This is a genomic window from Erwinia rhapontici, from assembly GCF_012271765.1.
Classification (GTDB): Bacteria; Pseudomonadota; Gammaproteobacteria; order Enterobacterales; family Enterobacteriaceae; genus Erwinia; species Erwinia rhapontici.
Genome location: NZ_VRKO01000013.1, coordinates 56,770 through 114,440 on the forward strand (window position 1 = coordinate 56,770; position 57,671 = coordinate 114,440).

The window sequence follows — 57,671 nt, forward strand, 5'->3', positions numbered from 1 at the left end:
GGCAAACCAGGCAGTGAACAGCTTTTCGTTACAGTCACGCAGGCTCTGCGGCTTGTTAACGATCAGTGTGCCTTTCTCTTCCGCACGCTCAAGGATGTAGGTGGCGTAAATAAACTCGGTATCGAACGGAGGATCTTTGCGCATCAGCACCACGTTAAGATCGGCCAACGCAATGTCCTGCTCGCTGCCGAACTCGAACCATTTGTCATAGTTCTGCTCTACGCTCAGCAGGCGGGTGCGGGCACGGCCTTCGCCACCACGCAGATAGAGATCGTTCATCTCCATGTAGTGAATTTCGTAACCACGGCGCTGTGCTTCCAGCAACATGGCAAAGCTGGTGTCTTTTTTAATATTGATGGAAGTGATCGGGTCCATCACGATGCCAAGCTTAATCATTCTTTCTTCTCCACTTAGAGCTATCTAGCCTGCAAACTGTCTGCAACGATTACGCTCAAGTATGTTTATTAGTTTTAGCCCAGGTCGCCAAAACGCACCTGCAGGGCGGTAATCGCCGTCAGGGCGGTGGTTTCGGTACGCAGTACGCGCGGCCCCAGCAAAATATCGGTGAAACCATGCTGTGCGGTCATACTGATTTCATCGGACGTGAGTCCTCCTTCCGGGCCAATCAGCAACCTCACGCGCTCAACCGGGAGCGGCAGTGTGTTGATGCTGTGTTCAGCTCGTGGATGGAGATTTAATCTTAACCCGTGATCCTGCTCTGCACACCAGGCGTCAAGTGCCATTGCTGGCCTGACTTCCGGTACGCTGTTTCGCCCACACTGTTCGCAGGCGGCAATGGCGATTTTCTGCCACTGCTGAATTTTTTTCGCCAGACGATCTGCATCCAGCTTTACGCCGCAGCGTTCAGAAAACAAGGGGGTAATCACATTTACTCCCAGTTCTACGGCTTTCTGTATCGTAAACTCCATCTTTTCACCGCGTGACATCACCTGCCCAAGATGCAGATGAAGGGGGGACTCGCGGCTGTCGGCGCGGGTTGCGATGATTTTGACACGCACATTTTTTTTATCTGCCTGAATAATCTCGGCGGCAAAAGTCAGATTTGTGCCATCGAACAATTCCAGGGCCTGGCCTGGCACCATACGCAGTACGCGGCCAACGTGGTTAGCGGCTTCTTCGCTGAGGGCGGTTTCACTTCCTGTCTCTAATGATTCAGGGTGGTAAATGCGGGGTATACGCATGGAAATCCTGTCAAAATGAATGCACGGATGCTGTGCAGTGTAGGTCAGTGATTTTACCGCTGGCAAGCCTGCTGTACATAAGGGTTGTGATTCCCCTGCACACGCGCAATGCGGCGGTCGCGTTCGCACTCCCACTGAGTAGCCGGGTACTGCTTATTCCATGCGGTCATCAACTGGGTTTGCTGTTTTGACATTTGCAGCTGGTACTGGTCACGCATATAGAACCAGGTGCGGGCAATCGCGCCACGGGCGCGCACTGGCGGCTCAGCCAGCTTATTTTTAAAATCGACCTTCATGGCGCACTGGCCGTACTGCGACTCGCCGCCGTTCCACTGGCTGTACATAAAGTTACCGCGATCGCCGTTTACTTCGCCGATAGACGGTTGCAGGTTGTGCAGGTCAGTTTCGATGCGGCGGTAGCCCTCATCTTTGGCGCAGTTTTTCCGGCCGCCGTTTTGCCAGCACTGGCGCTGGTGGCCGAAGCTCCAGGCCGGAACCACATGTTCCCACTCAATACGGCTGGCGCGGTTGGCGTTCTTACGCACCTGATAACCGCATGAGGCGAGGTCAGGAACGCCTTTTTTCCCCTGCCAGTGAATTTTACAGCCGCAGTAGAAAGTGCCGGGCGCACCCTCATTGATCTGCGCAGCATAAGCTTTCGCCTGGTTGAAGCTGTTCTGATGATAGTTATCCAGGCTGAGGGCATGGGAAAAGAAGGCGGGTAACAGCAGAGCAAAGGCCACAGAGGCTAAAATTTTGCGAGACATATTCCAGTAAATCTGTAATCCATGAAAGAGGCAGGGAGAGTAACAGATATGCAGGATATTACGAATAAGTGGCGAAGACAGGTGTCTTAAATTGCCTGAATTTCAATCATATCAGGCAGATTTTAAGATTTCTGGAAGTCACCGGACTTGAGGATGTCACCGCAGTGCAGACAGCGGTATTCGCTTTCACCGCGTACCACCCGGTTATGGCGTCTGACCGTCAGCTGATGCTGCTGACAACGGCAGAAATAGGGGAAGGCCCGGCTACGTACGGATTGAACTGCGAACTGATGGGTACGACGGGCGGGAACACCAAGGATGCTTTCCATCATCCATTTCCACTCTTTACCGTGGGGGGCAACGCGACCGAAATGTTTCCATACCAGCAGGTGGGCCAGCTCATGAGGGACAACTTCATCAATAAACGCCTGCTGATTTTCCAGCAGTAATACCGGATTCAGGCGGATTTCCCAGTGCTGTAGCCAGGCGGTTCCGGCAGCGGTTCCACGCTGCTGATAAACCAGTGCCGGTTCGGGATAGTCGCGCTCCAGCCGCACATTGGCCTGCTGTAATTTTTCACGCAGTTGGCGCATCACGGCCTGTTGCAAAGCGATGGGGAGTCTCTGGGATTTCATGCAGGCAAGAATACGGGCCGACACCGGGCAATTCAAGCTGTAGCTGGCATCTTCTGGCGCTATAAAAAGAAAACGGGCCAGCATCATCGCTGGCCCGTTTTTATCGTGGGTCTTTGGCGTCACTGATTGTTCAGTCGCGCTGACCGATATTGCGTAGTTTTTTACCGCCTAACAGATTGCGTTCGATGTGCTCCAGTGAAACGTTTTTCGTTTCCGGGATCAGCCACAGTGTCAGGACAATAAAGAACAGGTTCAGCGCGCCGTACACCCAGAAGGTGTTGGCGTTACCCAGCGTGTTCAGCATGGTCAGGAAGGTGGCTCCGACAATCATGTTGGCAATCCAGTTGGTCGCGGTCGACACCGTGATACCGAAATCACGCCCTTTCAGCGGCTGGATTTCTGAACACAGTACCCAGATCAGCGGACCGGCACTCATCGCAAAACCAACGATAAACATCAGCAGCATCGCAATAGCGAAGTATTGCGCGCCTTCTGAGTGAATCCCCACGTGCAGCATGGTACCCAGCACGCCCATACCGGCAGCCATCACAATGAAGCCAAGGATTAGCGTCGGCTTACGGCCCCAGCGATCCACCAGACCAATAGCGATAAAGGTGGCCAGCACGTTGATCAGCCCGACAATCACCGTTCCCCACATCTGCTGGGTGGTATTGGTGAAGCCAGCAATTTCGAAGATTTTTGGCGCGTAGTACATGATGACGTTCATGCCGGTGAACTGCTGCATCACCTGCAACAGCACGCCAAGATAGACCGCGCGGCGGAAGTTGCTGTTGTCTTTGAACAGCGACCAGCCAGACTGCTTGATCTTCAGACTTTCACGAATTTCATCCAGTTCACGTTTAGCCTGTTCGCTGGTATCACGCAGACGATCCAGCACCCGCTGTGCGCTGCGGAAATCACCTTTCGCCGCCAGCCAGCGTGGGCTGTTAGGCAGGAAGAACACACCCACCAGCAGCAGCAGGGCAGGGATAGTGATCACGCCGAGCATCCAGCGCCATTCACCGGAGTAGCTGAAGGCAGTATCCGACAAATAAGCACCCAGAATACCGATGGTAATCATCAACTGGTACAGCGATATCATGCTGCCACGGATCTTCTCCGGTGCAATCTCAGACAGGTAAAGCGGAGCAGTATACGATGCGACACCCACCGCCAGGCCCAGCAGTACGCGGGCGACAATCAGCATTTCCGGGTTAGGGGAGAAGGCTGACCACAGGGAGCCGATAACGAACAGCACGGCCCCGATCATCAGGCTTTTCTTACGGCCGAGATAGGATGACATCCAGCCACTGCCGACGGCACCGATTGCGGCACCGAACATCATTGAACTGACTATCCACTCCTGTTGGTGAGGAGTCACGCTGAAGTCTTTCGCGATGAAGGGTAATGCGCCGGCAATAACACCGATATCCAGGCCGAACAGCAGGCCTGCCAGTGCTGCGAGGAAGCAGACAAACAGGGTCATAGCCTTGTTTGATGTCCTGCTGCGTTTTTTATTATCAGGCATGGTCGCCTCCATTAAGTAGTACCGTATGTTGTTGTTATAGATGTTAGGAAACCCTGGTACAGCAGACTGTGCTTCAGATCACATTAGTGTAATCGCTTACACTCTGGAAGTTTCTGAAAAACACTTTTTATCCCGCTGTAACTCTTTGTAACCAGTAAGTCATAGCACTTTATAGCTTTAACCGTTTTTACAATGAACGGCTATCGGACAACGCTGAAAATAGCGCATTTTAGGATTTAGTTGAAGATGTTATTTGTTATAACACTAAGAAAAATAAAGAATTATTAAGTGTAATCGTTATCACTAACTGCGATGTGTTTAGGGTCTTTCAGGCATAAAAAAGGGCACCCGAGGGTGCCCCTGATACATCAGGCTTGAGTTTATTTCAGGCCAGCAGCATCACGCAGCAGTTCAGCTTTGTCGGTTTTTTCCCAAGGGAAATGTTCGCGACCAAAGTGACCGTATGCCGCCGTTTCACGGTAGATCGGATGCAGCAGGTCCAGCATCTGGATCAGGCCGTAAGGACGCAGGTCGAAGAATTCGCGCACCAGCAGGGTCAGTTGTTCAGTTGAGACTTTCTCTGTGCCGAAGGTTTCGACCATGATAGAGGTCGGTTCTGCTACGCCGATAGCGTAGGAGACCTGGATTTCGCAACGATCGGCCAGGCCAGCGGCCACGATGTTTTTCGCCACATAACGTGCTGCGTAGGCCGCAGAGCGGTCAACTTTAGACGGATCTTTACCTGAGAACGCACCGCCGCCGTGACGGGCCATGCCGCCGTAGGTATCAACGATAATTTTACGCCCGGTCAGACCGCAGTCGCCCATTGGGCCACCGATAACAAAACGGCCAGTTGGGTTGATATGGTATTTGGTGTTGGCGTTGATCCACTCCGTCGGCAGAACCGGCTTGAGGATCTCTTCCATTACCGCTTCCTGCAGATCTTTCTGCGAAACGTCTTCGGAGTGCTGGGTCGACAGAACGACGGCATCAATACCAACAATTTTACCGTTGTCGTACTGGAAGGTGATCTGGCTTTTCGCGTCCGGACGCAGCCAAGGCAGGCTGCCGCTTTTACGTACTTCAGCCTGACGCTGTACCAGACGGTGTGCGTAAGTGATCGGCGCAGGCATCAGCACGTCAGTTTCGTTGGTGGCGTAACCAAACATCAGGCCCTGGTCGCCAGCACCCTGCTCCAGCGGGTCGGTACGGTCAACGCCCTGGTTAATGTCGGGAGACTGTTTGCCAATCGCACTCAGTACGGCACAAGAGTTGGCATCAAAGCCCATATCGGAATGGACATAGCCGATATCACGCACGGTCTGACGAGTGATCTCTTCAATATCGACCCATGCGCTGGTGGTGATTTCACCGCCAACCAGAACCATTCCGGTTTTCACATAGGTTTCGCAGGCCACGCGAGCTTTCGGATCTTGCTCGAGGATGGCATCGAGCACAGCATCTGAAATCTGGTCGGCGATTTTATCAGGATGTCCTTCTGATACGGACTCGGATGTAAAAAGGTGTTTAGCCATTTTATTCTTTACCTTGACTCTAACGGGTTGAAAATCGACTGCATGCGCCAGGACCGGAAACCAGTCTGGAAACTCAGACATGACGCCCCCACAGGCAAAGCCATGAGCAGTACAAACAAGACGCTGATAAGCGTCATACTTCAAGCTGTGGCTTCGCTGGCGACGCTTGTTTGTCGCCCTGCTACAACTCGAATTATTCAGGGTATAGAAGTTAACCAGTTTAGACGGATTAACATCTGGACGGCTATTCTAGGTTACTCATTAATCGGATTGCCAGCGTTTTTTCTTTAATGAAAATTTCAACTAATGTTCAAAGTGTCAAATTTTCATGACAGAGGGCGCATTGTGCACATTAAGATTTTGCATAATGTTATACTTAAGAGGTTGTTCGGTGCGGAATTTCAGCGTTTTGTGCTGACTAACCTGCCAGTCGATGGGTTGTTGTCGCGGGTTTTCCCTGCGATAGTAGTTTACTGTTTCGCATCAATGAAATTCGAGGATCGAAATGTCTGACGACATGAAGACAATTAAGGGTTCGTCAGCAGGCGAACAGGGCGTACTCCGTTCCATGCAGGAGGTCGCCATGAGCGATTTGGACGCCAGCAAAATGCTGCGGACTTACAATATTGCCTGGTGGGGTAATAACTACTACGACGTGAACGAACTCGGCCACATCAGCGTTTGTCCCGATCCCGATGTGCCGGAAGCACGCGTCGATCTCGCCAAACTGGTGAAAGAGCGTGAGGCTGAAGGCCAGCGCTTACCCGCCTTGTTCTGTTTCCCACAAATTTTACAGCATCGCCTGCGCTCGATTAACGCCGCGTTTAAACGTGCGCGTGAGTCTTACGGCTATCGCGGTGATTACTTCCTGGTGTATCCGATTAAGGTTAACCAGCATAAACGCGTGATTGAGTCCCTGATCAACTCCGGTGAACCCCTGGGGCTGGAAGCAGGCTCGAAAGCCGAGCTGATGGCCGTGCTGGCCCATGCCGGGATGACGCGTTCGGTGATCGTCTGTAACGGCTATAAAGACCGTGAATATATCCGCCTCGCACTGATTGGCGAGAAGATGGGCCACAAGGTCTATCTGGTGCTGGAAAAAATGACCGAAGTGAAGCTGGTACTGGAAGAAGCGGAACGCCTGAACGTGGTACCACGCCTGGGTATTCGTGCGCGTCTGGCTTCGCAGGGCTCCGGCAAATGGCAGTCGAGCGGCGGAGAGAAATCCAAGTTTGGTTTGTCCGCGACCCAGGTGCTGAAGCTGGTCGAGATTATGCGCGAAGCGGGCCGTATGGAAAGCCTGCAGCTGCTGCATTTCCATCTGGGCTCTCAGATGGCAAACATTCGTGATATTGCAACAGGTGTGCGTGAGTCGGCGCGCTTCTACGTCGAACTGGCGAAGCTTGGCGTTAACATCCAGTGCTTTGACGTCGGCGGCGGCCTTGGCGTGGATTATGAAGGCACGCGCTCGCAGAGCGACTGCTCCGTTAACTACGGTCTGAACGAATACGCTAACAACGTGATCTGGGCTATCGGTGATGCCTGTGAAGAACACGGCTTACCGCATCCGACGGTGATCACGGAATCGGGCCGGGCAGTGACCGCGCACCATACGGTGCTGGTCTCCAACATTATCGGTGTGGAACGTAATGAATTCAGCGAGCCTCAGGCGCCGCTGGAAGACTCCCCGCGCCCGATTGTCAGTATGTGGGACACCTGGCAGGAGATGCATGAGCCGAGCAACCGCCGCTCATTGCGTGAATGGCTACATGACAGCCAGATGGATCTGTTCGATATCCACACCGGTTATTCGCAGGGAACTTACGACCTGACGCAGCGTGCCTGGGCCGAGCAGCTGTATCTCAGCATCTGCCACTATATTCAGCAGCACCTTGACCCAAGCAACCGCGCGCACCGTCCGATTATCGATGAGCTGCAGGAGCGTATGGCGGATAAGATTTACGTCAACTTCTCGCTGTTCCAGTCGATGCCCGACGCCTGGGGTATCGATCAGCTGTTCCCGGTGATGCCGCTGGAAGGGCTGAATCAGGTGCCTGAACGCCGCGCCGTGCTGCTGGACATTACCTGTGACTCGGACGGGACTATCGATCACTACATTGACGGTGACGGCATTGCCACCACCATGCCAATGCCGGAATACGATATTGATAATCCGCCGATGCTGGGCTTCTTTATGGTCGGTGCCTATCAGGAAATTCTCGGTAACATGCACAACCTGTTCGGGGATACCGAAGCGGTCGACGTCTTTGCTTTCGCCGACGGTTCGGTGGAAGTACAGCTTTCTGACGAAGGCGATACCGTGGCCGATATGCTGGAATATGTGCAGTTGAACCCGGCAGAGTTGCTGACGCACTTCCGTAACCAGATCAAGCAAAGTGACCTGGATGAAGAGCTGCGCGCGCAGTTCCTGGAAGAGTTTGAAGCAGGCCTGTATGGCTACACGTATTTAGAAGACGAGTAAGTCTGGCCCCCAAACGGTCATACTGAATTAACGAATCCCTTCCGGGTCGGGCTAACGACGCGGTGGGGATTTTTTTCATCTTTTGTTTGTCAGTCAGAAAGGAGTTGCTATGAATAACACCCTGGGTAACCAGTACGATAACTCGCTGGTTTCTAACGCCTTCGGTTTTATGCGTTTTCCGGTCAATTTTCAGCCTTACGACAGTGATGCCGAGTGGGTGATTACCGGTATTCCGTTTGATGCAGCCACCTCCGGTCGTCCGGGAAGCCGTCTTGGTCCAGGCGCTATTCGTCAGATTTCCACCAATCTGGCCTGGGAAGGTTGCCGCTGGCCGTGGGAGTTCGACCTGCGTCAGCGCCTGAATGTGATTGACTGCGGTGATCTGGTTTACGCCTTCGGGGATTCTCAGGATCTGAGCGACAAATTGCAGGCACATGCGGAAAAGTTGCTGGCTAACGGCAAACGTATGCTGACGTTCGGCGGCGACCATTACATCACGCTGCCACTGCTGCGCGCGCATGCCAAAACATTCGGTAAGATGGCGCTGGTCCATTTTGATGCGCACACCGACACCTATTCTAACGGCCCGACGTTTGACCACGGCACCATGTTCTATACGGCGCCGAAAGAAGGGCTGATCTCACCTGAGCATTCCGTACAGATTGGCATTCGTACCGAGTTTGATAAGTCTCTGGGCTTTAATGTGCTGGATGCTGCTCAGGTCAACGATCGCAGTGTGGATGATATTCTCGCGCAGGTGAAAGCGATTGTCGGCGATCTGCCCATCTATCTGACGTTCGATATCGACTGCCTGGACCCGGCCCATGCCCCAGGCACCGGAACGCCGGTGATTGGCGGCCTGACCAGCGATAAGGCCAGCAAGCTGGTACGCGGTTTACAGGGAATGAATATCGTTGGTATGGATCTGGTGGAAGTGGCACCGGGTTACGATCAGTCCGATATCACCGCACTGGCGGCTGCCAGCCTGGCGCTGGATATGCTGCACGTGCAGGCAGCGAATAAAGGGTAGTTTCCTGTGAGAAGGGCTGACCGAAACAGACGGTCAGCCCCTGGGTTTGCCAGGGCGATCTTTTTTCGGTCGCCCCGTGTTGATTATTTACCAGCCGCAATACGCTGTTTGATGTGGTCTGCGCGCGCCTGGGAAGCCGGGTGCGAATCAAACATGCTGCTTTCGTGAGTCCCTTCCATCTTCGCTAACTTCTCAAAGCTGGTCACCAGGCCCTGTGGGTTGATGTTGCGCTTTTTCAGCAGATCGAATGAGTAGTCATCCGCCTGGGACTCCTGGCTCTGGGAGAACTGTGCATTCACCAGTTTCTCGCCCAGTGCACCTAGCTGAGACTGTGACAGCGATGCGGCAACGCCCCCCGCAGAAGCTGCGGCAGTACGTGCAGCAGTCGTGGCATAGGCCAACTGCATCGCTTTACGTGAGTGACCCAGCGCTACGTGGCCCATTTCATGGCCCAGCACGCCTTCGACTTCGTTATCGGTCATCAGGTCCATCAGGCCGCTGTAAACGCGGATACAGCCATTGGCCATCGCCCAGGCGTTGACGTCTTTGGTCAGATAAACTTTATAGTTTGCCGGGGTACCGTTGATATTGTCGCCCAGTGCCGCTGAGATTTTGCTCAGGCGTTTAGCATAAGTGCTGCTGGCAGGGGCGATCTGCGCTTCGCTGTCCATCTGCTGACAGGATTTATCGCTTAACTCTTTGACCTGTGCATCGCTCAGTGTGGCAGCCTGGTAGGCTTGTGCACCGGACTGCATCAGCGTGTTAGCATCAAAATTCTGACAGCCAGAGAGGGTCGTGGCCAGTGCCAGTGCAGCGAAAGAAATACGTTTCTTCATTCCAGTTCATCCATTTAGGTAACAAGGTAGGAAAATCATTAAGTTGAAAAAAAACGTCGGGAAAAAAAAGCCGACGGAAGAGGTGTTATAGCGCGTGTAAAGGCGATTGCCTAGTCGCCATGCTCTCAAACTGCAACTTCTGTGATTATTTTTACATCCTGCGGCATGTACATGTTACCCGTATTTCATGTACATTGATGGTCGACTTTCCTTCGGCTTTGCCTGATAACTCATTCATTACAATAGGTTAAGGACGGCGAAGCGTTAAATCCGACCTGGAGTAGAAAATGTCTTCTCGTAAAGAGCTTGCCAACGCCATTCGCGCATTAAGTATGGATGCGGTGCAAAAAGCCAAATCCGGCCACCCGGGTGCCCCAATGGGTATGGCCGATATCGCCGAAGTCCTGTGGCGTGACTTCCTGAATCACAACCCTACAAACCCTCTGTGGGCAGACCGCGACCGCTTCGTGCTGTCTAATGGTCACGGCTCTATGCTGATCTACAGCCTGTTGCACCTCAGCGGTTATGACCTGCCAATCGGTGAACTGGCTAACTTCCGTCAGCTGCACTCCAAAACCCCAGGCCACCCTGAATACGGCTATACCGCTGGTGTGGAAACCACCACCGGTCCATTGGGCCAGGGTATTGCGAACGCAGTAGGTATGGCGATTGCTGAACGTACACTGTCAGCGCAGTTCAACCGTCCAGACCATGATGTGGTTGACCATAACACCTACGTGTTCCTGGGTGACGGCTGCATGATGGAAGGTATCTCCCACGAAGTGTGCTCACTGGCGGGAACACTGAAGTTGGGCAAACTGGTGGCGTTCTATGACGACAACGGTATCTCCATTGACGGCCACATCGAAGGCTGGTTCACCGATGATACGGCGAAACGCTTCGAGTCTTACGGCTGGCACGTTGTGCGTGGTGTCGATGGCCACGACGCTGACGCCATCAAGAAAGCGGTTGAAGAAGCGAAAGCGGTTAGCGATAAGCCTTCACTGCTGATGTGCAAAACGGTCATCGGTTTCGGTTCACCGAACAAAGCCGGTACGCATGATTCCCACGGCGCACCGCTGGGTGATGATGAAATTGCACTGACCCGTAAGCAGTTGGGCTGGAACCATGCGCCGTTTGAAATTCCTTCAGACATCTATGCGCAGTGGGATGCCAAAGAAGCTGGTCAGGCAAAAGAAGCGGCATGGAATGAGAAGTTTGCTGCCTATGCAAAAGCCTTCCCTGAACTGGCGGAAGAGTTCAAACGCCGTGTGAACAACGAGCTGCCAGCGAACTGGGCAACCGAGTCGCAGAAATTCGTTGAAGAGCTGCAGGCTAACCCGTCTAAAATCGCCAGCCGTAAAGCGTCACAGAATGCCATCGAAGCCTTTGGTAAACTGCTGCCGGAATACCTGGGCGGCTCCGCTGACCTGGCACCAAGCAACCTGACAATGTGGTCTGGTTCTAAGCCAATCAACGAAGATGCAGCGGGTAACTACATCCATTACGGTGTGCGCGAATTCGGTATGACCGCGATTGCCAATGGTATCACCCTGCACGGTGGTTTCCTGCCGTACACGGCAACCTTCCTGATGTTCGTTGAATATGCCCGTAATGCGGCGCGTATGGCGGCACTGATGAAGATTCGCCAGGTGATGGTCTACACCCATGACTCTATCGGTCTGGGCGAAGATGGCCCGACTCACCAGCCGGTTGAGCAGATCGCCAGCCTGCGTGTTACACCGAACATGAGCCTGTGGCGTCCGTGTGACCAGGTTGAATCAGCGATCGCATGGAAATATGCGATTGAGCGTAACGATGGCCCGACGGCCCTGATCCTGTCACGTCAGAATCTGGCACAGCAGGACCGTACTGCGGAACAGCTGGCAAACGTAGCACGCGGTGCTTACGTGCTGAAGGACTGCGCAGGTACACCTGAAGTTATCCTGATTGCAACCGGTTCAGAAGTTGAGCTGGCAGTAGGCGCGTATGACAAGCTGACGGCTGAAGGCCGCAAGGTGCGCGTTGTGTCTATGCCGTCTACCGATGCTTTCGACAAGCAGGATGCTGCCTACCGTGAAGCCGTGCTGCCGAAAGCAGTCAGCGCCCGCGTGGCGATTGAAGCTGGTATCGCAGATTACTGGTTCAAATACGTTGGTCTGAACGGCGCTATCGTCGGTATGACCAGCTTCGGTGAGTCAGCGCCCGCTGAGAAGCTGTTCGAACTGTTTGGCTTCACCGTGGATAACGTTGTCGCTAAAGCAAAAGGCCTGCTGTAATAAGGTAGCGGGTGAGGCATGACTCACCGCTATGAGGGCCGGGCGTGCCCGGCCCCTACGCAGTTTACCTTGAGGGTCGGGTATGCCTCATCCTTACACAGTTCTCCGTAGGGGGCGGGCATGCCCGGCCCCTACGCAGTTTACCTTGAGGGTCGGGTATGCCTCATCCTTATACAGTTCCCCGTAGGGGTCGGGCATGCCCGACCCTTCTTTATCCCGCCAGAAAAAATTCCAAATTTGTGACGTAGATCGAAAGTTACGCTCCACAATTGATCCGAATCATTCCTATTATTCCTTACTTCTATTATTCTAGCTGAAGCGTTTCAGTACTATGTCGCACAAGGATCACCATTCAGACTGAGCCTTGTTATGATGCAAGAATATCCTGTACAAATCGCGGTGGCTGGCTCAGGCTAATCCTCCGATTTCATCGTGAATTCTGAAGCAGGAGTGATATGACGGTTCGCATTGCCATTAACGGATTTGGTCGTATAGGGCGCAACGTGTTGCGTGCACTGTATGAAACCGGCCGCCGTGCTGAGATTACGGTGGTTGCCATCAATGAGCTGGCAGAGGCCGCCGGAATGGCGCATCTGTTAAAGTATGACACCAGCCATGGGCGCTTCGCCTGGGATGTGCGTCAGGAGCGCGAACTGCTCTCCGTTGGCGATGACACGATCCGTTTGCTGCACCATACTGATATTGCGGCGCTGCCGTGGCGCGATCTGAATGTGGATATCGTGCTGGACTGTACCGGGGTTTATGGCAGTCGTGCAGATGGCGAAGCCCATTTGCAGGCGGGGGCCAAAAAGGTCCTGTTCTCACACCCTGGTGGTAACGATCTTGATGCCACAGTGGTCTTTGGCGTGAATGAAAAAGATCTGCTGCCTGAGCATTTGCTGGTGTCGAACGCCTCCTGCACCACGAATTGCATCATCCCTATTATCAAGCTGTTGGATGATGCGTGGGGTATTGAGTCGGGTACGGTGACAACCATCCATTCTGCCATGCATGACCAGCAGGTGATTGATGCTTATCACCCGGATTTACGCCGTACACGTGCGGCCAGTCAGTCGATTATTCCTGTCGACACTCGCCTGGCTGCCGGGATTACGCGTTTCTTCCCAAAATTTAACGATCGTTTTGAAGCGATTGCTGTGCGTGTTCCCACCATCAACGTGACGGCCATTGACCTCAGCGTCAGTGTGCGGGATCCCGTCAGCGCCTGCGAGGTTAACGCCCTGCTGCAAAGTGCGTCAGAAGGGGCATTTAGTGGTATAGTTGACTACACGGAATTGCCGTTAGTCTCCATTGATTTTAACCATGATCCGCACAGTGCTATTGTCGACGGCACCCAAACGCGGGTCAGTGGTCAGCACCTTATCAAGACGTTAGTCTGGTGCGATAACGAATGGGGCTTCGCTAATCGTATGATCGATACGACGTTAGCGATGGCCGCCAGCGGTTTCAGGTAAGGCGCGTACAGCGTCTGTAAAACTTTGAGAATCAACGAGAGGGTTCACCATGTCTGTAATTAAGATGACCGATCTGGATCTGGCTGGTAAACGTGTTCTGATCCGTGCGGATCTGAACGTGCCAGTAAAAGAAGGGAAAGTGACGTCTGATGCACGTATTCGCGCTTCTCTGCCGACCATTGAGGCGGCACTGAAGCAAGGCGCAAAAGTGATGGTCACCTCGCACTTGGGTCGCCCGACCGAAGGTGAATACAACGAAGAGTTTTCTCTGCTGCCGGTAGTGAACTACCTGAAAGACAAGTTGGGTGCAGATAACGTTTCCCTGGCAAAAGATTACCTGGACGGTGTTGAACTGACCGCGGGTAAACTGGTTGTTCTGGAAAACGTGCGCTTTAACAAAGGCGAGAAAAAAGACGACGAAACCCTCTCTAAAAAATATGCTGCCCTGTGCGACATCTTCGTGATGGATGCTTTCGGTACTGCTCACCGTGCTCAGGCGTCTACCCATGGCGTGGGCAAATTTGCACCAATCGCCTGTGCGGGTCCGCTGCTGTCAGGTGAACTGGAAGCGCTGGGCAAAGCCCTGAAAACCCCGGCACGCCCAATGGTTGCCGTGGTTGGTGGTTCTAAAGTGTCTACCAAATTCGATGTGCTTAACTCGCTGGTGAACATTGCAGACACCGTGATTGTGGGTGGGGGTATCGCGAACACCTTCGTGGCTATCGACAACAACGTGGGTAAATCTCTGTACGAACCTGATTTCGTGGCTGCCGCTAAGAAACTGCGCGACGAATACAAAATTCCGGTGCCAACTGACTCTCGCGTAGGCACGGAATTCTCTGAAACTGCACCTTCTACCGTGAAGAAAGTGTCTGAAGTTCAGGACAACGAAGAGATCATGGACTTTGGTGACGAAACCGCACTGGCAATGGCTAAGTTGTTGAAAGAAGCCAAAACTATTCTGTGGAACGGCCCGGTAGGCGTGTTCGAATTCCCGAACTTCCGCAAAGGCACCGAAATTATCGCGAACGCGATTGCAGACAGTGACGCATTCTCCATTGCCGGCGGCGGTGATACGCTGGCCGCTATCGACCTGTTTGGTATCGAAGATAAAATCTCTTATATCTCTACCGGTGGCGGTGCATTCCTTGAGTTCGTGGAAGGCAAAACCTTACCTGCGGTTGCCATGCTTGAAGAGCGTGCAAAGCAGAAGTAATTAAACCTCAGAGCGGGGTATAAGTACCCCGCATGAGAACTGAATCCTTTAATACGACCGAAGAAACAGGACAAGCTAACATGTCTAAAATTTTTGATTTCGTAAAACCAGGCGTTGTCACCGGTGACGACGTGCAGAAGATCTTCCAGGTAGCGAAAGAGAACAAATTCGCTCTGCCAGCAGTTAACTGCGTGGGCACTGACTCCATCAACGCCGTTCTGGAAACCGCAGCGAAAGTTAAAGCGCCGGTTATCATTCAGTTCTCCAACGGTGGTGCAGGTTTCATCGCGGGTAAAGGCCTGAAATCTGACAAGCCACAGGCTGCGGCTATTTTTGGTGCCATCTCTGGCGCACATCACGTTCACCTGATGGCTGAACACTATGGCGTGCCTGTTATTCTGCACACTGACCACTGCGCTAAGAAACTGCTGCCGTGGATCGACGGTCTGCTGGATGCGGGTGAAGAGCACTTCGCTAAAACCGGTAAGCCACTGTTCTCTTCTCACATGATCGACCTGTCTGAAGAGTCTCTGGAAGAGAACATCGAGATTTCCAGCAAATACCTGGCGCGCATGGCGAAAATCGACATGACCCTGGAAATTGAACTGGGCTGCACCGGTGGCGAAGAAGACGGCGTGGACAACAGTCACATGGACGCTTCTGCTCTGTACACTCAGCCAGAAGACGTGGATTACGCTTACACCAAGCTGAACGCTATCAGCCCGCGTTTCACTATCGCTGCTTCATTCGGTAACGTGCACGGCGTGTACAAGCCAGGCAACGTGAAACTGACCCCGACCATCCTGCGTGATTCTCAGAAATACGTCAGCGAAAAACACGGCCTGCCAGTGAACTCACTGGACTTCGTGTTCCACGGTGGTTCCGGTTCATCAGCGGCTGAGATCGAAGAATCTATCGGTTACGGCGTGATCAAAATGAACATTGATACCGATACCCAGTGGGCAACATGGGACGGTATCCTGCAGTACTACAAAAAGAACGAAGGCTATCTGCAGGCGCAGTTGGGTAACCCGGAAGGCGCTGATAAGCCGAACAAGAAATACTACGACCCACGTGTATGGCTGCGCTCTTCACAGGCTTCCATGATCGTGCGCCTGGAGCAGGCATTCAAAGAGCTGAACGCAGTCGACGTACTGTAAGTTCCCGCTCTGTTTAAAAAAGGCCCTGAGGGGCCTTTTTTTATGCATTCAGTTCTGAATTGCCAAGTAATTTCGCCGCTTATTTGGCACAACCCCCTTTTCTTGTTTACCCTTAACCCCATCGGCTGCTGGTTAAACGGCAGATATTCGAATGCCCATTTTGGGCCTGAAAAAGGACAGGGGAATGGATGATTTAAATGTGGTAAACGGCATCAATAATGCGGGTGGCTGGCTGGTGCGTAACCAGGCGCTGTTGTTGAGCTATGCGGTCAATATCGTTGCGGCCATTGCGATTATCATTATCGGTATGATTGCTGCCCGATTTATTTCCGGGACGGTGAATAAGCTGCTGGTAGCACGAAAAATTGACCCTACCGTCGCTGACTTCCTGTCCGGGTTAGTGCGCTACGGCATCATTGCCTTTACGCTGATTGCAGCGATGGGACGAGTAGGCGTGCAGACAGCCTCGGTGATTGCTGCACTGGCAGCCGCAGGCTTTGCGTTTGCACTGGCTCTGCAAGGTTCGCTCTCGAACCTGGCCGCGGGTGTACTGCTGGTCACCTTCCGTCCGTTCCGCGCGGGAGAGTTTGTTGATCTGGGCGGTGTGATGGGAACAGTGCTTAATGTACAGATCTTCTCGACCACATTACGCAGTGCTGACGGTAAAATTGTTGTGGTGCCAAACGGCAAAATCATTGCGGGGAATATCATTAACTTCTCCCGCGAGCCAGAACGCCGCAATGAATTTATTATTGGCGTCGCCTACGATGCTGATATCGATGAAGTGCTGACACTGCTGCGCGGCGTGGTGGATGCCGAGCCTCGCGTTCTGCAGGAGCGCGGTGTGCAGATTGGCCTGAACGAGCTGGCCGCCTCTTCGGTTAATGTGGTGATTCGCTGCTGGAGCAAAGCGGGTGACTTACAGGATGTCTACTGGGACCTGATGAGAAACTTCAAACGTACGCTGGATGCCAACAACATCGGTATTCCTTACCCGCAGATGGATGTTCATCTGCACCAGGTCAAAGCGCCAGAAGCAGAAGTGGCGAAAGCGGAATAATCCTGTCAGGGCCGGCCATTTTCCGGTCGGCCCTTATCTTACTTTGCCCCTCTCAGTATTAGCCTTTCTTATTAACCATTAAATCTTTCAATTTCCCCTAATGATATTGCAGCTATACACTTGCCGAAAATCTTGACTGGTGAGGCGATTGTGATGTTATCCGTTTATTTTCAGGGGGTTGCTATGGGCGCAGCGCTTATTCTTCCGCTTGGCCCGCAGAATGCCTTTGTGATGAATCAGGGCGTGCGCCGCCAGTATCATCTGATGACCGCTGCACTCTGTACGCTGAGTGATATTGTGCTGATCTGTGGCGGAATATTTGGTGGTAGCGCATTGCTTAACCAATCCGAGCTGCTACTCAATCTGGTAACGTGGGGCGGAGTGGCTTTCCTGCTGTGGTATGGCTGGGGCTCGCTGAGAACAGCGTTCAGTGGCGATATCAACCTGGCGTCTGCCGCTGTTTTAAAGCAGGGACGCTGGCGCATTGTCGCGACCATGATGGCGGTGACCTGGCTCAATCCGCACGTCTACCTGGATACCTTTGTGGTGTTGGGCAGTCTGGGCGGGCAGCTACCGGATGAAGCGCGCCGCTGGTTTGCTTTAGGCTCCGCCAGCGCCTCAGTACTGTGGTTCTTCGGCCTCGCGCTGCTAGCCGCCTGGCTGGCACCGCTGCTGAACACCACGCGTGCCCAGCGCATTATCAATCTGCTTGTGGGGTTGGTGATGTGGTCAATTGCGCTGAAACTGGCGCTACAGGCGCTCGGGATAGCGTAGCGGGAACTCACTATCAGAATCGATGTCATAGTGTGATGCGCTAATGTGCCCTAAAATATGTTGTACCGCCGCATTTTGACGGAATAATTCGCTATCGACTGACCGATGGCGCTATCGATAAGATAATGACAGACCCCATGGAGGAAGCAGTGAAGCTAACGAAACTGGCCCTGGCCGCAATGATTGGATTGGGTACTTTACCCTTAGCAGTGCAGGCTGATGAATTACCCAATGGCCCGCACGTGGTGACCTCCGGGCAGTCGAGCGTTGATGCCACGCCGGATATCGCAACACTGGCTATCGAGGTGAGTGTTTCTGCTAAAGATGCCGGTGAAGCGAAAAAACAGGCAGACAGTCGTGTTCAGCAATATTTTGATTTTCTGAATAAAAACAGCATAGAGAAGAAAGATATCAACGCTGCCAACCTGCGTACTCAACCGGAATATGACTATCTGAAAGACGGTAAATCGGTGCTGAAAGGCTACCGTGCTGTGCGTCAGGTTCAGGTCACGCTGCGTCAGCTGGATAAGTTGAATGAACTGCTCGATGGCGCACTGAAGTCAGGCCTGAACGAAATTCGTTCGGTTGAACTGGGTGTGGCAAACCCTGAAGAGTACAAAGCGAAAGCGCGCAAAGCTGCTATTGATGATGCAACAAAGCAGGCGGGCGATCTGGCACAGGGCTTCGGTACGAAGCTGGGCCCGGTTTACAGCATTCGTTATCACGTGGCTAACTATCAGCCAATGCCGATGGCACGGATGTACAAAGCCGCTGATGCTGCGCCAATGACCTCTGCCGCCCAGACCTATGAGCAGCAGAGTATCCATTTCGACGACCAGGTTGACGTGGTATTTGAATTGCAGCGTAACCCTTAATCCAGGCAGTCTGACCGCAACAGAAGGCCAGCCTCTACGCAGAATGTCGTAGGGGCTGGCCTTTTTTCTGGCCGCCCCCTGGCCGGGTTATTCTGTATCCTGGCGCAGCACACGATGACCATGCGCCAGCAGGGCATCGGTCACCTTGCGCATCAGGCGGCTTTCTGGGGCAAAGCGGTGCCAGTAAAGCATCCGGCGCTGTAACAGACCCGGCGTTAAATCAATCAATTCCCCTTCCGCCAGTTCGCGCTCAATCTGCAAATGCGGGATCATACAGCAGGTGGTTCCCTGACGGGCCAGCTGCACAAAAGCTTCTGACGAGTTGACGATATGGCAGGGCACGCTGCCCGGTGACAGATCAAAGTTTTGCTGTAAAAACGCCTGATGCATATCATCCAGATGGTCAAACGCCACGGCGGGTGCTTTCAGCAGCGCAGAGCGCGTCACGCCATTTGGGAAGTAGCGGGCAGCAAACTCTTTTGAACCGACAAACAGATAGTCGAGCGCACCGAGCTGATCGACCAGACAGCTCGGCAACGGCTGTGGCTGGATACTGACGGCACCGACCACTTCACCACGACGCAAGCGTTCTTGGGTGCGGGTTTCATCTTCCACCTGAAGATTCAAGCGTACTGGCGAATCAGTCAGCACGGTTTTCAGCGCGGGCAGCAGCCAGGTCGCGAGACTGTCGGCGTTCACCGCCAGCGACAGCAGTAACGGCGTGGTGCCGCTATTATCGTCACCCAACCACTCTTCTTCCAGCAGTTCTACCTGGTGCAATAACGCCAGCAGTTTCTGGCCCTGTTCCGTTGGGCGCGGCGGTACGGTTCGCACCAGCAAAGGCTGGCCAAACATATTCTCAAGCTGCTTAATGCGCTGTGAGACCGCAGACTGGGTAATACAGAGCTTTTGCGCGGCACGTTCAAAGCCGCGCTCGCGAATCACTGCATCCAGCGCCTGAAGCGTTCGATAATCCGGGCGTTTCATTAATCGTTCTACTCTCTTTCAGGTGTGGTTGTGCACTATGCCATAGATTGGGGGTATAGCTTACGCCACTTTACGAATCAACCACTTTGTGGGGTGTGTTCCAATCCTGTGAATCAAACGCCGTGGAAGGCGGTGATTTTGCCCAGCCTTGCTTTATACTACGCGCACACAGTGGCTCACAGGTTTTAAACATACCATGACACAAGACGAACTGAAAAAAGCTGTCGGCTGGGCAGCTCTGGATTACGTCACTCCGGGCACTATCGTTGGCGTTGGCACCGGGTCGACTGCTGCCCATTTCATTGATGCACTGGCGTCGATTAAACATCAGATTGAAGGAGCGGTCTCCAGCTCAGAAGCTTCCACGGCCAAACTGAAAGGCTACGGCATCCATGTCTTCGATCTTAACGAGATCGATCAGCTGGCGGTCTATGTTGACGGTGCCGATGAGATTAACGGGCAGATGCAGATGATCAAGGGCGGCGGCGCAGCGCTGACGCGCGAGAAAATTATTGCAGCCGTTGCCGACCGCTTTATCTGTATTGCGGATGCATCCAAGCAGGTCGATGTGCTGGGGCGTTTCCCTCTGCCGGTAGAAGTTATCCCGATGGCGCGCTCGTACGTTGCTCGCGAACTGGTGAAGCTCGGTGGTCAGCCGGAGTACCGCCAGAACGTGGTGACCGACAATGGAAACATTATTCTTGATGTTCATAATCTCAAAATCATTGACCCCATTCGGCTGGAAGCAGCAATTAACGCGCTGCCAGGCGTAGTCACTGTGGGTCTGTTTGGTGCCCGTGGTGCCGATGTGGCGCTGATCGGTACAGCCAACGGCGTGCAAACTATTCAGAAATGATCTCTCTGGCACCCGCGGGTGCCGGTTATTTTTATGCGAAAAACATCTTTTCTTTTGCAGGCGAAATTTAGTGACTTATGTCACATAGTTGCTGCCTGAGGCGCGATCCTCCTGAAGGTTCACGTTGCACCATGATTTTCTGCCGCAATGTTCTGTGAGTCGGGGGCGCCATGCTGGAGGCCAGGCAATCGTTTGTATTGCCGCCAGCGTAGATTTTGTTATTTTGACAGAAGGCTATCTTATATCCCCGCGTTTTTCCCATTGCAGCCGACAGCGATTATGTTGGTCAACGAGAACAATGACAGGGATTAAGCCACATCTGAAGTCTGCTAAATAGGGTCGGGAAATGGCAAAAGTATCACTGGAGAAAGACAAAATTAAATTCCTGCTGGTGGAAGGCGTTCACCAGAGTGCAGTTGATAATCTGCGCTCTGCTGGCTACACCAACATTGAATTTCACAAGGGCGCATTGGATAGCGAAACACTGAAAGAATCCATCCGTGATGCGCACTTCATCGGGCTGCGTTCGCGCACCAACCTTACCGAAGAGATCTTTGCTGCGGCAGAAAAACTGGTTGCCGTTGGCTGTTTCTGCATCGGGACAAACCAGGTTGATCTGAATGCGGCAGCGAAGCGTGGTATTCCGGTGTTTAACGCACCTTTCTCCAATACCCGATCCGTAGCTGAACTGGTGATCGGTGAGCTGTTGCTGATGCTGCGCGGTGTTCCGGCGGCCAATGCGAAAGCACACCGTGGCGAGTGGCATAAACTGGCTGTGGGTTCCTATGAAGCACGCGGCAAAAAGCTGGGCATCATTGGTTACGGTCATATCGGTATGCAGCTGGGTGTGCTCGCCGAGAGCCTGGGTATGCATGTGTTCTTTTACGATATTGAGAGCAAACTGCCGCTGGGTAATGCCACGCAGGTACAGCATCTCTCTGACCTGCTGAATATGAGCGATGTTGTGAGCCTGCACGTGCCTGAAACGCAGTCCACCCAGAATATGATGGGCCCGGAAGAGTTGGCGCTGATGAAGCCCGGTGCACTGCTGATTAACGCCTCGCGCGGAACCGTGGTGGATATTCCTGCGCTGTGCCACGTGCTGGCCACTAAGCACCTGGCGGGCGCGGCGATTGACGTTTTCCCGGAAGAACCTGCGACCAACAGCGATCCGTTCAATTCACCGCTGTGTGAGTTCGACAACGTGATCCTGACACCCCATATCGGTGGGTCGACCCAGGAAGCTCAGGAGAACATCGGTATTGAAGTCGCGGGTAAACTGGCCAAGTACTCTGACAATGGCTCTACACTGTCGGCGGTTAACTTCCCGGAAGCCTCGCTGCCAATGCACGGTGCGAATGCCAGCCGTCTGATGCACATCCATGAGAACCGTCCAGGTGTACTGACGGCGATCAACCTGATCTTTGCTGACCAGGGTATCAACATCTCCGCTCAGTATCTGCAAACGACACCGCAGATGGGTTACGTGGTCATCGACGTTGATGCACCGCAAGATGTGGCTGATAGAGCACTGCAGCTGATGAAGGCAATTCCTGGTACCGTTCGCGCACGTCTGCTTTATTAATTATCCGCGTAGGGGTCAGGCATGCCTGACCCAGGGCGAGGCATGCCTCGCCCCTACGGCGATCCCCCCTCACCATTGCCAGATTTTTGAAGGCGTAATCAACGCAGGTAAGGGAATATCCCATTGCTCTACCGGCAAGGTGTCCACCTGCTGACAATCATGCGCCAGCCCTATCGGCATAAAGCCGTGCTGCTGCCAGTTCTGTAGCGTCCTGTCGTAAAATCCGCCTCCCATCCCCAAACGTTGTCCTCCGGCATCAAACGCCACCAGTGGCACGATCAGCACATCCAGCTCGCTTAACGGCAACAGATTGCGGATATCCAGCGGCGGTTCAGGAATACGCAGGCGGTTTATCTTCAGTTCAGTCTTCTCATCGTAACGCAGAAACAGTAACTGACCCGTCGAGAAAGGATGAAGCACGGGCAGGTAAACCTGCTGCTTTCGCTGCCACAGTTTGGCGATTAATGGTCGGGTATTGATCTCGCCATCGACGGAAAGAAACAGTGCGATATGCTGCGCCTGCTGTATCGGGGCAAAATTCAGGGCATGGTCTGCCGCCTGCACTGCGGCAAGTTGCTGCTGTTCATCGCTGATTTCACGACGCAAATTGCGTACGTGCTTACGGATATCCTGACGAAGCATCAATGTGGGGTTCATTACGTGGCTGACTCCATGAAATCGTACAGAAGCGTGCCGGATAGCTTAGAGAAAAATGAAATCGATCGGGAGGGGAGAACAAAAAAGGGAGGTTCTCCGAGATGCCGCCGCAGGCTGTAACCCTTGAACCCATGGTTCAAGGTGAGTATGCCGTCGTAACCATCAGGCTTCTCGGACGGACCGAGCTTGCGCACAGGTTACAGAGCGTCACACTCTGTTTGGTATTAATTATCGGCTCAGGGGACGGGCCCGCTTGCAAACATCTCAGAGAATTTTTTACTTCACCGTCACTCTATCACAGGTAACGCTAAAGTGTTATTCGAACTTCGCACCGGTACGTTCAGTTATGCGACCTTGCTCAAGCAATGCTTGTTCAATGGTCTGTTGTAGCATCCGAATTCGTTGTTCCATGTTCGACGCATAGTCACGGGTTTTGACTTTTTCCTGCGCGAGTTCATGGCAAATGTTCAGTGCTGCAATGAATACCAGTTGCTCTGTATTTGTGACTCTAGTGCGAACTTTTAAGTCTTGCAACCGTTGATTGAGGTCTTCGGCAGCCAGATTCAGCGCATCTTGCTGTTCGGGCGGACAATTTACTCTTAATGAACGGCCAAAAATTTGAATATCTACCGGTTGTGCAGACATGCCACCATCCTGACTGATTACTGCGCCCGCAATCACCCTTACCGCTCAAGGGCTTGGGAGGGGCGCCACTATAACTACCCCTAATATAAGAAACAACCCCTTTCTGGAATCGTTGAGGCACCTGGTGGTAGCATATCACGAACTTATCCAGCCAACGACGATCAAAACTCATGTCACTAACCAACATAATGCCGGGCTACAACACGCTGGCCTCAGTACTGACGCAGCAGGGCGTAGGAATGACCCCTGCAGAAATGCATGGCCTGATCAGTGGATTGATCTGTGGCGGCAGCCATGACAGCAACTGGCAAACGCTGGTGCACGACCTGACAAACGAAGGCATGGCGTTCTCACAAACCCTGGCGCAGCCTTTGCAGGAGATGCACGAAGCGATCGGCAACTCACTGGAAGATGAAGGCTTCCTGTTCCAGCTTTATCTGCCTGAAGATGACGACATCACTGTATTCGACCGTGCTGATGCACTGGCCGGCTGGGTGAACCATTTCCTGCTGGGTCTGGGAGTGGCGCAGCCAAAAATTGGTCAGGTCAAAGGGGAAACCGGTGAAGCCATCGACGATCTGCGTACTATCGCACAGCTCGGTTATGATGAAGATGAAGATCAGGAAGAGCTCGAACAGTCGCTGGAAGAGGTGATCGAGTATGTGCGCGTCGCCGCACTGCTGTGTCACGATACCTTTACCCGCGCGATACCGACCAATGTCGTGATGAAAAAGCCAACGCTGCACTAGGGCTGGGCCATCCCGGCCGCCAGTGGTGATTTAACGGAACAGCATTCAGGAGGTCAAATGACCCAGCAAGAGTTTTTGCGCCGCCGTCAGGCGCTGTTAGCGAAGATGGCTCCGGCCAGCGCGGCGGTGATCTTTGCCGCACCGGAAGCAACGCGCAGTAACGACAGCGAGTATCCCTACCGACAGAACAGTGATTTTTGGTACTTCACCGGGTTTAACGAGCCGGAAGCCGCGCTGCTGCTGATTAAAAGCGCTGACAATCATAATCACAGCGTCCTGTTCAACCGCGTACGGGATCTGACGGCAGAAATCTGGTTTGGTCGTCGTCTGGGTCAGGATGCTGCACCTGCGACCCTGGCCGTTGACCGTGCTCTGCCGTGGGATGACATTGGCGATCAGCTGCATCTGCTGCTGAACGGCCTGGATGTGGTTTACCATGCTCAGGGCCAGTATGACTTTGCTGACGCCGTTGTTTTCAAAGCACTGGAGACACTGCGCCGTGGCTCACGACAGAACCTCTCTGCGCCCGCGACGCTGACCGACTGGCGCCCATGGGTGCATGAGCTGCGTCTGATTAAATCACCTGAAGAGCAGGCGGTGCTGCGTGAAGCCGGGCGCATCAGCGCACTGGCCCACACGCGCGCAATGCAAACGTCGCGCCCCGGGATGTATGAATACCAGTTGGAAGGGGAAATTCATCACGAATTTAACCGCCACGGTGCCCGCTTCCCGTCCTACAACACCATCGTTGGCGCGGGCGATAACGGCTGTATTCTGCACTACACCGAAAACGAAAGTCAGATGCGCGAGGGGCAGCTGGTGCTGATCGACGCCGGGTGCGAACTCCAGGGGTATGCGGGCGATATCACCCGAACCTTCCCGGTGGGGGGCAAATTTACCGCACCGCAGCGCGCCATCTACGACATCGTACTGGCGGCGCTTTACCGCTCGCTTGAGCTGTATCGTCCCGGCACCAGCATTCGTGACGTGACGGCGGCGGCGGTTGGCGTCATGGTCAGCGGTCTGGTGAAGCTGGGCATTTTGCATGGCGATGTCGACACGCTGATTGCTGAAAATGCCCACCGTCAGTTCTTTATGCACGGCCTGAGCCACTGGCTGGGGCTGGACGTGCATGATGTGGGTGACTACGGTGTGGACCGGGACCGTATTCTGGAAGTGGGCATGGTGCTGACTATCGAACCGGGTTTATACATTGCGCCAGATGCCGATGTACCCGCCGAGTACCGTGGTATTGGGATTCGCATTGAAGATGACATCATTATCACCGCCGAAGGTAACGAAAACCTGACAGATACGGTGGTGAAAGATGCCGATGAGATTGAAGCATTGATGGCGGCAGCGAAGCGTTCATGAGCATAATTATCGCAGGAGGAGGGATGGCTGGCGCTACGCTGGCACTGGCGATCTCACACCTGACGCAAGGAAAACTGGCGGTAACGCTGGTCGAGGGGACGGAGCCTGCCAGCCGGGCCCATCCCGGCTTTGACGGACGGGCGATTGCTCTGGCCGAAGGCACCTGTCAGCAACTGGCCGCTATCGGCCTCTGGCCGGTGCTGGCATCGGCTGCGACCGCGATCACCGATGTGCATGTCAGCGATCGCGGGCATGCCAGTTTTGTCTCGCTGGCGGCGGCTGACTACGATGTGTCGGCGCTGGGCCAGGTGGTTGAGCTGCATGAAGTTGGGCAGCGACTGTTCGCCCGTCTGAAAAAAGCATCCGGCATCACCCTGCGCTGCCCGGACAAAGTCGCCGGGGTGGAACGCACTCAGGAGAGCGTCAGCGTGTTACTGGAGAGCGGTGAGCGGTTGACGGGCGATCTGCTGGTGGCGGCCGATGGTTCTCGTTCACGTGTGGCTGCTGCCTGCGGTTTACAGTGGCAAAGTGCGGATTACCAGCAGGTGGCCGTCATCGCTAACGTCTCGACCCAATTACCGCATCAGGGGCAGGCGTTTGAGCGCTTTACTGAACATGGGCCGCTGGCACTGCTGCCGATGTCCGGGGGGCGTAGCTCACTGGTCTGGTGCCATCCGCTGGCGCAGAAAGCGGCGGTCGATAGCTGGAGCGATGCGCGCTTCCTCGCAGAATTACAAAAAGCCTTTGGCTGGCGGCTGGGGCGCATCACCCAGGTGGGGCAGCGCGACAGTTATCCGCTGCAACTGCAAACCGCTGCGCAGCATATTTCCCATCGACTGGCGCTGGTCGGTAATGCGGCACAAACGCTGCATCCGATTGCCGGTCAGGGGTTTAACCTCGGTATCCGTGATGTCATGTCGCTGGCGGAAACGCTGGCGGCCGCATGGCGTGCCGGGCAAGGGGTGGGGGCGTATGCCACGCTGAACCACTATCAGCAACGACGCCAGCCGGACGCGCAGGCCACGATTGGCATCACCGACGGGCTGGTCCGACTGTTTGCAAACCGATATACGCCGCTGGTTGCAGGGCGCAACCTGGGGCTGATGGCGATGGACCATCTGCCGCCATTACGTAATTTGCTGGCCGAGCGCACGTTGGGCTGGGTTAAGCGTTGAGGAGAAAGCAGTCATGCAAACCTATGATGTGATCATCGCCGGTGGCGGAATGGTTGGGCTGGCCGTGGCCTGTGGCCTACAGGGCAGCGGATTGCGCGTTGCGGTACTGGAGCGCGAAATACCGCAGGCGCTGGATAATGCCGCCCCTCCTGCGTTACGCGTTTCTGCAATTAATGCGGCCAGCGAACGCCTGTTGCAGCATCTTGGCGTCTGGGATGCGATCCTCAGTTCCGGTGCCAGTGCCTATCACGGCATGGAAGTGTGGGACCGTGACAGTTTTGGTCATATTGCTTTTGATGATGAGCAGCAGGGATTAGCGCACCTCGGGCATATTATTGAAAACCGGGTCATTCACCAGGCGTTGTGGCAACGGGCAGAAAGCCTCAGCGATATCACGCTGGTGGCCCCAGCGGAGCTTCAGCAGGTAGCATTTGGTGATAATGAAGCCTTTGTCACGTTGCAGGATGGCAGCATGATGACCGCCCGGCTGCTGGTGGCCGCAGACGGTGCCAACTCCTGGCTGCGCAACAAAGCCGATATTCCGTTGACCTTCTGGGATTATCAGCACCATGCGCTGGTCGCCAATATCCGCACGGCGCAGCCCCATGAGTCGGTAGCCCGTCAGGTGTTTCACGGTGACGGTATTCTGGCCTTCTTACCACTGCGCGATCCGCACCTCTGTTCGATTGTCTGGTCGCTGTCGCCGCAGGAGGCTTCGCGCTTACAGGCGATGCCGGAAGCGGTGTTCAACCAGCAGCTATCGGTGGCGTTCGATATGAAGCTTGGCTTGTGTACGCTTTCAAGTGAACGTCAAACCTTCCCGCTGATGGGGCGCTATGCGCGTAATTTTGCGGCACATCGTCTGGCACTGGTAGGCGATGCGGCACATACCATTCACCCGCTGGCCGGGCAGGGCGTTAACCTTGGCTTTATGGATGCCGCCGCGCTAATCGGTGAGGTTAAGCGCCTGCAACAGCAGGGCAAAGACATTGGACAGCACCTTTATCTGCGCCGCTATGAGCGCACTCGCAAGCACAGTGCCGCTGTGATGCTGGCCAGTATGCAGGGGTTCCGCGAGTTGTTTGACGGCAACAACCCGGCGAAGAAACTGTTGCGTGATGTGGGTCTTGCCCTGGCAGATAACCTGCCAGGCGTGAAGCCGCGTCTGTTGAAACAGGCGATGGGCCTGCACGACCTTCCTGAGTGGCTGCGTTGAGCTGAATGAAAGAGTAGGGGAGCTGAGGCTCCCCTTTTTTACGCCTGTTATTCCGTCATTCTCCTGCTGCGCAATCAGAGGGCAAGGGTTGCCCCTTTTTTGCACATCGTTTGAAAAATTCTAATTTCACCTGTCACTTCGCATTACTTTTAATAATGTCAGCGCTATTCTGCGCAAGTCATTTTTTAGGCCAGGAATGCCATCACTATGTCTTTTAACTGTCCTGTTCCCCATTAATTGCCATCTTTGTGTGTGATAACGCATTTTTCCAGCGGAAAAAACCAGAAAATGGGTTCTGCTCCTTTTTGGCTCAGAGCGAATTCGACCTCGTTTATCTTATGGTTAATTGACAACTTCAGTGGTAAGTTCGTAGCGAAGGTAACGATTGCGTTGGCCGCAGCAGGCGGTAAAAAACACTCGTCAGCAACCGGATGGCACAGGAAAACTATGACTCAGCAAACCCCGACTCAGCAGACCCCGTTATTCGAACAACACCATTTAAGTGGTGCCCGCATGGTCGATTTTCATGGCTGGATGATGCCGCTTCACTACGGCTCTCAGATGGATGAACATCACGCGGTACGTACTGATGCCGGGATGTTTGACGTTTCCCATATGACCATCGTCGATCTGCGTGGTGCGCGCACCCGCGAGTTTCTACGCTATCTGCTGGCCAACGATGTCGCCCGGCTGACTCAGCCCGGCAAAGCCCTCTACACCGCCATGCTCAATGCATCCGCTGGCGTAATAGACGATCTGATTGTTTACTTTATGAGCGAAGACTTTTTCCGACTGGTGGTTAACTCCGCCACACGTGAAAAAGATCTGGCGTGGATCGGCGAGCATGCAGCGGCCTTCGGTGTCCTGCTGACAGAGCGTGATGACCTCTCGCTGATTGCCGTACAGGGGCCTCATGCTCAGCAAAAAGCACAAACCTTATTCAATGAAGAACAGCGTGCGGCAGTCAGCGGCATGAAGCCGTTCTTCGGCGTTCAGTCCGGCGAACTGTTTATTGCCACGACCGGGTACACCGGGGAGTCTGGCTATGAAATTGCCCTGCCCAATGAGCAGGCGGTCGGCTTCTGGCAACAACTGCTGGCTGCGGGGGTGAAACCTGCGGGGCTGGGCGCGCGCGATACCCTGCGTCTTGAAGCCGGAATGAATCTCTACGGCCAGGAAATGGACGAAGGGGTTTCTCCGCTGGCCGCCAATATGGGCTGGACCATTAGCTGGGAACCCACCGACCGCCAGTTTATTGGCCGCGAAGCGCTGGAATTTCAGCGCGAGAAGGGAACGGAACAGTTGGTGGGTCTGATCATGACGGAGAAAGGTGTGCTGCGTAACGCATTGCCAGTGCATTTTACCGATGCCGATGGCAACCTGCGTGAAGGGATTATTACCAGCGGCTCATTTTCCCCAACGCTGGGTTGTAGCATCGCCCTGGCGCGTGTCCCTGCGGGCATTGGTGAACATGCCGTGGTGCAAATTCGCAACCGCGAAATGCCGGTGCGCGTCACTAAACCTGTTTTTGTTCGTGCCGGTAAACCGGTGACAAAATAGTGATTCCACGCAGCAGAACTTCTGCGGCGTATAAAGATAAGACGATTTTTGGAGAGCATGTTGATGAGCAATGTACCAGCAGAACTGAAATACCGTGACAGCCATGAATGGGTGCGTAAAGAGGCCGATGGCACTTATACCGTTGGGATTACCGAACACGCGCAGGAACTGTTAGGTGACATGGTGTTTGTTGACCTGCCGGATGTGGGCAACACCTACAGCCAGGGCGAAGACTGTGCGGTGGCAGAGTCAGTCAAGGCAGCCTCAGATATTTATGCACCGTTAAGTGGTGAAATCGTGGAAGTGAACAGCGGTCTGGATTCAGAGCCGGAACTGGTCAACAGCTCCCCGTACACCGATGGCTGGTTGTTCCGCATCAAAGCGGTTGATGATACCGAGTTTGAGACGTTGTTAGATGCGGCCGCCTATCAGGGACTGATTGAATAAGCGATCCGCTGGATAGCTATCTTACTTGCCATTTCGGGATTGGGCAGTGCTCTGAATCCTCACGTACTTTGTGTACGCTCCGGTTCTTGCGCGCTGTCCGCACCCGAACTGACTGCGCCGATAACGCTATGTCATATTGCTTTGTTAGCGAGTTGGCCATTTTTACCTACCACTTATGCCCGATGCAGGATTGACCGATCATGACCCAGAAACTCAGCCAGCTTGAACATCACGGTGCATTTATCGAGCGCCATATTGGACCTTCGCAGGAACAGCAGGACGCCATGCTTCATGCTATTGGCGCGGCCTCACTGACCGATCTGATAACCTCGATTGTGCCCGCCGACATCCAGCTTCCCAGCCCGCCCGCGGTGGGTGATGCGCTGACGGAGCATCTGGCGCTGGCCGAGTTGAAAGCGATTGCAGCGCAGAACCAACGCTATAAATCTTATATCGGCATGGGTTATACCCCCGTGCTGACACCACCGGTGATCCTGCGCAATATGCTGGAAAATCCGGGCTGGTACACCGCTTACACCCCTTATCAACCGGAAGTGTCGCAGGGGCGACTGGAAGCGCTGCTGAACTTCCAGCAACTGACGCTGGATCTCACCGGGCTGGATATTGCTTCCGCCTCCCTGCTTGACGAAGCCACCGCCGCAGCTGAAGCGATGGCGATGGCGAAGCGCGTCAGCAAACTGAAACATGCCAACCGTTTCTTTGTCGCGGACGATATTCATCCTCAGACGCTGGATGTGGTGCGTACCCGTGCGGAAACCTTCGGGTTTGACGTGCTGGTGGACAAAGCGGAAAAAGTGCTGGAGCTGGACGATGTCTTTGGTGTGCTGCTGCAGCAGGTGGGGACTGGCGGGGAAGTGCATGATTATGCTGACCTGATTACCGAGCTGAAAAGCCGCAAAGTGGTCGTGAGCGTGGCGGCCGACATGATGACGCTGGTGCTGTTACAGGCACCGGGTAAACAGGGCGCAGATATTGTCTTTGGTTCTGCCCAGCGTTTTGGCGTGCCAATGGGTTACGGCGGCCCACATGCTGCCTTCTTTGCTGCGCGTGACGAGCATAAACGCTCGATGCCAGGACGCATTATCGGCGTATCCCGTGATGCCGCCGGTAATACCGCACTGCGTATGGCGATGCAGACCCGCGAACAGCATATCCGCCGCGAGAAAGCCAACTCCAACATCTGTACCTCGCAGGTACTGCTGGCCAATATTGCCAGCCTGTATGCGGTTTTCCACGGTCCCGTTGGCCTGAAGCGGATTGCCAGTCGCATCCACCGCCTGACCGATATCCTCGCGCAGGGCTTGCAGCAGCGCGGTCTGAAACTGCGCCATGCAACCTGGTTCGATACCCTGACGGTCGAAGTCAGCGATAAAGCGGCGGTGCTGGATCGCGCGCTGAGCTTTGGCATGAATCTGCGCAGCGACATTTTGAATGCCGTGGGCATCACGCTGGATGAAACCACCACCCGTGAAGATGTGACCGCACTGTTCTCTGTGCTGCTGGGCAATGAGCACGGGCTGGATATCGATGCACTGGATACCGACGCGCAGGCGATCCCGGCGGCGATGACCCGTCAGGAAGCGATCCTGACCCACCCGGTATTTAACCGTCATCACAGCGAAACCGAGATGATGCGTTACATGCATAGCCTGGAGCGTAAAGATCTGGCACTGAACCAGGCGATGATCCCGCTTGGCTCCTGCACCATGAAGTTGAACGCGGCGGCGGAGATGATCCCCATCACCTGGCCCGAATTTGCCGAACTGCACCCGTTCTGCCCGGCCGAACAGGCAGGCGGCTACCTGCAAATGATCGGTCAGCTTTCCCGCTGGCTGGTTCAGCTGACGGGTTACGATGCACTCTGTATGCAGCCGAATTCGGGTGCGCAGGGGGAGTACGCCGGTCTGCTGGCGATCCGCCGTTACCACGAAAGTCGCAACGAAGCGGGGCGTAATATCTGCCTGATCCCAAGCTCAGCACACGGTACCAACCCAGCTTCTGCACAGATGGCGGGCATGGAAGTGGTCGTGGTGGCCTGTGATAAGCAGGGCAATATCGATCTTCACGATCTGCGTTTGAAAGCCGAACAGGCGGGCGACGCGCTCTCCTGCATTATGGTGACCTACCCGTCGACCCACGGTGTTTATGAAGAGACGATCCGTGAGGTCTGTCAGATCGTTCATCAGTTTGGTGGCCAGGTCTATCTCGATGGTGCCAATATGAATGCCCAGGTGGGGATCACCACGCCGGGCTATATCGGCGCAGATGTGTCGCATCTGAACCTGCACAAAACCTTCTGCATTCCGCACGGCGGCGGCGGGCCAGGTATGGGACCGATTGGCGTCAAGGCGCACCTGGCACCGTTTGTTCCGGGCCACAGTGTGGTACAGATTGAAGGCATGCTGACCGGACAGGGCGCGGTTTCTGCTGCACCGTTTGGCAGCGCCTCCATCCTGCCTATCAGCTGGATGTATATCCGCATGATGGGTGCGGAAGGGCTGAAGCAGGCGAGTTCCGTGGCGATCCTCAATGCCAACTACATTGCTCACCGTCTGCAATCGGCTTATCCAATCCTCTACGCCGGACGTGACGGCCGCGTGGCGCACGAATGCATTCTGGATATCCGCCCGCTGAAAGAGCAGACCGGCATCAGCGAGTTGGATATCGCTAAACGCCTGATCGACTACGGTTTCCATGCGCCGACCATGTCATTCCCGGTGGCCGGTACGCTGATGGTGGAACCGACTGAGTCAGAGAGCAAAACCGAACTGGACCGCTTTATCGATGCCATGCTGGCGATCCGCAGTGAAATTGACCGTGTCGTCGAGGGTGAATGGCCGCTGGAAGATAACCCACTGGTGAATGCACCGCATACCCAGATGGAAATTGTCGGCGAGTGGGGCCATCCTTATACGCGTGAACTGGCGGTATTCCCGGCCGGGAGCGCGAATAAATACTGGCCAACAGTGAAACGTCTGGATGATGTTTACGGTGACCGTAATCTGTTCTGTTCCTGTGTACCGATGAGCGAATACGAATAACCGCATCGTGATCAGCGGCGGATAATCTGTAAGGGTTGACCTTCGTTTCGGTCAACCCTTTTTTATGGGATAAACAGCATGAAAATCGCATTAGTGACAGGCGGCAGTCGCGGCATTGGCCGGGCTACCGCCATTCTGTTGGCACAAATGGGCTGGCGGGTCGCCGTCAGCTTCGCCCGGCGCACCGATGCTGCGCTTGAAGTCGTGGATATGATTGAGCAGCAGGGAGGCAGTGCTTTTGCCCTTCAGGCGGATATTGCTGATGAAGCGCAGGTGATGGCGATGTTTGCTGACATCGACCGTCAGCCGGGGCAATTGACGGCGCTGGTCAATAATGCCGGTATCCTGTTTCAGCAGGCCACGCTGGAACAGCTCACGGCAGAGCGCATTAACCGGGTCTTTGCCACCAACGTCACGGGCAGTTTTCTTTGCTGTCGCGAAGCGGTTAAGCGCATGGGCCACCATCACGGTGGGAGCGGCGGGGCGATTGTCAATGTTTCCTCGGCGGCCGCCAGAACGGGGGCGCCGGGTGAATATGTTGATTACGCCGCATCAAAAGGGGCAATGGATACGCTGACTAAAGGGCTATCGCTGGAAGTGGCGGCGCAGGGTATCAGAGTGAACGGCGTGCGTCCGGGCTTTATTTACACCGACATGCATGCGGACGGGGGGGAACCGCAGCGGGTCGATCGGCTGGCACCCGGCATTCCAATGCAGCGCGGTGGCCAGCCGGAAGAGATCGCGCGCGCGATTGCCTGGTTGCTCAGTGATGAGGCGTCATACATTACCGGAACATTTATTGATGCGGCGGGCGGCCGCTGAGATAACGTGGTCGGATGATGGCAATAAACGATAACGCCTAAGGCCAGTTCTTATCGGGTAGAGGGGCTGGCTGAAAAAGGTCAGCCCCTCCCTCTCTCTTAAAGCTCGGAAATATAGCCGACATCGTCGGACGTGGGATTCCCGGCCGCCGCGCGTGCCAGCTCATCACAACGTTCATTCTCAACGTGGCCCGCATGACCTTTAACCCACTTCCAGGTGATCTCATGGTGGCTGAGGGCCGCATCCAGGCGCTTCCACAGGTCGACATTCTTAACCGGCTTCTTATCGGTGGTTTTCCAGCCGCGTTTTTTCCAGTTATGTATCCAGGTGGTAATTCCCTGACGAACATACTGACTGTCGGTACTCAGCACCACCGCACAAGGCTGTGTCAGCGCTTCCAGTGCCACAATCGCCGCCATCATTTCCATGCGGTTGTTGGTGGTCAGGTGGAAACCTGCGCTGTACGTTTTCTCATGCTTGCCATAGCGCATAATCGCGCCATATCCCCCGGGGCCAGGGTTGCCAAGGCACGAACCGTCGGTGAAAATTTCTACCTGCTTAAGCATCTCTGGTAGACTCCCTGTAGAAAAACGCCAAGTCTGCCATAAATGCGCCTGATGAGCACCGTAAATACCGTTCACCCGGTCCACGAACGGCCCTTTCGTCTTCAACGGGGTGTGGCCTGTATACAAAATATCTGCAGGACCGTGAAATGGGATTAACGATAAAAGCAGGGCCTGCTCCAATTGTGCTCTGAATCACAAATTTGAATATTGATTACGGTTTCTATTGGGAACAAAGCGCCAAAAAAACTACGGTGTCACACCGTGTTACAGGGTTAATTGCTGTTTCTTTCGCCATTGATAAAGAGATTGATGAATGTTTACCAACAAGACGATATCCACTTTAAACGCGTTGGAGAATAAAGTTTATAATTTTGTAATTAAAAATTTGAATACTGTTGTGTACATGACAATCAGAGAGCTTGCAAACAGTTCTCAGGTGTCGACGGCAACGGTATTGCGTTTTTGCAAGAAGATAAACTTCAATGGATATTCTGAATTCAAAGCCTATCTGAGAATGTATCTGGAGCAGGATAAAAAAATACTGTTGCCACATGGTGCCGATGAAATACTTAGCTTCTTTAAAAGTATTAATAATAATGACTTCGATGAATTAATTATCAGTGCAGCAGAACATATTGTCGCGGCTGAGCGTGTGATCTTCGTTGGTGCAGGCAGCTCAGGTACACTGGGTAAGTATGGGGCACGCTTCTTCTCTAACATTGGCAAGTTCAGCAACCATATTGATGATCCCTACTATCCTGTCAGCACCGATATGTACAAAAATGCGGTGGCTATCGTGCTATCAGTTTCGGGTGAAACCCCTGAAATTATTAAATTAGCCAAACAGTTTCTCATTCATCAATGCAAAATTGTCAGCATAACCAGTAATAACAAATCCACTCTTGCCTTAATGGCTGACTTTAATGTTTCCTATCATGTATCCAGAGTGTTAATCGCGAATGAATATGACATTACGACGCAGGTTCCAGTGATTTATATCCTTGAATCTATTGGTCGTCAGTTGGCTAATAAAATGACGCCGGAAATGTCACAGGGTGTTTCTTTCTTGTGACAAATGACGAGCCTGTGTTTTTGTTATAACGTGACTTTAACAGTGTCTTTTTTTACCATTAATTTCTAAATATTTAAGCGCGAACGACTTAAATTAAACTAATGGCAACGGAAGACACGTGATGGCAATTAACTATGCTGAATCGGCGAAAGAGATCGTCGTTCTGATTGGTGGTGATGATAATGTGATCAGTGTCACGCATTGTGCCACGAGATTACGATTCGTCCTTAAAGATTATTCTCAGGTAGATAAAGACACCTTAAAGCGCGTTAAGGGCGTGATTACCGCCGTTGAATCCAGCGGTCAATTGCAGGTCGTCATCGGCAATCACGTGGGAGATGCCTATCGCGAAGTACAGCACCTGCTGAATATCGACGAAAGCGTGGCGGTCAGTGCACCCAATGTCGGTGTCGTCAATCGCTTGATGGATATTATCTCCAGCATCTTCGCCCCCTTCCTCTATCCACTGGCGGCATGTGGCGTATTACAGGGGCTGATTTCATTGTTCGCTGCACTGGGGTGGATGGACCCTGCCAGCGGCACTTACCGCATTCTTAACTTTGTTTCCTGGACTGGTTTTACTTTCCTGCCCGTGATGGTGGCTTTCACCGCGGCGAAAAAATTCAATGTAAATCCTTTCACGGCAGTCATTGCCGCCTGTGCCCTGGTTTCACCTGACTACATCAACATGCTGACGGCCAATAAGATCCTGCTGGCGAACTCTGCCGATCCTGCGTTGCAGGCATTGATGAAAGCGGCGGTCGATAACCCGGAAATTGCCAAAGTACTGGTCGAGGTAGCAGGTATTCCGCTGACCGCTGATCCCCTCACCTTCCTCGGTTTGCCGGTGCAGTATCTCAGCTATACCTCCTCGGTGATCCCTATCATCCTGATGGTATGGATCATGTCTTATGTGCAGCGCTTCTTTGAACGCGTGCTGCCCATCGTCATCCGCAATATGTTCACCCCAATGTTCTGCCTCGCCATTATGGTGCCCTTAACGCTGCTGGCGTTCGGACCTGTCGGCAACATGATAGGCGGTGCAATCGGTGGTGTTTACAACTCGCTGTACCATCTCAGCCCGTCCATTGCTGGTTTTGTTGTCGGTGCTGTCTGGATGCCACTGGTCACCCTGGGGGTTCACTGGGGCATTACCCCGGTCACGGTAGGCAACTACGCCACGCTGGGCTACGACACCTTTACCGGATTACAGGCTTCAGCCGTGTTTGGCATGGCCGGCGCCGTTTTTGGTGTCTATCTGAAAGCCAAAGACGATGAACTGAAACGCGTTGCGCTCTCTGCCGGGATCACCGCTCTGTTTGGTATTACGGAACCGGCTATCTATGGCGTGGCACTGCGTCTCAAGCGCCCGATGATTTGTGGATGTCTGGCCGGGGCTATCGGTGGCGCCATCGCCGGGGCATTCAATGCAGTGTCATGGAGCTACTGCATACCGGGTATTGCGGTCTTACCGGTGTTCTTTAAAGAAGGGCATATGACGCAATTTCTCGGCTTCCTGCTGTCTGTGAGCGTGGCCTTTGTATTGGGCGTGGTGTTCGCCTGGCTGGGTGGATTTAAAGAAGAGATCCCGACAGAAAAACGTGTGATGGCTAATGTCAACGCTGTCTGAATGACTGAAAAAGAAGTGAATGATGAACAATAAATTACCAAAAGAGTTTATGTGGGGTGGTGCGGTTGCCGCACACCAGGTCGAGGGCGGATGGGACAAGGGGGGCAAAGGCCCGAGTATTGTTGATGTCCTGACCAGCGGAGCACATGGTGTGGATCGTGTGATTACAGACGGTATCAAGGAGGGCCTTCTGTACGCCAATCACGACGCGGTGGATTTCTATAATCAGTATCCTGGCGACATCGCATTGTTTGCTGATATGGGGTTCAAGTGTTTCCGCACTTCAATTGCCTGGTCACGCATTTTCCCTCTCGGTGATGAACTGGAGCCGAACGAAGAAGGGCTGCGTTTTTATGACGCGCTGTTCGATGCGCTGCTTAAACAGGGTATTCAGCCCGTCATTACGCTCTCACATTTCGAGATGCCCAATCATCTGGTCACGGAATATGGCGGCTGGAAAAACCGCAAAGTGGTGGATTTGTTTGTCAGATTCAGTGCGGCAGTCTTGAAGCGTTACCAGCATAAAGTGAAATACTGGATGACGTTCAATGAGATTAACAATCAGCGTAACTGGAAAACCCCGTTGTTTGGCTACTGCTGTTCCGGGGTGATCTTCACCCAGGAGCCGAACCCGGAAGCATGCATGTACCAGGTGCTGCACCACCAGTTCGTTGCCAGTGCGCAGGTGGTGAAACTCGGGCATGAGATTAACCCGGAGTTACAGATTGGCTGCATGATCGCCATGGTGCCGTTGTATCCCTTCTCCTGCCATCCCGACGATGTGATGTATGCTCAGGAAGCCATGAGGGAGCGCTTCCTGTTCGGTGATGTACATATGCGCGGCTATTATCCGTCGTACATCCTGAAAGAGTGGCAGCGTAAAGGGTATGACATTGTGATGGCGCCGGGTGACGCACAAATCCTGCGTGAAGGTTGCGCCGATTATATTGGCCTGAGTTATTACATGAGCAATGCCGTCAGCAGCGAACAGGCCGGCAGCGGTTCTGCCCTGTCAGGGTTTGAAGGCAGTGTGCCTAATCCGCATGTCAAAGCCTCAGACTGGGGATGGCAAATCGATCCGGTGGGTTTGCGTTATGTGCTCAATATTCTGTATGAGCGTTATCAGAAACCGCTGTTTATTGTCGAGAACGGCTTTGGTGCGGTGGATGTAAAAGAGGAAAGCGGCGAGGTCAATGATGACTATCGTATCGCCTATCTCCGTTCTCACATTGAGCAAATGAAAAAAGCTGTTCTTGAGGATGGCGTTGACGTTATGGGGTACACCCCCTGGGGCTGCATTGACTGTGTCTCCTTCACCACCGGGCAATACAGCAAACGCTACGGCTTTATCTATGTTGATAAAAATGATGACGGCAGCGGCACCTTTGTTCGGTCGAAAAAGAAAAGTTTTCACTGGTATAAAAAGGTGATTGCCAGCAACGGCGATACGCTCTGAGCCATATTAAACGATGACATCATACGCGACAGGGAGGTCGCTCAATAATAAAGGTTGGAAGATGAAAAAAAGAACCTCTCTGTCCCTTACTCTGTTTATAAGCCTCAGTATTACCACGTATCACGCACAGGCAGATTTATCCGTCATACAAAACAGTTTGCTGACCGAACTGCAACAAAAGCCCTTGCTGGTTGAGGATTTAAGTCATCCGGCATTTAGCTGGGCACTGTCAGGCAGTGGTCGGAGTGAAAAGCAAACGGCTTACCGCATTATCGTGGCCACCAGTGACGCGGTGATTAACCCTGCGGGTCGTTTGACCAGAGAAAAAAACGTTGTCTGGGATTCCGGAAAAATACCCTCTGCGCAATCTTCGGCGGTGCCATATAGCGGGCCGCAACTCAGCCGTGCTACCCGCTATTACTGGTCAGTACAGGTGTGGGATCGGCAAGGACAGGCATCGGCGTTTGCTCCTCTCTCTCGCTTTGATACCGCATTGAAAGCGGGCTGGCAGGCAAAACCCATTTGGTCTGAAGCGCAGCCCAACTGGGCCTTCTTCCGACACAGTTTTCGGGCAAAAAATAAACCCATCAGCCGCGCGATCCTTTATGCGACAGGCCAGACGCCCGAAGATACCCGACAGTATGTCTATAAGGTGAATGTGAATGGTACGTTTGCCGGGTTGGGGCCTGTCAGAGGCTACAACAACCAACATTTCTATAACGCCTTTGATGTCACGGCACTGCTGCGTCAAGGGCAAGACAACGCGCTGGGGGCACTGGCGTTTACCTACGGTAAAAAGAAAAGCTTTATGGCGGAACTGCGCATCCATTATCAGGATGGAGAGGTGCAGACGATTGCTACTGATGAGCGTTGGAAAGTGCTGGATGGCACAGCGGCATTCCCTTATGCAGGCGATGTTCATGCTCAGGAGGCGGTATCCTGGGTGGGTTTCCGCTATCCCCATGAAAATATCGTCGCTAAAAATTATCCAGCCGGTTTCGACGTCACGGGTTTTGACGACAGGACCTGGTCAGCACCGCGTGTACAGTCACCGATTGATAATCTGACGGGTTACCCGGCAGAGAATCTGACACAGATAGAGGTGAAGCCGCGTAAGGTGACATCACTGGGTAAAGGCCACTTCCTGCTGGATTATGGAACGACGGTCGTCGGTGGTATGACGCTGACCCTGGATAACCGACAGTCGATCGCTAACGACGTCACGATCAAAACGGGGGAGATACTGGCCGCCGATGGCGCCGTAAAATGGCAGACTGCCGCGTTAATTAACAACCTCGATAAATGGCAGCTAAAACCCGGCAAACAGACGCTTGAACATTTTGGTTTCCGCGTCTTCCGCTATGCGGAAATTTCTGGATTGCCGGATGCACTGACTGCCAGTCAGTTGGGTGAAATGCTAACAACGCAGGCGTTACGTTATCCGTTCGATGACGGTGCGGCCACATTCAGCTCATCGAATAAGACCTTGAATGATATCTGGGCGTTCTCAAAAGCGTCAATCAAGGTACTGAATCACGATCTCTACGTTGATTCTCCTAACCGTGAACGTGCGCCTTACGAAGCGGATACTTACATCCAGCAGTTGAGCAATTACCAACTCGACAAGGGTTACCCGCTGGCGCGCTTTTCCACGGAATGGTTGATCGACCACTCGACCTGGCCGATGGAATGGAAGGTCTACAACATCCTCAATGCCTGGAATGATTACCTGTACACCGGCGATGATCGTCTGATCCGCACGTATTATTCGCAGCTCAAAGGTAAAATTCCGGCGAAGCTGACCGCAGGTTTTGATGATAAAACCGGGCGGGTGACAGCGAATTATGGCGATGGGGCGCCGGGACCGGATCATGACATCGTGGACTGGCCTGCCTCATTACGTGCCGGTTATCAGTTCTCCAATACTCACAATGTGACCAATGCGTTCTTTTCTAAAGGAACGCAGACGCTGGCGGACATCGCCGGGGCATTAGGTGAACGTCAGGACCAGCAGCATTATCGCCAGCTGGCGGATGCCTCAGCCCGTGGCTTCCGTTCGGGCTTTTATGACGCCGGGGCTCAGGCCTTTAAAGACAATATTGGCGGTAAACATCATCTCTCCAGCCAGGCGAATGCATTTGGTGTGGCGTTCGGTCTTGCGACGCCTGAAGAGGCCCGCCATGCGGCGACATTCCTGGCAGATAAAAAGATGCTGGAAGGCAGTGTATATAGCGCGCTGTTTGCTCTGAGTGCGATGGCAGAAAACGGCCAGGGAATGGAAGCTATCAATCAGATAACGGGCCTGAACAGTGATGGAACGCTCCGTCAAAATAGCCATAACTGGCGGCACATGATGGAACAGGGATCAGGCTCTACCATGGAAGCCTGGAATGAGTCTGACGACCTTACCGTCAGCCACTCTCATCCGTGGGGGACGGCACCAGTCATTGTCGCTTCTCAGGGGGTTTTTGGCGTAAAACCCCTCAAACCCGCGTATGAGCAGTTTCAGATCAAACCGATATTGCAAGGCCTGACAAAGGCCGACATCACCGTTCCGACTATCCGTGGAGAGATTAGCGCTTCGTTTGAGGTGAACAATCAGATCTGGCATTTGAATGTCGTGATTCCCGCGAATACGGAAGCCTTTATTTATATTCCAGCCCGCCATATCGATGACATTAAAGAAAGCGGTGTGGGATTAAATACGGTGAAGGATATTCAGTTTATTTCTGAGGGCAGTGGTTACGTTAAAGTGTTAGCAGGATCCGGGCACTATGCGTTTGTCTCGAATGGAAACTAAGCACGTTATTTTTTATTTATAAATAACACCCTCTGTTGATAATAAGCATCATTCCGGCAAAGCCGGAGGGGTGCTTATTATCTGAAAAAAATAATAGATAGAGATAATAATGAACACATTTAAAAAACTGCCCTTAACGGTGGCGGTCATTGCCGCGCTGTGCCCGTTTTCTGCTCTTGCGGAGCAAATGATTAGCCAGCAGCAGTTAGATAAGATTGTCGCTCAGGCGGTGGAAAAAGCGCTGGCAGAGCGTGAAGCAAGAGTGAGTGCCGCAACGCAGCCAACGCTAACGCCAGCGGCTGCCCCTGCTGCTGCAACATCCGCTGCGCCAGAAGCTCTCCCTGTTGCCGTCACACCCTCCGCCGATATGGCCATCCCTTACGGACTGAAGTTTTCCGCGTATGCCCGTTATGGTGCCCATTTCCAGGGCGGTGACCAAAAATATATCGCGGTGGATGGTTCCTATAATGGTTCGTCGGGTATTGGTCGCCTGGGGAACGAAGGCTACGGCGGGGAGTATCAGCTGTCTAAAACCTTTAAAGCGGAAAATGGCGCCATCTGGGATGCCAACGTGATGATCGATCACTGGAGCGACGAGCTTAATTTAAAGAAAGCCTACGTTGGCGTTACCAACCTGTTTGAATCGCAGCCCGATGCGTATCTCTGGGCCGGACGTGATTTCCATCAACGTCCACAGCAGGAGCTGAATGACTACATGTGGATGAGCCATGACGGGCAGGGGGCGGGGATTAAGAATCTCGATCTCAACGGCGTGCTGTTTGATCTGGCCGCCGTGGGGGCGGTGGAGTCCTGTGACGCACGGGTGGTAGAAGATGGCGATAATCCTTCGCGAATTTCCTGTACGGGTGGGGCCGGCACGGGTGAAAAAGGCAATTATGCGCTGACGTCAAAAATCCATGGCATCACAGTCGGTCCGGTTGATGTGGCGCTGTACGCCAACTACGGGCTTGACTCAAAAGCGGTAGAAAGCGATGAACGTACCAAAGCGTGGCAGGGGGCCGTAGTACTCAGCCATACGACCGATCGCTCGATGAACCAGTTCATCACGCGCTATTCAGACAACGCAGATAATAGCGTTTATAACAAAACGGACGCGCTGCGCTCGATTTATACCAGCTTTGATGGGGTCTACACCGTTAACCCTCAGACCACCGTCAGGTATCTGTTGGCCTTCCAGGACTATCGTAACAGCGAACTGAGTGAGGATAACCGCAGAAACTACGCCGCGATAATCCGCCCAATGTATTTCTGGAACGAAGTACATTCGACCTGGCTTGAAGGCGGCTATCAGCGCGTTAACTACGAAGAAGGGGGAAGCAACAAAGGGTGGAAGATGACGCTTTCGCAAAATATCTCTTTTGCTATGGGGCCAGACTTCAGACCAATGCTGCGTTTCTATGTCACCGGGGGAGAAGTGGATAACCAGCATACGGCGCGCACCACGGACACTGAGGACACTCGCCTTGATTCCTTCAACGTCGGCGCGATGTGGGAAGCGTGGTTCTGATTCGACCCATCATCGTCTGATCAGCCAGCGGTGTTGTGATGCCGCTGGTTCGTTGCTCTGAGCAGTGAAGCATGACTTGAGCACATGGCAGATGCTATTCTGTGTGGCGTATCCCCCTTTCAACACGCCGCAGCATCCTTGAGCCAGGCACGCATTCAATTATAGTGAGTAACGAATAGTGAGTTTTCAAAGTACTAATGACAGGATCATCGTTCTCGATACCGAAACCACCGGTATGAACATGATTGGTGTCCACTATGAAGGGCATCGCATTATTGAAATTGGTGCCGTTGAGGTGATTAACCGCCGCCCGACGGGCAATAACTTCCATGTGTATCTCAAGCCCGATCGGCTGGTGGACCCGGAAGCCTTTGGCGTACACGGTATTGCAGACGAATTCCTGCTGGATAAACCCACCTTCGCTCAGGTGGCAGATGACTTCCTGGCGTATATTGATGGCGCAGAGCTGGTGATCCATAACGCGTCGTTCGATATCGGCTTTATGGACTATGAGTTTGCCAAACTGCAGCGTGGCATTGCCAAAACCGAAACCTTCTGTCAGATCACCGACAGCCTGGCGATGGCACGTAAGATGTTCCCCGGCAAGCGTAACAGCCTTGATGCGCTGTGCTCACGCTATGAGATAGACAACAGCAAACGTACGCTGCACGGCGCACTGCTTGACTCCGAAATACTGGCCGAAGTCTTCCTGATCATGACCGGCGGGCAGACCTCGCTGACCTTCTCAATGGAAGGGGATCGTGAAGAACAGGATGATGGCGAAACCATTCACCGCATTACCCGGCCATCCTCGGGGCTGCGCGTGGTGCGTGCCAGCGAGCAAGAGCGGATCGCGCATGAGGCGCGTCTTGATCTGGTGCAGAAAAAGGGCGGCAGTTGTTTATGGCGCCCGATCGATGCCAGTGATGTATAAGTGATTAAAAAGCAGGCGAAAACGCACTTTCGGTGAAAAAGAGAGCAGTTGAGATAATTCCACAGAAAAAGCGTTGACGCAGCGCAGGCCGCCCCGTAATATGCGCCTCGTTCCCGACGGGGAACATCGGTGGAGCGGTAGTTCAGTTGGTTAGAATACCTGCCTGTCACGCAGGGGGTCGCGGGTTCGAGCCCCGTCCGTTCCGCCAAGCATTTAGAGAAAGGCCGATTCGAAAGAATCGGCCTTTTTCGTTTTACGACGATGATGCCCTTCCTGAATATCTCACCCATCCTGTCTGCTTATCCTTTCGATCGTTATCGTGCTGCCGCGCGGTGAATCACCTTATATCGTAAAATATCTATAGATAATGACCGGGAGTCGATGTATCACTTTCCATCCCTCTGATATAAGAAAAAAGATGAAGATTAAACCGTTCAAGGATGAGCCATGATAAAGCCGATATTTCTCTTCACCGTACTACTGATCGTTACACTGGCATCCGGATTACAAGCGGCCCCCGTTTATGCCGATAAACCTACTGCTGAAGCATCGGATCTCATGAAGCAATATGTCATGTCGTCGGTGGCGGAGCGTGCTGAGGTTCTGCACAGACTGGAAGTGCTCTCTACCAAACACCCTGATAATGTTAACGTAAGACGGATGTATGCCAACCTGCTAGTCTCTGACAGAAAATATGATAGTGCCATCTCACAATATGAAATGCTGAATAAAAAAAATCCGCGCCCGGTGCTCTTACTACCGGAATGTATGTTGAAAGAAAGGGTGGGTAAGAAAGACAAAGGGTGTTACCAGTCTGTCATTGCGATCGCTGAAGAGAAAAACATCCTGGATAGTGATTATCTTACCGCGCTGTATTTTGCGGACGATCAACGTTTCTTGGCAGAGAAAGAGAAACTTATTAACGCTAATAAAATGACAAAGGCTGAACTTGCTGTTTTTTCATTAAGCCATGAGCGCATTCTGTATACCCTGTATCCGTAACTGCGGGCAGGCTTACGGTACAACAAGAAAGCCCAGGGACCAGAAAATCTCTGGCCCCTGGTCATATCACTCTTTCTGCATCGCGACTTTCGCGTTATAGCCTTGTGTTGAGGCATTCTCCACATCGCCACGGGCGATCCAGCGATAGCTGCCTGCGCCCAGTGCCACCCCGATAAACCAGCTAAAGTTTGCCACCGCATGCAGCGAAGGAATAAAGCTGATCACCAGGCCAATGGCTACCGATGGCAGCAGCGCCACAATCGCTTTCGGGTTAAAACCACCGCGATACCAGTATTTACCTTTTGGCGTGGCATCAAACAGATCATCAACGGAGATCTGGCTGCGTTTGATCAGATAGAAATCGGCCAGCAGGATGCCGAACAGTGGCCCGATAAACGCGCCCAGCACATCCAGCGTATAGTGGATCAGCTCCGGTGACTGGAACAGATTCCACGGCGTCAGCAGCACGGAACCGACCGCTGCGATCATCCCGCCGGTGCGGAAGCTGATCTTCTGTGGCGAACAGTTGGAGAAATCGAAAGCCGGAGAAACAAAGTTGGCCACGATGTTGATGCCGATGGTGGCGGTAATCATTGTCAGCAGACCAATCGCCACTGCCAGATCGTTACCGACCATACTCACTGTCTCAATCGGGTCGGTGATCATTCGGCCAAACAGCGACTGTGTACCCGAAACAATCACTACGGTGACCAGCGAGAACAGCAGGAAGTTAAACGGCAGGCCCCAGCGGTTTCCCCGGCGGATTTCACCCATACTTTTACCGTAGCGAGAGAAATCACCGAAGTTCAGCAGCGGGCCAGAGAAGTACGACACCACCAGCGCGGTAGCCGTCAGCATCTGCCATGCCTGCTCGCCGCCCGTCAGCGTCTTGCTTGCCAGGGTGAAGGAGATACCGTCAAACCCGGTTTTGTATACAATCCATCCTGCCAGCGCCACCATCACCACGTACACCGCCGGGCCAGCCACATCAATGAAACGCTTAATCGCGCTCATTCCGTGCCAGAACACCATCGCCTGCAACAGCCACATAATACCGAAGCAGATCCAGCCGAGCTGCGATAATCCCAGCCAGGAGGCGTGCGTCAGTGACGACAGCGCAGGCCAGAACTTCAGCGAGACCAGCATCAGTGCATTCGCTGCAAGGTACGTCTGAATGCCGTACCAGGCAAAGGCGATTAACCCGCGGATCACCGCCGGGATATTGGCACCAAATACGCCGAATGCCTGACGACAGATCACCGCATAGGGTACGCCCGCCATCTGGCTGGGTTTCGCCACCAGGTTGGCACAGACCTGCACAATACAGATGCCGACCAGCAGACACAGCAGCACCTGCCAGCTGGCGAGGCCCAGCGTGAAGAAGCTCGCGGCCACCACATAGCCACCCATGCTGTGTACATCGGACATCCAGAAAGAAAAGATATTGTACCAACTCCAGTTCTGGTCACGCGTTGGCGCCAGATCCTCATTGCACAGCCGTGGGCTGTAGTTGACGGTGGCGTCTGACGCCGCTGCCGGGGAAGAACCATGACTATTTGGCATGAAACCTGCTCCTGTGAATACAGTTATCAATAAACCGGGTTACAGGAGACATTGCAGGATCCAGGCCAGAATGTAATTTCATGTATACAAAAGTCAGTTTTAATGTGTACGATTCTTGACGGAAATGATGTTTACCGGAGTAGGGAATGAAGAGTGAAACCGGGCTGAAAACGGCCTCCGACCTGAGTGACAAGGATGAGCCTATCTATCAGGCGCTGATGACGGCAATCGTGGAACATCAGTTACCACCGGGCAGTAAATTACCGGAGGAGGCACTCTCCGAGGTGTTCGGCGTCAGCCGTACCGGCATTCGTAAAGTGCTGCAACGCCTCGCCGCAGTGCAAATGATCACGCTGACGCCCAAACGTGGTGCGCAGGTCGCCACGCCAACCGTTGAGGAGGCGCAGGATATCTTCCGTACTCGCAGCCTGATTGAGTGCGCGAACCTGTCTGAGGTATTAATGCACTGCCAGGCCCCTCATCTTGCTGCCCTGGAGAAACTCAATCTCCAGGAGCAGCAGGCCCACGAAAATCACGATGGTGCAGCGGCGATCCGCCTCTCAGCGGCATTCCATATTCAGTTACAGGCGATTTCGGGCAACCAGGTGCTGACCGAAATCGTGACGCGGCTGACCCAGCGCTCCTCGCTGGTGGTTGCGGCATATGGTGCGCCCTGGCAGCAGGGCTGCCGCTGTGACGATCACGATCGGCTGGTGGTGCTGCTACGGGAAAAATCACTGACTCAGCTGACTGACGCACTACGGCAACATTTCGATCATATCGTCGCCAGTCTGCGCTTTGAACGCAGCGGCGAAACGCTGCCGGACTTTTCCCGGTTGTTTGCGTCAAAAGGAGCATGATGATGAGTAGCAAACAGGTCATTCAGGTGATCAACCCCAACACCAGCCTGGCAATGACGGAAACCATCGGTGCAGCGGCACGTGCGGTGGCGGCAGGGAATACCGAGATCCTGGCGGTGTGCCCGACGCAGGGCGTGCCGTCGATTGAAGGGCATTTTGATGAGGCCATTGCTGCCATTGGCGTGCTGGAGCAGATCAAAATCGGCCGTGAGCAGGGCGTCTGTGGCCATGTGATTGCCTGTTTCGGCGACCCGGGATTACTGGCCGCACGCGAGATGGCGCAGGGACCGGTAGTCGGGATTGCCGAAGCCGCGATGCATATGGCAACCCTGGTGGCCACACGATTTTCCATCGTCACCACGCTGCCGCGAACCCTGATTATTGCCCGCCATCTGCTTCAGCAATATGGCTTTGAGCATCACTGTGCAGCCCTGCACGCCATCGACCTGCCGGTGCTGGCACTGGAAGATGGCAGCGGGCTGGCGCAGGAGAAAGTGCGCCAGCGTTGTATACAATCCATCCGCGAAGATGGCTGCGGTGCCATCGTGCTCGGCTGCGGTGGTATGGCCGATCTGGCGCAATCGCTGACACGTGAACTGGGCGTACCGGTGATCGATGGCGTGACGGCTGCCGTGAAAATGGTGGAGTCGCTGGTAGCATTAGGTCTGAACACCAGTAAGCACGGCGATCTTGACTACCCGATACGAAAAAACCTGTCGGGCCAGTTTGAGCGCCTAAACTGAACAGTCGGGTCCCATTTCTTTTTGCGACGTTAAGGACTGAGACGATGAGCAACACTTCGGAAAAAAAAGAGTACAGCTTCAACAAAAACTATCCCCGTGACCTGCGCGGCTATGCGGGCAACCCGCCCCATGCGGCCTGGCCGGGTAACGCGAAGATCGCGGTGCAGTTTGTCCTCAACTACGAAGAGGGCGCCGAAAATAATGTTCTGCATGGTGATACAGGCTCCGAGCAGTTCCTCTCCGATATCATTGGGGCGGCCAGCTATCCTGAGCGCCATATGTCGATGGATTCACTGTATGAATATGGCTCACGCGCCGGATTCTGGCGCATCCATAACGAATTTCAAAAACGTGGCCTGCCGCTGACGGTCTTTGGCGTGGCCATGGCGCTGGCACGGCACCCGGAGATCGTCGAGGCGATCAAAGCCGCTGATTACGATGTCGTCAGTCATGGCTGGCGCTGGATCCACTATCAGGGCATGGATGCAAAAACAGAACGCCAGCATATGCAACTGGCGCTGGATACCCTGACCGACCTGTTTGGCAAGACGCCAACGGGCTGGTATACCGGTCGCGACAGCCCCAACACCCGGCGTCTGGTCGTGGAACAGGGCGGCCTGACCTATGACAGCGACTATTATGGCGACGATCTGCCGTTCTGGACGCAGGTCACCTGTCAGGATGGCACGGTGAAACCGCATCTGATCATCCCTTATACGCTAGAAACTAACGATATGCGTTTTGCCACGCCGCAGGGGTTTAACACCGCGGAGCAGTTTTACACCTACCTGAAAGACAGCTTTGATGTGTTGTACGAAGAAGGGGACAGCACACCGAAAATGCTGTCGATTGGTATGCACTGCCGTCTGCTGGGCCGCCCAGGCCGTTTCCGCGCCTTACAGCGCTTCCTTGACCATATCCAGCAGCATGAAGGGGTGTGGATCTGTACCCGCCAGCAAATCGCTGACCACTGGGTGAAAACCCACCCGGCACCGAAAGCGTAATGCTGACAGCGAGGCTTGCCTCGCTGCCCTGAGCCCGTCCTGTATTATCGCAGAGACCACCAGGTCTCTGCGTACCTGTCAGCTCATCAAACTGACCTGCGCCGCCACAATGCGCCAGCCACAGGGGAGCCTGACCCAGGTCTGCTGCTGACGGCCGATTTTGTCGCTGCCCTCGCGGGTGAACTCTGTGCTGCACACCGCAAAATCATCGCCGTAGCTGGTGATCACCGTATTCTGTAACTGACGGAATAACCCGGCTGAAGGACGTGCAGCCCGAAATTCGCGAATCGCATCGATACCGTACAAGTTCTCTCCCGCACCCAGGCGCACTGTGCGTTCGTCGTGCCAGAAAAGTTCATCCAGCACCGCAATGTCATTACTGATTAACGCCTCTTCGTAACGATAAAACGCGGCGGTAACTTCGGCGAGGATCGCCGGGCGGTCAATATGTTCACTTTTCATGATCAATGCTCCCTATCCGCAGGGGCCGCGTGCGTAATGCCCATTTGCTCCAGCGCGCTGGCGGCACGCAGGCAGGCGGCTTCATTAAACGGGGCGGCAATCAGTTGCAGACCGATGGGTAACCCGCTACGGGTACGTAATGGCACCGTGGTCACCGGCAGGCCGAGGAACGAAATGGGCTGGGTTAACATGCCCATGCTGGCGCGGATCGGCAGGTCACTGCCGTTAATGTGCATGGTCTCCTGGCCAATCAACGTGGCGCTGGTGGGGGTAGCCGGTGCAATCAACACATCCACATGATCGAACAGCGGCAGCACCTGCTGCTGGAAGTGGCGGCGGAAGCGCTGGGCCTGAATGTACCAGGCGGCGGGGATCATCGCCCCGGCCAGCAGGCGCTCACGCGACAAAGGCTCAAAGCGCTCAGGTGCACGGCGCAGGGCGGGGAGGTAATGATTCCCGCCCTCAGATGCGCTGATAATAAACGCCGACGTACGTGCCAGTTCGGCTTCCGGCAGCACGACCTCTTCGCTGGCATTCAGTGCGCTGGCTGCAACCGCCACCGCAGCGCGGGCGTCGTCATCGCACCACTGCTGAAAGTAACCGCCCAGCACGCCAAAGCGCAGCCCTTCACTACCGCGCTCCAGCAGAGGGCTGACCGCCTGCATGGCTTTATCAGCCTGGAAGCTATCGGCAGGATCGCTGCCCTGTAATACATCGTAGACGTGGGTGAGATCGCTGACGCGGCGGGCAAACGGACCAATATGGTCAAGGCTGGCGACAAACGGATGACTGCCGCTGCGCGACAGGCGACCGTAGGTCGGCTTCAGACCAAAGATTCCGCACAGTGAGGCCGGAACGCGGATCGAGCCGTTGGTATCCGAACCGAGGGAGAAATGGACCAGCCCGGCGGCCACGGCGGCGGCCGACCCCCCCGACGATCCCCCGGCAATCCGCGCCAGATCGTGTGGATTACGCGTGGCACCATAATGGCTGTTTTCGGTGGTGAAACCGTAGGCATACGCATCCATGTTCAGCATCCCGGACAGCAGTCCGCCGCCGGCTGCCAGCTTCTGCACGGCCCAGGCATCCTGACATGCCACCGGACGATCGCTGAATAAACTGGCCCCGGCCAGCGTCGCGTGTCCGGCCACATCAAACAGATTTTTGACTGCGTAAGGCACCGCTGCCAGTGGGGGGAGCGGCAGGTTGCCCTGTTTCAGGCGATCAACCCGGTCCGCCTCCTGCAACATGCGCTCCTGGGTAATCTGGGTCCAGGCATTCAGCTCAGGGTTATGCTGCGAGATCGCCGACAGCGTATGCAGGGCGATCTCGCGTGCACTCAACTCACCTTTAGCCAGCAATTGGGTCAGTTCGGCAATCGACAGTGCGGCCAGATTCATGCTTTATACACTCCAGCCACTTCCAGGCGATCGTCCAGCGGGAAGGCCATCAGCGGCGCGGCCATGCCGGCAATGCGGTTGAACTGGGTCAGCAGCTCGGCACGGCGTGCGTCGTCGAGTTCCAGTGCCAGCACCTGCTCCATCTGCGTGACATAGGCTGCCCAGTCGGGCGCCTTTTGCTTGATACTCATCTCAGTTTCCCTCTTTTTTAAAACCCGGCCGCGCTGCCGTTGCTACGCGGATCGAATGCCCCTTCGAGCATCCCGTTGTTGTGACGCACAATCGCGCCCGCATGGCCCACGGCTTCGCTGAAATCAGGCAACAGCTCAACTTCATGGCCCAGCGCCCGCAGCGTGGCAATGGTTTCTGGCGGGAAGCGACCTTCCAGTTTGAGTGAATCGGAGGCCTGACCCCAGGTGCGCCCCAGCAGCCAGCGTGGCGCACTCACCGCCTGCTGCAATCCCATGCCCTGTACCACATGGCGGGTAAAAATGGCCGCCTGAGTCTGTGGCTGGCCATCGCCGCCCATCGATCCGTATACCATCGTCCTGCCATCGTTCAACCGTGCTGCCGCTGGGTTCAGCGTGTGGAATGGCTGTTTACCCGGCATCAGCGCCAGCAGGTGATCGGGATCGAGGCTGAAAGCCGCGCCGCGATTTTGCCAGGTAATACCCGTGCCGGGGATCACCACACCGCTACCAAATTCGTGATAAATGCTCTGAATAAAGGAGACGGCCAGCCCGCTGCTGTCCATCACGCCCATCCACACGGTGTCGCCCGGCCCTTTACCCGTGCCCCACGGCGCCGCCTGATTGACATCGATCTGCGCCGCCATCTGTTGCAGACGATCGCTGTCGAGCAGCGTTTGCATCTGTTCACGCATATGCTGCGGGTCGGTGATGTAACGGTCGCGCAGGCCAAAGGCCAGCTTGGTGGCTTCCACAATGCGGTGAATGGTTTGTGCCTCATCGGCATCGGCCATATTCAGATGGTCGGTGATCCCCAGGATCGCCAGTGATACCAGGCCCTGCGTGGGCGGTGTCATATTAAAGACATCGCCGTACTGATGGTGGATACGCAGTGGCGTCCGGCGTTTAGCCTGCTGACGGTTCAGGTCTTCCAGCGTGACCGGCATTCCCAGCCGTGACATCTCACTGGCGAGCTGACGGGCAAGCGGGCCGCGATAGAAGCTGTCCAGCCCGGCTTCGGCCAGATGAATGAGGGTGTTTGCCAGATCGGGCTGGGTAAAACGGCTGCCACACGACGGCACTTCGCCATCGGGTAAGAAGGTGGCGGCAAATCCCGGTTGATTCACCAGTTCGGCTTGTTTACTGGCGGTGGCGGTCGCCTGGGAGGCGGTGACCGGAATGCCATCGGCGGCATAGCGGATCGCATCCGCCAACAGGCGCGGCAATGGCAGTTGCTGACCGCCCAGTTCACGTGAGATGTCCAGCGCTTCTGACCAGCCGCTGACCGTACCCGCCACCGTCAGGGCCGATTTCGGGCCGCGATGGGGAATGCTGCTGCTGCCCTGATAAAAGTCGATTGTCGCCAGCGAACCTGCCGCACCGCTGGCATCGATCGCCACCGGGTCACCCTTCGGCGGGACAATCAGCCAGAAGCCATCGCCTCCCAGGCCATTCATATGAGGATAGGCAACGGCAACCGTCGCGGCAGCAGCCACCATCGCTTCAATGGCATTCCCCCCTTCGCGTAAAATACCCAGTGCGCTTTCACTGGCCAGATGGTGCGGCGTCACCGCCATGCCCAGCGGGGCCATATTACTTTGATTCATTCCATTCCCGTCGTTCAGATAGCTGATAGGTTGACTAAAGCAATAGCCGTTCCAGTTTGTCGAGCGGCAGAATGTTAACAATTGAATATCTGTCGTATGGCTCCGGTTTTTGATTCAAAACCGGCCGATTTTCAGCCCGCAACGGTGTGAGCTACAGACAGGCACGTTATTTGTATATCATTCTGAGGATGAAACAAACGTTACAGGGTTAATCACATGATGCAGCTTGATGAACGCCTGCGCAGCCACTACGCGCAGCTTTCGCCGCAGGAACAACGTATCGCTGATTTTGCCTTCGATCATTTCGATGACCTGATCAGCTACAACAGTGCCGATCTGGCACGTCTCAGCGGGGTGTCCAAGGCCACGGTAAGCCGTCTGTTTAAGCGCCTGGGCTATGAAAAATATAAAGATATGCGCGACGAACTGCGCACCCTGCGCCAGAGCGGGATGCCGCTCACTGACCACCGTGATGCGGTGCAGGGCAACACGTTGCTGGCCCGTCACTATAAGCAGGAGATGGCCAACCTCACCCAGTGGGTGAACGGGATTGATGCGGCGCACTTTGGCGAGGTCGTTCAGGCGCTGGCAAACAGTAAACGTATTTTTATCATTGGGATGCGTAATGCATACCCGGTGGCGCTGCACCTGCGCCAGCAGTTATTGCAGGCCAGAACACAGGTGCAGGTGCTGCCACAGCCGGGGCAGACGCTCTCTGAAGAGCTGGTGGATCTGACACCGGAGGATATGGTGGTGGTGATGGCGTTCCGGCGCCGCCCACGCATTATCCGCCCGTTGTTACAGCAGCTACAGCACAACGGCATTCCTGTGCTGGCACTGTGTGAACCCCAGGCGCAGGCGGTGATTGCCCTGGCGCGCTGGCAGCTGTGCGCGCCGCTGGACAGTGTCTCTGCCTTCGACAGCTATGCAGCGGCCAACAGCCTGATCAACCTGCTGGCCAACGCAGTACTTCACGAATTACTCAGTGACGGTCGTCAGCGTATTCATCAGATTGCTGACCTCTACACCCAGCTGGATGAGCTGGAACAGCGCTAATGGGGCGCTATTCTGGTGCATTGCATGGTTTTGGGGCGCCGCAAGGCGCCCTTTTTCGGACCCTTTTTCCCGCCAGTGTTTCCCTCTTTTGCCCGGTTTTTCTGTACTGAATATCAGTTTTTTGGCCTGTAATAACGCTTAATATTTGGATTTAACACACTTTTTGTTTTCTGCGGTTTTACCGTCGCGTAAAAAATGTGAGGCAGATAACGCACTGGCACATTAGTTGCAATTAAATTCTTTAAGAATCTTTCGTTTCATGATGTATTAACCGGGGAAGTGAAGATGAAAAAAGGGTTATTCGCATTACTGGCAGGTGCCGTGCTGTTTTCTCAGGCCATCACGGCGCATGCCGATCAGTTACAGGACATTGAAAAACGTGGCGTTATCCGCATCGCGGTCCCTCAGGACTTCCCGCCGTTTGGTTCCGTCGGTACCGATTTACAGCCGCAGGGCTATGACATCGATATGGCGAAGTACCTGGCGAAACAGATGAAACTTAAGTTGCAGCTGGTGCCCGTGACCAGCGCCAACCGCGTCCCTTATCTGCAAACCGATAAAGTGGATCTGGTGATCTCCAGTCTGGGGAAAAACCCGGAACGTGAGAAAGTGATCGACTTCAGCCGTGCCTACGCGCCGTTCTTCCTCGGTGTGTTTGGCCCGAAAGACGGCACGCTGAAAGATGCGGCTGCACTGAGCGGCAAATCGATCGGCGTCACCCGTGGGGCGGTGGAAGATATGGTGCTGACCGGCATCGCGCCGAAAGAGGCACAGGTGAAACGTTATGAAGATAACAACACCACGCTGTCGGCTTATCTGTCGGGTCAGGTGGAATATGTGGCCACCGGCAACCTGGTGGTAGCAGCCATTGCTCGTCAGAACGCGGATAAAGCGCCCGTGGCGAAATTTATGCTGAAGGATTCACCGTGCTTTATCGGCATGAAGAAGAATGAACCGGCACTGAAGGCCAAAGTCGATGCGCTGATTGAGCAGGCGATTCAGGACAAAACCCTGAACGGTCTCTCTGAGCAGTGGCTGAAAGCACCGCTGCCAGCCGATCTGGGCTAGTTGGGGCTGACTGATGATGGGGCAACTGAATTTTCCTGCACTGTGGCCCTTCTGGCCGGAGCTTCTCTCCGGCCTGTGGGTGACGATCCAGCTAACGGTGATGGCAACGGTGGGCGGGGTAGCGCTGGGTATCTTCGGCGCGGCGCTGCGCAGCGGTAAACCGTCGACGTTGAGCCGTATCTGGGGTGTGTATGTCGAGCTGATCCGCAATACGCCGTTTGTGGTCCAGCTGTTTTTTATCGTCTTTGGCTTGCCCAATCTGGGGTTGAAACTCACGGCAGGGGAAGCGGCGCTGCTGGCGATGCTGATTAACCTGGGCGCTTACAGCACGGAAATTATCCGCGCCGGAATACAGGTGACGCCAAAAGGGCAGTGGGAAGCGGGGCGGGTGCTGGGCCTGACGCGCACGCAGACCTTTATTCGGGTGGTGTTGCCACCGTCAATGAAGCGTATTTATCCGGCGCTGGTCAGCCAGTGCATTATCGTGATGCTCGGTTCATCGGTGGTGTCGCAGGTCTCTTATGAAGAGCTGACCTTTGCTGCCAACCTGATCCAGTCGCGCACCTTTTTGAGTTTTGAAGTCTACCTGGTGACCACGCTGATGTATCTGGCGCTGTCGATTGCCATGCGCCAGTTACTACTGGCGGCGGGCCGTAAGTGGTTTGGAGAGCAGCCATGATGACAACCTTTACCGACTGGGACATCCTGCGCAACCTGCTGCTGGCGGCGCGCTGGACGATTGCGCTCTCCCTGACCGCCTTTTTCGGTGGCACGCTGGTGGCGATGCCGCTAGTGATGGTGCGCCTCAGCGGGCGTAAATGGCCGAACCGCATTATCCGCTGCTATATCGAACTGTTCCAGGGTACGCCGTTGCTGATGCAGCTGTTCCTTGCCTTCTTCGGCGTGGCGCTGTTCGGCATAGATGTGTCGCCTTGGACGGCGGCCTCGCTGGCCCTGACGTTTTACACCAGTGCCTTTTTAGTTGATATCTGGCACGGCAGCATCAAAGCCCTGCCAAAAGGCCAGTGGGAAGCCTGCCGCTGCCTCGGTCTGAGTGTTGGCCAGACGCTTTACCGCGTGGTGCTGCCGCAGGCGCTGCGCATTGGCATTGCCCCCACGGTGGGCTTTGCCGTACAGGTGGTGAAAGGAACGGCGCTGGCCTCGATTATCGGTTTTATCGAGCTGACCAAGGCGGGCACCATTCTGAATAACGTCACCTATCAACCTTTCAAAGTGTTCGGATTAGTCGCCCTCGGCTACTTCCTGATGTGTTACCCGCTGTCACGCTACAGCCAGTATCTGGAGAAGAAATTCAATGCCGCTCATCACCATTAATCAGGTGCAGAAATATTATGGCGACAACCACGTACTGAAAGGCGTGGATCTCGACATCGAAATGGGTGAAGTGATCTCCATCATTGGTCGCAGTGGCTCGGGTAAAAGTACCCTGCTGCGCTGCATCAACGGGCTGGAAGGTTACCAGGAAGGCAGTATCAAGCTGGGCGGGATGACCATCACCGATCGGGATACCCAGGCCCGCGATATCAGCCGCTCCGTCGGCATGGTGTTTCAGAACTTCAACCTGTTCCCGCACATGACTGCGCTGGAAAATGTGATGCTGGCACCGCGCCGGGTACTGAAGAAAAAAGACGCCGAGTGCCGCGAGCTGGCGGCCCGGATGCTGGAAAAAGTCGGTCTGGGCGACCGAATGGATTACTATCCTGCCAATCTGTCCGGTGGCCAGCAGCAGCGCGTGGCGATCGCCCGTGCCCTGGCGATGTCACCCAAGGTGCTGTTGTGTGATGAAATCACCTCCGCGCTGGACCCAGAGCTGGTGGGTGAAGTGTTGAAAGTGCTTGAGCAGCTGGCCAAAGAGGGCATGACGCTGATCCTCGTGACGCACGAAATGAATTTTGCCCGTGAAGTCGGTGACCGCGTGGTGTTTATGCACCAGGGGCGGGTATGGGAGCAGGGCGACAGTAAAACAGTCTTCTCTGACCCACAAACAAATGAATTAAAACAGTTTATCTCCTCGGTGCGTGGGCTTTAGGCGGCTTTGTTTGTCATTTTGAACCTGGGCAGTGCTCAGAATCCTCACGTACTACGTGTACGCTCCGGTTCTTGTGCGCTGTCCGTGTTCAAACTGCCTGCACCAGTAACGCCTAAGGGGTTATTTCAATATAGGAATCGATGATGGATCTCTCTACATTTACCCAAATTAACCCGCCGCAGCGCCTGCTGATGGGGCCGGGACCGATCAATGCCGATCCGCGTGTGCTGCGTGCTATGTCCAGCCAGCTGTTGGGCCAGTACGATCCGGCGATGACGCAATATATGAACGAAGTGATGGCGCTGTATCGCGGCGTGTTTCGCACTGAAAATCGCTGGACGATGCTGATCGACGGCACGTCACGCGCCGGGATCGAAGCCATCCTGCTGTCGGCGATCCGCCCTGGCGATAAAGTGCTGGTGCCGGTATTTGGTCGTTTCGGCCATCTGCTGTGTGAAATCGCCCGCCGTTGCCGCGCTGAAGTCCACACCATTGACGTGCCGTGGGGCGAAGTGTTCACCCCGGATCAGATCGAAGATGCCATTAAAAAAGTGAAGCCGCGCCTGCTGCTGACAGTGCAGGGCGACACCTCCACCACGATGCTGCAACCGCTGGAAGAACTGGGTGCCATCTGCCGAAAATATGGCGTGCTGTTCTATACCGATGCTACCGCTTCGTTCGCCGGAAATGTGC

General features: G+C 54.3%; 52 protein-coding genes, 1 tRNA gene and 1 other RNA gene (2 of these 54 only partly in view). 37 read left to right on the forward strand and 17 right to left on the reverse strand.

The window, feature by feature from the left end; translation table 11 throughout:
- The 6 genes from gshB to metK form a co-directional block, all read right to left on the reverse strand.
- Positions 1 to 396, reverse strand: partial view of a glutathione synthase gene (gene gshB / locus FVB43_RS11265; protein WP_133846162.1) — the beginning only. It extends 549 nt beyond the left edge of the window; only the first 396 of its 945 coding nucleotides appear in the window; the start codon lies at positions 394 to 396; its stop codon lies off the left edge, out of view.
- A 74-nt stretch (positions 397 to 470) separates the two neighbouring features.
- Positions 471 to 1,202, reverse strand: a complete 732-nt coding sequence (rsmE, locus tag FVB43_RS11270; RefSeq protein WP_167864027.1) for a 16S rRNA (uracil(1498)-N(3))-methyltransferase — start codon at positions 1,200 to 1,202, stop codon at positions 471 to 473.
- Positions 1,203 to 1,255: 53 nt separating this feature from the next.
- Positions 1,256 to 1,969 (reverse strand): deoxyribonuclease I, encoded by a 714-nt coding sequence (gene endA / locus FVB43_RS11275; RefSeq protein WP_133846164.1) that lies wholly within the window; start codon positions 1,967 to 1,969, stop codon positions 1,256 to 1,258.
- 122 nt (positions 1,970 to 2,091) lie between these two features.
- Complete coding sequence (locus FVB43_RS11280; protein WP_133846321.1) at positions 2,092 to 2,604, reverse strand: SprT family zinc-dependent metalloprotease; 513 nt, start codon at positions 2,602 to 2,604, stop codon at positions 2,092 to 2,094.
- Positions 2,605 to 2,734: 130 nt separating this feature from the next.
- Complete coding sequence (locus FVB43_RS11285) at positions 2,735 to 4,132, reverse strand: sugar porter family MFS transporter (RefSeq protein ID WP_133846165.1); 1,398 nt, start codon at positions 4,130 to 4,132, stop codon at positions 2,735 to 2,737.
- 380 nt (positions 4,133 to 4,512) lie between these two features.
- The gene (metK, locus tag FVB43_RS11290) at positions 4,513 to 5,667 is read right to left on the reverse strand and encodes a methionine adenosyltransferase (RefSeq protein WP_133846166.1); all 1,155 of its coding nucleotides are present in this window, start codon (positions 5,665 to 5,667) and stop codon (positions 4,513 to 4,515) included.
- A gap of 306 nt (positions 5,668 to 5,973) precedes the next feature.
- Here metK and FVB43_RS24890 point away from each other — a divergent pair, with 306 nt between their 5' ends.
- The 3 genes from FVB43_RS24890 (at position 5,974) to speB (ending at position 9,179) form a co-directional block, all read left to right on the forward strand.
- Positions 5,974 to 6,180: a virulence promoting factor gene (locus FVB43_RS24890; protein WP_133846168.1), complete on the forward strand. Its 207-nt coding sequence runs from the start codon at positions 5,974 to 5,976 to the stop codon at positions 6,178 to 6,180.
- On the forward strand, positions 6,173 to 8,149 hold the full coding sequence (gene speA / locus FVB43_RS11300; RefSeq protein WP_133846169.1) for a biosynthetic arginine decarboxylase: 1,977 nt from the start codon (positions 6,173 to 6,175) through the stop codon (positions 8,147 to 8,149). Before FVB43_RS24890 ends, speA begins: the two co-directional genes overlap by 8 nt.
- A 109-nt stretch (positions 8,150 to 8,258) precedes the next feature.
- Entirely contained in the window at positions 8,259 to 9,179 is a 921-nt protein-coding gene (speB, locus tag FVB43_RS11305) for an agmatinase (RefSeq protein ID WP_133846170.1), read from the forward strand.
- 83 nt (positions 9,180 to 9,262) lie between these two features.
- Here speB and loiP read toward each other — a convergent pair whose 3' ends face one another.
- Positions 9,263 to 10,015: a metalloprotease LoiP gene (gene loiP, locus FVB43_RS11310; protein WP_133846171.1), complete on the reverse strand. Its 753-nt coding sequence runs from the start codon at positions 10,013 to 10,015 to the stop codon at positions 9,263 to 9,265.
- Between the two features lie 287 nt (positions 10,016 to 10,302).
- Here loiP and tkt point away from each other — a divergent pair, with 287 nt between their 5' ends.
- The 7 genes from tkt (at position 10,303) to FVB43_RS11345 (ending at position 18,854) form a co-directional block, all read left to right on the forward strand.
- The gene (tkt, locus tag FVB43_RS11315; RefSeq protein WP_167864028.1) at positions 10,303 to 12,294 is read left to right on the forward strand and encodes a transketolase; all 1,992 of its coding nucleotides are present in this window, start codon (positions 10,303 to 10,305) and stop codon (positions 12,292 to 12,294) included.
- Positions 12,295 to 12,749: 455 nt separating this feature from the next.
- Positions 12,750 to 13,769 carry an erythrose-4-phosphate dehydrogenase gene (gene epd / locus FVB43_RS11320; protein ID WP_159337591.1) on the forward strand — a complete coding sequence of 340 codons (1,020 nt, stop codon included), beginning with the start codon at positions 12,750 to 12,752 and terminating at the stop codon, positions 13,767 to 13,769.
- 49 nt (positions 13,770 to 13,818) lie between these two features.
- Positions 13,819 to 14,985, forward strand: a complete 1,167-nt coding sequence (gene pgk, locus FVB43_RS11325; RefSeq protein ID WP_133846174.1) for a phosphoglycerate kinase — start codon at positions 13,819 to 13,821, stop codon at positions 14,983 to 14,985.
- 80 nt (positions 14,986 to 15,065) lie between these two features.
- On the forward strand, positions 15,066 to 16,145 hold the full coding sequence (fbaA, locus tag FVB43_RS11330) for a class II fructose-bisphosphate aldolase (RefSeq protein ID WP_133846175.1): 1,080 nt from the start codon (positions 15,066 to 15,068) through the stop codon (positions 16,143 to 16,145).
- A gap of 184 nt (positions 16,146 to 16,329) precedes the next feature.
- Positions 16,330 to 17,205 carry a small-conductance mechanosensitive channel MscS gene (gene mscS / locus FVB43_RS11335; RefSeq protein ID WP_133846176.1) on the forward strand — a complete coding sequence of 292 codons (876 nt, stop codon included), beginning with the start codon at positions 16,330 to 16,332 and terminating at the stop codon, positions 17,203 to 17,205.
- A gap of 153 nt (positions 17,206 to 17,358) precedes the next feature.
- Positions 17,359 to 17,979 (forward strand): arginine exporter ArgO, encoded by a 621-nt coding sequence (argO, locus tag FVB43_RS11340; protein ID WP_167864029.1) that lies wholly within the window; start codon positions 17,359 to 17,361, stop codon positions 17,977 to 17,979.
- 149 nt (positions 17,980 to 18,128) lie between these two features.
- Positions 18,129 to 18,854, forward strand: a complete 726-nt coding sequence (locus tag FVB43_RS11345; RefSeq protein ID WP_171148819.1) for an oxidative stress defense protein — start codon at positions 18,129 to 18,131, stop codon at positions 18,852 to 18,854.
- Between the two features lie 87 nt (positions 18,855 to 18,941).
- On the opposite strand, the gene FVB43_RS11350 is transcribed toward FVB43_RS11345, so the two are convergent.
- Positions 18,942 to 19,841 carry a LysR family transcriptional regulator ArgP gene (locus FVB43_RS11350; RefSeq protein WP_133846178.1) on the reverse strand — a complete coding sequence of 300 codons (900 nt, stop codon included), beginning with the start codon at positions 19,839 to 19,841 and terminating at the stop codon, positions 18,942 to 18,944.
- Between the two features lie 196 nt (positions 19,842 to 20,037).
- Between FVB43_RS11350 and rpiA the strand changes: the two genes are divergently transcribed.
- The gene (gene rpiA / locus FVB43_RS11355) at positions 20,038 to 20,697 is read left to right on the forward strand and encodes a ribose-5-phosphate isomerase RpiA (RefSeq protein WP_159337592.1); all 660 of its coding nucleotides are present in this window, start codon (positions 20,038 to 20,040) and stop codon (positions 20,695 to 20,697) included.
- A gap of 346 nt (positions 20,698 to 21,043) precedes the next feature.
- Positions 21,044 to 22,282, forward strand: a complete 1,239-nt coding sequence (serA, locus tag FVB43_RS11360) for a phosphoglycerate dehydrogenase (RefSeq protein ID WP_133846180.1) — start codon at positions 21,044 to 21,046, stop codon at positions 22,280 to 22,282.
- A 69-nt stretch (positions 22,283 to 22,351) separates the two neighbouring features.
- On the opposite strand, the gene FVB43_RS11365 is transcribed toward serA, so the two are convergent.
- The 3 genes from FVB43_RS11365 to zapA all read right to left on the reverse strand — a co-directional run bounded on the left by FVB43_RS11365 (position 22,352) and on the right by zapA (position 23,584).
- Positions 22,352 to 22,939 (reverse strand): 5-formyltetrahydrofolate cyclo-ligase, encoded by a 588-nt coding sequence (locus tag FVB43_RS11365; protein WP_133846323.1) that lies wholly within the window; start codon positions 22,937 to 22,939, stop codon positions 22,352 to 22,354.
- An 89-nt stretch (positions 22,940 to 23,028) separates the two neighbouring features.
- Positions 23,029 to 23,213, reverse strand: a non-coding RNA gene (gene ssrS, locus FVB43_RS11370) — 6S RNA.
- A gap of 41 nt (positions 23,214 to 23,254) precedes the next feature.
- Positions 23,255 to 23,584 (reverse strand): cell division protein ZapA, encoded by a 330-nt coding sequence (zapA, locus tag FVB43_RS11375; protein WP_062744299.1) that lies wholly within the window; start codon positions 23,582 to 23,584, stop codon positions 23,255 to 23,257.
- A 170-nt stretch (positions 23,585 to 23,754) separates the two neighbouring features.
- Here zapA and FVB43_RS11380 point away from each other — a divergent pair, with 170 nt between their 5' ends.
- The 8 genes from FVB43_RS11380 to FVB43_RS11415 all read left to right on the forward strand — a co-directional run bounded on the left by FVB43_RS11380 (position 23,755) and on the right by FVB43_RS11415 (position 33,989).
- Positions 23,755 to 24,333, forward strand: a complete 579-nt coding sequence (locus FVB43_RS11380; protein ID WP_133846181.1) for a YecA/YgfB family protein — start codon at positions 23,755 to 23,757, stop codon at positions 24,331 to 24,333.
- A gap of 57 nt (positions 24,334 to 24,390) precedes the next feature.
- Complete coding sequence (gene pepP / locus FVB43_RS11385) at positions 24,391 to 25,707, forward strand: Xaa-Pro aminopeptidase (protein ID WP_159337594.1); 1,317 nt, start codon at positions 24,391 to 24,393, stop codon at positions 25,705 to 25,707.
- The gene (ubiH, locus tag FVB43_RS11390; protein WP_167864030.1) at positions 25,704 to 26,882 is read left to right on the forward strand and encodes a 2-octaprenyl-6-methoxyphenyl hydroxylase; all 1,179 of its coding nucleotides are present in this window, start codon (positions 25,704 to 25,706) and stop codon (positions 26,880 to 26,882) included. Before pepP ends, ubiH begins: the two co-directional genes overlap by 4 nt.
- A 13-nt stretch (positions 26,883 to 26,895) precedes the next feature.
- Positions 26,896 to 28,098 carry an FAD-dependent 2-octaprenylphenol hydroxylase gene (gene ubiI / locus FVB43_RS11395; protein WP_159337597.1) on the forward strand — a complete coding sequence of 401 codons (1,203 nt, stop codon included), beginning with the start codon at positions 26,896 to 26,898 and terminating at the stop codon, positions 28,096 to 28,098.
- 447 nt (positions 28,099 to 28,545) lie between these two features.
- Complete coding sequence (gene gcvT, locus FVB43_RS11400) at positions 28,546 to 29,658, forward strand: glycine cleavage system aminomethyltransferase GcvT (protein WP_167864031.1); 1,113 nt, start codon at positions 28,546 to 28,548, stop codon at positions 29,656 to 29,658.
- Positions 29,659 to 29,721: 63 nt separating this feature from the next.
- A complete protein-coding gene (gene gcvH, locus FVB43_RS11405) occupies positions 29,722 to 30,105 on the forward strand; it encodes a glycine cleavage system protein GcvH (RefSeq protein WP_133846186.1) in 384 nt (127 codons plus the stop codon).
- 200 nt (positions 30,106 to 30,305) lie between these two features.
- On the forward strand, positions 30,306 to 33,167 hold the full coding sequence (gene gcvP / locus FVB43_RS11410; protein WP_167864032.1) for an aminomethyl-transferring glycine dehydrogenase: 2,862 nt from the start codon (positions 30,306 to 30,308) through the stop codon (positions 33,165 to 33,167).
- Between the two features lie 78 nt (positions 33,168 to 33,245).
- Complete coding sequence (locus FVB43_RS11415; RefSeq protein WP_167864033.1) at positions 33,246 to 33,989, forward strand: SDR family oxidoreductase; 744 nt, start codon at positions 33,246 to 33,248, stop codon at positions 33,987 to 33,989.
- Between the two features lie 98 nt (positions 33,990 to 34,087).
- On the opposite strand, the gene rnhA is transcribed toward FVB43_RS11415, so the two are convergent.
- Positions 34,088 to 34,555 (reverse strand): ribonuclease HI, encoded by a 468-nt coding sequence (gene rnhA, locus FVB43_RS11420; protein ID WP_133846189.1) that lies wholly within the window; start codon positions 34,553 to 34,555, stop codon positions 34,088 to 34,090.
- Between the two features lie 313 nt (positions 34,556 to 34,868).
- Between rnhA and FVB43_RS11425 the strand changes: the two genes are divergently transcribed.
- The 8 genes from FVB43_RS11425 (at position 34,869) to FVB43_RS11460 (ending at position 44,977) form a co-directional block, all read left to right on the forward strand.
- Positions 34,869 to 35,627: a MurR/RpiR family transcriptional regulator gene (locus tag FVB43_RS11425; RefSeq protein WP_133846190.1), complete on the forward strand. Its 759-nt coding sequence runs from the start codon at positions 34,869 to 34,871 to the stop codon at positions 35,625 to 35,627.
- A gap of 121 nt (positions 35,628 to 35,748) precedes the next feature.
- Complete coding sequence (locus tag FVB43_RS11430; RefSeq protein ID WP_133846191.1) at positions 35,749 to 37,257, forward strand: PTS transporter subunit EIIC; 1,509 nt, start codon at positions 35,749 to 35,751, stop codon at positions 37,255 to 37,257.
- A 19-nt stretch (positions 37,258 to 37,276) separates the two neighbouring features.
- Positions 37,277 to 38,713, forward strand: a complete 1,437-nt coding sequence (locus FVB43_RS11435; protein ID WP_167864034.1) for a 6-phospho-beta-glucosidase — start codon at positions 37,277 to 37,279, stop codon at positions 38,711 to 38,713.
- 61 nt (positions 38,714 to 38,774) lie between these two features.
- On the forward strand, positions 38,775 to 41,513 hold the full coding sequence (locus FVB43_RS11440) for a family 78 glycoside hydrolase catalytic domain (protein ID WP_167864035.1): 2,739 nt from the start codon (positions 38,775 to 38,777) through the stop codon (positions 41,511 to 41,513).
- Positions 41,514 to 41,622: 109 nt separating this feature from the next.
- Complete coding sequence (locus FVB43_RS11445) at positions 41,623 to 43,041, forward strand: carbohydrate porin (RefSeq protein ID WP_133846194.1); 1,419 nt, start codon at positions 41,623 to 41,625, stop codon at positions 43,039 to 43,041.
- A gap of 178 nt (positions 43,042 to 43,219) precedes the next feature.
- Complete coding sequence (gene dnaQ, locus FVB43_RS11450) at positions 43,220 to 43,975, forward strand: DNA polymerase III subunit epsilon (protein WP_259150958.1); 756 nt, start codon at positions 43,220 to 43,222, stop codon at positions 43,973 to 43,975.
- Positions 43,976 to 44,106: 131 nt separating this feature from the next.
- Positions 44,107 to 44,183: transfer RNA gene (locus FVB43_RS11455), tRNA-Asp, on the forward strand.
- 239 nt (positions 44,184 to 44,422) lie between these two features.
- A complete protein-coding gene (locus FVB43_RS11460; RefSeq protein WP_167864036.1) occupies positions 44,423 to 44,977 on the forward strand; it encodes a hypothetical protein in 555 nt (184 codons plus the stop codon).
- A gap of 66 nt (positions 44,978 to 45,043) precedes the next feature.
- On the opposite strand, the gene FVB43_RS11465 is transcribed toward FVB43_RS11460, so the two are convergent.
- Positions 45,044 to 46,540, reverse strand: a complete 1,497-nt coding sequence (locus FVB43_RS11465; protein WP_167864037.1) for an NCS1 family nucleobase:cation symporter-1 — start codon at positions 46,538 to 46,540, stop codon at positions 45,044 to 45,046.
- 146 nt (positions 46,541 to 46,686) lie between these two features.
- Between FVB43_RS11465 and FVB43_RS11470 the strand changes: the two genes are divergently transcribed.
- From FVB43_RS11470 to puuE, 3 genes are read left to right on the forward strand one after another with little or no spacing between them, the layout of a single operon-like run.
- Complete coding sequence (locus tag FVB43_RS11470) at positions 46,687 to 47,400, forward strand: GntR family transcriptional regulator (RefSeq protein WP_133846197.1); 714 nt, start codon at positions 46,687 to 46,689, stop codon at positions 47,398 to 47,400.
- Positions 47,401 to 47,402: 2 nt separating this feature from the next.
- A complete protein-coding gene (gene hpxA, locus FVB43_RS11475) occupies positions 47,403 to 48,143 on the forward strand; it encodes an allantoin racemase (RefSeq protein ID WP_133846198.1) in 741 nt (246 codons plus the stop codon).
- A gap of 44 nt (positions 48,144 to 48,187) precedes the next feature.
- Positions 48,188 to 49,147 (forward strand): allantoinase PuuE, encoded by a 960-nt coding sequence (gene puuE / locus FVB43_RS11480; protein WP_133846199.1) that lies wholly within the window; start codon positions 48,188 to 48,190, stop codon positions 49,145 to 49,147.
- 78 nt (positions 49,148 to 49,225) lie between these two features.
- Here the strand turns inward: puuE and hpxZ are convergent, their stop codons facing one another.
- Genes hpxZ through FVB43_RS11500 form a run of 4 tightly spaced genes read right to left on the reverse strand, consistent with a single transcriptional unit; the run spans position 49,226 to position 52,804 of the window.
- Positions 49,226 to 49,609, reverse strand: coding sequence for an oxalurate catabolism protein HpxZ (gene hpxZ, locus FVB43_RS11485; protein ID WP_133846200.1), 384 nt, complete (start codon positions 49,607 to 49,609; stop codon positions 49,226 to 49,228).
- A 2-nt stretch (positions 49,610 to 49,611) separates the two neighbouring features.
- A complete protein-coding gene (locus FVB43_RS11490) occupies positions 49,612 to 51,009 on the reverse strand; it encodes an AtzE family amidohydrolase (RefSeq protein ID WP_167864038.1) in 1,398 nt (465 codons plus the stop codon).
- On the reverse strand, positions 51,006 to 51,200 hold the full coding sequence (hpxX, locus tag FVB43_RS11495; protein WP_197931283.1) for an oxalurate catabolism protein HpxX: 195 nt from the start codon (positions 51,198 to 51,200) through the stop codon (positions 51,006 to 51,008). Before hpxX ends, FVB43_RS11490 begins: the two co-directional genes overlap by 4 nt.
- A gap of 17 nt (positions 51,201 to 51,217) precedes the next feature.
- Complete coding sequence (locus tag FVB43_RS11500) at positions 51,218 to 52,804, reverse strand: gamma-glutamyltransferase family protein (protein ID WP_133846202.1); 1,587 nt, start codon at positions 52,802 to 52,804, stop codon at positions 51,218 to 51,220.
- Between the two features lie 216 nt (positions 52,805 to 53,020).
- Here FVB43_RS11500 and hpxU point away from each other — a divergent pair, with 216 nt between their 5' ends.
- From hpxU to FVB43_RS11530, 6 genes are all read left to right on the forward strand, one after another.
- A complete protein-coding gene (hpxU, locus tag FVB43_RS11505) occupies positions 53,021 to 53,860 on the forward strand; it encodes a MurR/RpiR family transcriptional regulator HpxU (RefSeq protein WP_133846203.1) in 840 nt (279 codons plus the stop codon).
- A 285-nt stretch (positions 53,861 to 54,145) separates the two neighbouring features.
- Positions 54,146 to 54,928: a transporter substrate-binding domain-containing protein gene (locus FVB43_RS11510; protein WP_133846204.1), complete on the forward strand. Its 783-nt coding sequence runs from the start codon at positions 54,146 to 54,148 to the stop codon at positions 54,926 to 54,928.
- Between the two features lie 13 nt (positions 54,929 to 54,941).
- Positions 54,942 to 55,607: an amino acid ABC transporter permease gene (locus tag FVB43_RS11515; protein ID WP_133846205.1), complete on the forward strand. Its 666-nt coding sequence runs from the start codon at positions 54,942 to 54,944 to the stop codon at positions 55,605 to 55,607.
- Positions 55,607 to 56,263, forward strand: coding sequence for an amino acid ABC transporter permease (locus tag FVB43_RS11520; RefSeq protein WP_133846326.1), 657 nt, complete (start codon positions 55,607 to 55,609; stop codon positions 56,261 to 56,263). Before FVB43_RS11515 ends, FVB43_RS11520 begins: the two co-directional genes overlap by 1 nt.
- Entirely contained in the window at positions 56,244 to 56,978 is a 735-nt protein-coding gene (locus FVB43_RS11525) for an amino acid ABC transporter ATP-binding protein (RefSeq protein ID WP_133846206.1), read from the forward strand. The genes FVB43_RS11520 and FVB43_RS11525 overlap by 20 nt, the downstream gene beginning before the upstream one ends.
- 143 nt (positions 56,979 to 57,121) lie before the next feature.
- Positions 57,122 to 57,671, forward strand: partial view of a pyridoxal-phosphate-dependent aminotransferase family protein gene (locus FVB43_RS11530; RefSeq protein WP_133846327.1) — the 5' portion only. 689 nt of this gene lie beyond the right edge of the window; only the first 550 of its 1,239 coding nucleotides appear in the window; the start codon lies at positions 57,122 to 57,124; its stop codon lies beyond the right edge, outside the window.

Bases quoted from the DNA above. Each gene is read 5' to 3' on its own strand.
- rsmE (WP_167864027.1), bottom strand. From the start codon at position 1,202: ATGCGTATACCCCGCATTTACCACCCTGAATCATTAGAGACAGGAAGT.
- endA (WP_133846164.1), bottom strand. From the start codon at position 1,969: ATGTCTCGCAAAATTTTAGCCTCTGTGGCCTTTGCTCTGCTGTTACCC.
- FVB43_RS11280 (WP_133846321.1), bottom strand. From the start codon at position 2,604: ATGAAATCCCAGAGACTCCCCATCGCTTTGCAACAGGCCGTGATGCGC.
- FVB43_RS11285 (WP_133846165.1), bottom strand. From the start codon at position 4,132: ATGCCTGATAATAAAAAACGCAGCAGGACATCAAACAAGGCTATGACC.
- metK (WP_133846166.1), bottom strand. From the start codon at position 5,667: ATGGCTAAACACCTTTTTACATCCGAGTCCGTATCAGAAGGACATCCT.
- FVB43_RS24890 (WP_133846168.1), top strand. From the start codon at position 5,974: ATGTTCAAAGTGTCAAATTTTCATGACAGAGGGCGCATTGTGCACATT.
- speA (WP_133846169.1), top strand. From the start codon at position 6,173: ATGTCTGACGACATGAAGACAATTAAGGGTTCGTCAGCAGGCGAACAG.
- speB (WP_133846170.1), top strand. From the start codon at position 8,259: ATGAATAACACCCTGGGTAACCAGTACGATAACTCGCTGGTTTCTAAC.
- loiP (WP_133846171.1), bottom strand. From the start codon at position 10,015: ATGAAGAAACGTATTTCTTTCGCTGCACTGGCACTGGCCACGACCCTC.
- tkt (WP_167864028.1), top strand. From the start codon at position 10,303: ATGTCTTCTCGTAAAGAGCTTGCCAACGCCATTCGCGCATTAAGTATG.
- epd (WP_159337591.1), top strand. From the start codon at position 12,750: ATGACGGTTCGCATTGCCATTAACGGATTTGGTCGTATAGGGCGCAAC.
- pgk (WP_133846174.1), top strand. From the start codon at position 13,819: ATGTCTGTAATTAAGATGACCGATCTGGATCTGGCTGGTAAACGTGTT.
- fbaA (WP_133846175.1), top strand. From the start codon at position 15,066: ATGTCTAAAATTTTTGATTTCGTAAAACCAGGCGTTGTCACCGGTGAC.
- mscS (WP_133846176.1), top strand. From the start codon at position 16,330: ATGGATGATTTAAATGTGGTAAACGGCATCAATAATGCGGGTGGCTGG.
- argO (WP_167864029.1), top strand. From the start codon at position 17,359: ATGTTATCCGTTTATTTTCAGGGGGTTGCTATGGGCGCAGCGCTTATT.
- FVB43_RS11350 (WP_133846178.1), bottom strand. From the start codon at position 19,841: ATGAAACGCCCGGATTATCGAACGCTTCAGGCGCTGGATGCAGTGATT.
- rpiA (WP_159337592.1), top strand. From the start codon at position 20,038: ATGACACAAGACGAACTGAAAAAAGCTGTCGGCTGGGCAGCTCTGGAT.
- serA (WP_133846180.1), top strand. From the start codon at position 21,044: ATGGCAAAAGTATCACTGGAGAAAGACAAAATTAAATTCCTGCTGGTG.
- FVB43_RS11365 (WP_133846323.1), bottom strand. From the start codon at position 22,939: ATGAACCCCACATTGATGCTTCGTCAGGATATCCGTAAGCACGTACGC.
- zapA (WP_062744299.1), bottom strand. From the start codon at position 23,584: ATGTCTGCACAACCGGTAGATATTCAAATTTTTGGCCGTTCATTAAGA.
- FVB43_RS11380 (WP_133846181.1), top strand. From the start codon at position 23,755: ATGTCACTAACCAACATAATGCCGGGCTACAACACGCTGGCCTCAGTA.
- pepP (WP_159337594.1), top strand. From the start codon at position 24,391: ATGACCCAGCAAGAGTTTTTGCGCCGCCGTCAGGCGCTGTTAGCGAAG.
- ubiH (WP_167864030.1), top strand. From the start codon at position 25,704: ATGAGCATAATTATCGCAGGAGGAGGGATGGCTGGCGCTACGCTGGCA.
- ubiI (WP_159337597.1), top strand. From the start codon at position 26,896: ATGCAAACCTATGATGTGATCATCGCCGGTGGCGGAATGGTTGGGCTG.
- gcvT (WP_167864031.1), top strand. From the start codon at position 28,546: ATGACTCAGCAAACCCCGACTCAGCAGACCCCGTTATTCGAACAACAC.
- gcvH (WP_133846186.1), top strand. From the start codon at position 29,722: ATGAGCAATGTACCAGCAGAACTGAAATACCGTGACAGCCATGAATGG.
- gcvP (WP_167864032.1), top strand. From the start codon at position 30,306: ATGACCCAGAAACTCAGCCAGCTTGAACATCACGGTGCATTTATCGAG.
- FVB43_RS11415 (WP_167864033.1), top strand. From the start codon at position 33,246: ATGAAAATCGCATTAGTGACAGGCGGCAGTCGCGGCATTGGCCGGGCT.
- rnhA (WP_133846189.1), bottom strand. From the start codon at position 34,555: ATGCTTAAGCAGGTAGAAATTTTCACCGACGGTTCGTGCCTTGGCAAC.
- FVB43_RS11425 (WP_133846190.1), top strand. From the start codon at position 34,869: ATGTTTACCAACAAGACGATATCCACTTTAAACGCGTTGGAGAATAAA.
- FVB43_RS11430 (WP_133846191.1), top strand. From the start codon at position 35,749: ATGGCAATTAACTATGCTGAATCGGCGAAAGAGATCGTCGTTCTGATT.
- FVB43_RS11435 (WP_167864034.1), top strand. From the start codon at position 37,277: ATGATGAACAATAAATTACCAAAAGAGTTTATGTGGGGTGGTGCGGTT.
- FVB43_RS11440 (WP_167864035.1), top strand. From the start codon at position 38,775: ATGAAAAAAAGAACCTCTCTGTCCCTTACTCTGTTTATAAGCCTCAGT.
- FVB43_RS11445 (WP_133846194.1), top strand. From the start codon at position 41,623: ATGAACACATTTAAAAAACTGCCCTTAACGGTGGCGGTCATTGCCGCG.
- FVB43_RS11460 (WP_167864036.1), top strand. From the start codon at position 44,423: ATGATAAAGCCGATATTTCTCTTCACCGTACTACTGATCGTTACACTG.
- FVB43_RS11465 (WP_167864037.1), bottom strand. From the start codon at position 46,540: ATGCCAAATAGTCATGGTTCTTCCCCGGCAGCGGCGTCAGACGCCACC.
- FVB43_RS11470 (WP_133846197.1), top strand. From the start codon at position 46,687: ATGAAGAGTGAAACCGGGCTGAAAACGGCCTCCGACCTGAGTGACAAG.
- hpxA (WP_133846198.1), top strand. From the start codon at position 47,403: ATGAGTAGCAAACAGGTCATTCAGGTGATCAACCCCAACACCAGCCTG.
- puuE (WP_133846199.1), top strand. From the start codon at position 48,188: ATGAGCAACACTTCGGAAAAAAAAGAGTACAGCTTCAACAAAAACTAT.
- hpxZ (WP_133846200.1), bottom strand. From the start codon at position 49,609: ATGAAAAGTGAACATATTGACCGCCCGGCGATCCTCGCCGAAGTTACC.
- FVB43_RS11490 (WP_167864038.1), bottom strand. From the start codon at position 51,009: ATGAATCTGGCCGCACTGTCGATTGCCGAACTGACCCAATTGCTGGCT.
- hpxX (WP_197931283.1), bottom strand. From the start codon at position 51,200: ATGAGTATCAAGCAAAAGGCGCCCGACTGGGCAGCCTATGTCACGCAG.
- FVB43_RS11500 (WP_133846202.1), bottom strand. From the start codon at position 52,804: ATGAATCAAAGTAATATGGCCCCGCTGGGCATGGCGGTGACGCCGCAC.
- hpxU (WP_133846203.1), top strand. From the start codon at position 53,021: ATGATGCAGCTTGATGAACGCCTGCGCAGCCACTACGCGCAGCTTTCG.
- FVB43_RS11510 (WP_133846204.1), top strand. From the start codon at position 54,146: ATGAAAAAAGGGTTATTCGCATTACTGGCAGGTGCCGTGCTGTTTTCT.
- FVB43_RS11515 (WP_133846205.1), top strand. From the start codon at position 54,942: ATGATGGGGCAACTGAATTTTCCTGCACTGTGGCCCTTCTGGCCGGAG.
- FVB43_RS11520 (WP_133846326.1), top strand. From the start codon at position 55,607: ATGACAACCTTTACCGACTGGGACATCCTGCGCAACCTGCTGCTGGCG.
- FVB43_RS11525 (WP_133846206.1), top strand. From the start codon at position 56,244: ATGCCGCTCATCACCATTAATCAGGTGCAGAAATATTATGGCGACAAC.